Source organism: Methylibium rhizosphaerae, assembly GCF_006386545.1.
Classification (GTDB): domain Bacteria; phylum Pseudomonadota; class Gammaproteobacteria; order Burkholderiales; family Burkholderiaceae_C; genus Pseudorivibacter; species Pseudorivibacter rhizosphaerae.
Window position 1 is genome coordinate 53083 of record NZ_SWAR01000013.1, and the last position, 56439, is coordinate 109521.

Annotated in this window: 52 protein-coding genes (2 of these 52 cut by a window edge); 29 read left to right on the plus strand and 23 right to left on the minus strand. The window is 68.8% G+C overall.

Features of this window, described 5'->3' with window-relative positions; all coding sequences use genetic code 11:
- Together E8D38_RS11780 and tsaE are read right to left on the minus strand one after the other, a co-directional pair.
- Positions 1-630: the 5' portion of an N-acetylmuramoyl-L-alanine amidase gene (locus E8D38_RS11780; RefSeq protein WP_140629944.1), read on the minus strand. The gene continues 726 nt to the left of window position 1, outside the view; the window shows 630 of its 1356 coding nt (coding positions 1-630); the start codon lies at positions 628-630; its stop codon lies off the left edge, out of view.
- Positions 627-1097, minus strand: a complete 471-nt coding sequence (gene tsaE, locus E8D38_RS11785; protein ID WP_140629947.1) for a tRNA (adenosine(37)-N6)-threonylcarbamoyltransferase complex ATPase subunit type 1 TsaE — start codon at positions 1095-1097, stop codon at positions 627-629. The genes E8D38_RS11780 and tsaE overlap by 4 nt, the downstream gene beginning before the upstream one ends.
- Between tsaE and queG the strand changes: the two genes are divergently transcribed.
- The gene (gene queG, locus E8D38_RS11790; protein ID WP_140629951.1) at positions 1092-2192 is read left to right on the plus strand and encodes a tRNA epoxyqueuosine(34) reductase QueG; all 1101 of its coding nucleotides are present in this window, start codon (positions 1092-1094) and stop codon (positions 2190-2192) included. The two genes, tsaE and queG, sit on opposite strands and share 6 nt — an antisense overlap.
- A 5-nt stretch (positions 2193-2197) precedes the next feature.
- On the plus strand, positions 2198-2863 hold the full coding sequence (locus E8D38_RS11795) for an ABC transporter ATP-binding protein (protein WP_140630156.1): 666 nt from the start codon (positions 2198-2200) through the stop codon (positions 2861-2863).
- 15 nt (positions 2864-2878) lie between these two features.
- Here the strand turns inward: E8D38_RS11795 and E8D38_RS29490 are convergent, their stop codons facing one another.
- Positions 2879-3328, minus strand: coding sequence for a GFA family protein (locus E8D38_RS29490; protein ID WP_140629954.1), 450 nt, complete (start codon positions 3326-3328; stop codon positions 2879-2881).
- Positions 3329-3557: 229 nt separating this feature from the next.
- Here E8D38_RS29490 and E8D38_RS11805 point away from each other — a divergent pair, with 229 nt between their 5' ends.
- The 5 genes from E8D38_RS11805 to E8D38_RS11825 all read left to right on the plus strand — a co-directional run bounded on the left by E8D38_RS11805 (position 3558) and on the right by E8D38_RS11825 (position 9898).
- Positions 3558-4325 (plus strand): oxygen-binding di-iron domain-containing protein, encoded by a 768-nt coding sequence (locus E8D38_RS11805; protein WP_140629958.1) that lies wholly within the window; start codon positions 3558-3560, stop codon positions 4323-4325.
- Positions 4326-4349: 24 nt separating this feature from the next.
- Entirely contained in the window at positions 4350-6887 is a 2538-nt protein-coding gene (locus tag E8D38_RS11810; RefSeq protein ID WP_140629963.1) for an ABC transporter permease, read from the plus strand.
- A gap of 62 nt (positions 6888-6949) precedes the next feature.
- Entirely contained in the window at positions 6950-8281 is a 1332-nt protein-coding gene (locus tag E8D38_RS11815; RefSeq protein ID WP_140629965.1) for an AAA family ATPase, read from the plus strand.
- Positions 8278-8736 (plus strand): hypothetical protein, encoded by a 459-nt coding sequence (locus E8D38_RS11820; RefSeq protein ID WP_140629967.1) that lies wholly within the window; start codon positions 8278-8280, stop codon positions 8734-8736. The genes E8D38_RS11815 and E8D38_RS11820 overlap by 4 nt, the downstream gene beginning before the upstream one ends.
- Positions 8737-8749: 13 nt before the next feature.
- Complete coding sequence (locus E8D38_RS11825) at positions 8750-9898, plus strand: lipocalin-like domain-containing protein (protein ID WP_246099447.1); 1149 nt, start codon at positions 8750-8752, stop codon at positions 9896-9898.
- On the opposite strand, the gene E8D38_RS11830 is transcribed toward E8D38_RS11825, so the two are convergent.
- Entirely contained in the window at positions 9856-10500 is a 645-nt protein-coding gene (locus tag E8D38_RS11830; protein WP_140629970.1) for a hypothetical protein, read from the minus strand. The two genes, E8D38_RS11825 and E8D38_RS11830, sit on opposite strands and share 43 nt — an antisense overlap.
- Before the next feature lie 149 nt (positions 10501-10649).
- Here E8D38_RS11830 and E8D38_RS11835 point away from each other — a divergent pair, with 149 nt between their 5' ends.
- On the plus strand, positions 10650-11459 hold the full coding sequence (locus E8D38_RS11835; RefSeq protein ID WP_181179072.1) for a S1 family peptidase: 810 nt from the start codon (positions 10650-10652) through the stop codon (positions 11457-11459).
- 12 nt (positions 11460-11471) lie between these two features.
- On the opposite strand, the gene E8D38_RS11840 is transcribed toward E8D38_RS11835, so the two are convergent.
- From E8D38_RS11840 to E8D38_RS11850, 3 genes are all read right to left on the minus strand, one after another.
- Positions 11472-12650, minus strand: a complete 1179-nt coding sequence (locus E8D38_RS11840) for a tetratricopeptide repeat protein (protein WP_140629974.1) — start codon at positions 12648-12650, stop codon at positions 11472-11474.
- A 91-nt stretch (positions 12651-12741) separates the two neighbouring features.
- Complete coding sequence (gene alkB / locus E8D38_RS11845) at positions 12742-13401, minus strand: DNA oxidative demethylase AlkB (RefSeq protein ID WP_140629977.1); 660 nt, start codon at positions 13399-13401, stop codon at positions 12742-12744.
- A 3-nt stretch (positions 13402-13404) separates the two neighbouring features.
- Positions 13405-14124, minus strand: a complete 720-nt coding sequence (locus tag E8D38_RS11850; RefSeq protein ID WP_140629982.1) for a 2OG-Fe(II) oxygenase — start codon at positions 14122-14124, stop codon at positions 13405-13407.
- A gap of 215 nt (positions 14125-14339) precedes the next feature.
- On the opposite strand from E8D38_RS11850, the gene E8D38_RS11855 reads away from it, so the two are divergent.
- The 4 genes from E8D38_RS11855 to E8D38_RS11870 all read left to right on the plus strand — a co-directional run bounded on the left by E8D38_RS11855 (position 14340) and on the right by E8D38_RS11870 (position 18433).
- Positions 14340-16166, plus strand: coding sequence for an ABC transporter transmembrane domain-containing protein (locus E8D38_RS11855; RefSeq protein ID WP_140629985.1), 1827 nt, complete (start codon positions 14340-14342; stop codon positions 16164-16166).
- 134 nt (positions 16167-16300) lie between these two features.
- Positions 16301-16978 (plus strand): YiaD family glycine zipper/OmpA-like lipoprotein, encoded by a 678-nt coding sequence (locus E8D38_RS11860; protein ID WP_140629990.1) that lies wholly within the window; start codon positions 16301-16303, stop codon positions 16976-16978.
- 94 nt (positions 16979-17072) lie between these two features.
- Positions 17073-17912, plus strand: a complete 840-nt coding sequence (locus E8D38_RS11865; protein WP_140629993.1) for a thymidylate synthase — start codon at positions 17073-17075, stop codon at positions 17910-17912.
- 17 nt (positions 17913-17929) lie between these two features.
- Positions 17930-18433: a dihydrofolate reductase gene (locus E8D38_RS11870; RefSeq protein ID WP_246099448.1), complete on the plus strand. Its 504-nt coding sequence runs from the start codon at positions 17930-17932 to the stop codon at positions 18431-18433.
- 12 nt (positions 18434-18445) lie between these two features.
- On the opposite strand, the gene E8D38_RS11875 is transcribed toward E8D38_RS11870, so the two are convergent.
- The gene (locus E8D38_RS11875) at positions 18446-19051 is read right to left on the minus strand and encodes a TetR/AcrR family transcriptional regulator (RefSeq protein ID WP_140629996.1); all 606 of its coding nucleotides are present in this window, start codon (positions 19049-19051) and stop codon (positions 18446-18448) included.
- Between the two features lie 130 nt (positions 19052-19181).
- Between E8D38_RS11875 and E8D38_RS11880 the strand changes: the two genes are divergently transcribed.
- From E8D38_RS11880 to E8D38_RS11905, 6 genes are all read left to right on the plus strand, one after another.
- On the plus strand, positions 19182-20390 hold the full coding sequence (locus tag E8D38_RS11880; protein WP_140629999.1) for an efflux RND transporter periplasmic adaptor subunit: 1209 nt from the start codon (positions 19182-19184) through the stop codon (positions 20388-20390).
- A 26-nt stretch (positions 20391-20416) separates the two neighbouring features.
- Positions 20417-23578 carry an efflux RND transporter permease subunit gene (locus E8D38_RS11885; protein WP_140630002.1) on the plus strand — a complete coding sequence of 1054 codons (3162 nt, stop codon included), beginning with the start codon at positions 20417-20419 and terminating at the stop codon, positions 23576-23578.
- Position 23579: 1 nt separating this feature from the next.
- On the plus strand, positions 23580-25019 hold the full coding sequence (gene adeC, locus E8D38_RS11890; RefSeq protein WP_140630005.1) for an AdeC/AdeK/OprM family multidrug efflux complex outer membrane factor: 1440 nt from the start codon (positions 23580-23582) through the stop codon (positions 25017-25019).
- Positions 25020-25059: 40 nt separating this feature from the next.
- Positions 25060-25824, plus strand: a complete 765-nt coding sequence (gene xth, locus E8D38_RS11895) for an exodeoxyribonuclease III (RefSeq protein WP_140630010.1) — start codon at positions 25060-25062, stop codon at positions 25822-25824.
- Between the two features lie 148 nt (positions 25825-25972).
- Positions 25973-26851: a hypothetical protein gene (locus tag E8D38_RS11900; protein WP_140630013.1), complete on the plus strand. Its 879-nt coding sequence runs from the start codon at positions 25973-25975 to the stop codon at positions 26849-26851.
- A 15-nt stretch (positions 26852-26866) separates the two neighbouring features.
- Entirely contained in the window at positions 26867-28066 is a 1200-nt protein-coding gene (locus E8D38_RS11905; protein WP_140630018.1) for a hypothetical protein, read from the plus strand.
- 35 nt (positions 28067-28101) lie between these two features.
- Here E8D38_RS11905 and ntrC read toward each other — a convergent pair whose 3' ends face one another.
- The 8 genes from ntrC to E8D38_RS11945 form a co-directional block, all read right to left on the minus strand.
- Positions 28102-29610: a nitrogen regulation protein NR(I) gene (gene ntrC / locus E8D38_RS11910; RefSeq protein ID WP_140630022.1), complete on the minus strand. Its 1509-nt coding sequence runs from the start codon at positions 29608-29610 to the stop codon at positions 28102-28104.
- Positions 29611-29664: 54 nt separating this feature from the next.
- Positions 29665-30690, minus strand: coding sequence for a nitrogen regulation protein NR(II) (glnL, locus tag E8D38_RS11915; protein ID WP_140630165.1), 1026 nt, complete (start codon positions 30688-30690; stop codon positions 29665-29667).
- A 125-nt stretch (positions 30691-30815) separates the two neighbouring features.
- Positions 30816-31304, minus strand: a complete 489-nt coding sequence (locus E8D38_RS11920) for a hypothetical protein (RefSeq protein WP_140630025.1) — start codon at positions 31302-31304, stop codon at positions 30816-30818.
- A gap of 184 nt (positions 31305-31488) precedes the next feature.
- On the minus strand, positions 31489-32907 hold the full coding sequence (gene glnA, locus E8D38_RS11925) for a type I glutamate--ammonia ligase (RefSeq protein WP_140630029.1): 1419 nt from the start codon (positions 32905-32907) through the stop codon (positions 31489-31491).
- A gap of 250 nt (positions 32908-33157) precedes the next feature.
- The gene (locus E8D38_RS11930) at positions 33158-33955 is read right to left on the minus strand and encodes a competence/damage-inducible protein A (RefSeq protein WP_140630033.1); all 798 of its coding nucleotides are present in this window, start codon (positions 33953-33955) and stop codon (positions 33158-33160) included.
- Positions 33956-33958: 3 nt separating this feature from the next.
- The gene (locus E8D38_RS11935) at positions 33959-34840 is read right to left on the minus strand and encodes an EI24 domain-containing protein (RefSeq protein ID WP_140630036.1); all 882 of its coding nucleotides are present in this window, start codon (positions 34838-34840) and stop codon (positions 33959-33961) included.
- Positions 34841-34858: 18 nt separating this feature from the next.
- Complete coding sequence (locus tag E8D38_RS11940; RefSeq protein ID WP_140630039.1) at positions 34859-35491, minus strand: response regulator; 633 nt, start codon at positions 35489-35491, stop codon at positions 34859-34861.
- Positions 35488-36669 (minus strand): hybrid sensor histidine kinase/response regulator, encoded by a 1182-nt coding sequence (locus E8D38_RS11945; RefSeq protein ID WP_140630042.1) that lies wholly within the window; start codon positions 36667-36669, stop codon positions 35488-35490. The genes E8D38_RS11940 and E8D38_RS11945 overlap by 4 nt, the downstream gene beginning before the upstream one ends.
- Positions 36670-36889: 220 nt before the next feature.
- Between E8D38_RS11945 and E8D38_RS11950 the strand changes: the two genes are divergently transcribed.
- From E8D38_RS11950 to E8D38_RS28280, 11 genes are all read left to right on the plus strand, one after another.
- Positions 36890-37348 (plus strand): hypothetical protein, encoded by a 459-nt coding sequence (locus E8D38_RS11950; protein ID WP_181179074.1) that lies wholly within the window; start codon positions 36890-36892, stop codon positions 37346-37348.
- A gap of 64 nt (positions 37349-37412) precedes the next feature.
- Positions 37413-37775 carry a response regulator gene (locus E8D38_RS11955; protein ID WP_140630047.1) on the plus strand — a complete coding sequence of 121 codons (363 nt, stop codon included), beginning with the start codon at positions 37413-37415 and terminating at the stop codon, positions 37773-37775.
- Positions 37776-37814: 39 nt separating this feature from the next.
- Positions 37815-39962, plus strand: coding sequence for a chemotaxis protein CheA (locus E8D38_RS11960; RefSeq protein ID WP_140630053.1), 2148 nt, complete (start codon positions 37815-37817; stop codon positions 39960-39962).
- A 24-nt stretch (positions 39963-39986) separates the two neighbouring features.
- Entirely contained in the window at positions 39987-40472 is a 486-nt protein-coding gene (locus E8D38_RS11965) for a chemotaxis protein CheW (protein ID WP_140630056.1), read from the plus strand.
- Between the two features lie 40 nt (positions 40473-40512).
- Positions 40513-42264, plus strand: a complete 1752-nt coding sequence (locus tag E8D38_RS29305; RefSeq protein ID WP_140630059.1) for a methyl-accepting chemotaxis protein — start codon at positions 40513-40515, stop codon at positions 42262-42264.
- 38 nt (positions 42265-42302) lie between these two features.
- A complete protein-coding gene (locus tag E8D38_RS29310) occupies positions 42303-44036 on the plus strand; it encodes a methyl-accepting chemotaxis protein (protein WP_181179076.1) in 1734 nt (577 codons plus the stop codon).
- Positions 44037-44085: 49 nt separating this feature from the next.
- A complete protein-coding gene (locus E8D38_RS11980) occupies positions 44086-45864 on the plus strand; it encodes a methyl-accepting chemotaxis protein (RefSeq protein ID WP_140630062.1) in 1779 nt (592 codons plus the stop codon).
- Positions 45865-45973: 109 nt separating this feature from the next.
- Positions 45974-46501 carry a chemotaxis protein CheW gene (locus E8D38_RS11985; RefSeq protein ID WP_140630065.1) on the plus strand — a complete coding sequence of 176 codons (528 nt, stop codon included), beginning with the start codon at positions 45974-45976 and terminating at the stop codon, positions 46499-46501.
- Positions 46502-46657: 156 nt separating this feature from the next.
- The gene (locus tag E8D38_RS29315) at positions 46658-48199 is read left to right on the plus strand and encodes a methyl-accepting chemotaxis protein (RefSeq protein WP_281286104.1); all 1542 of its coding nucleotides are present in this window, start codon (positions 46658-46660) and stop codon (positions 48197-48199) included.
- A 26-nt stretch (positions 48200-48225) separates the two neighbouring features.
- On the plus strand, positions 48226-49788 hold the full coding sequence (locus E8D38_RS29320) for a methyl-accepting chemotaxis protein (RefSeq protein ID WP_140630069.1): 1563 nt from the start codon (positions 48226-48228) through the stop codon (positions 49786-49788).
- A 46-nt stretch (positions 49789-49834) separates the two neighbouring features.
- A complete protein-coding gene (locus tag E8D38_RS28280) occupies positions 49835-51040 on the plus strand; it encodes a hypothetical protein (protein WP_181179085.1) in 1206 nt (401 codons plus the stop codon).
- 30 nt (positions 51041-51070) lie between these two features.
- On the opposite strand, the gene E8D38_RS12005 is transcribed toward E8D38_RS28280, so the two are convergent.
- From E8D38_RS12005 to E8D38_RS12035, 7 genes are all read right to left on the minus strand, one after another.
- A complete protein-coding gene (locus E8D38_RS12005; RefSeq protein ID WP_140630072.1) occupies positions 51071-51559 on the minus strand; it encodes a type II secretion system protein in 489 nt (162 codons plus the stop codon).
- Positions 51549-51944, minus strand: coding sequence for a prepilin-type N-terminal cleavage/methylation domain-containing protein (locus E8D38_RS12010; protein ID WP_140630079.1), 396 nt, complete (start codon positions 51942-51944; stop codon positions 51549-51551). Before E8D38_RS12010 ends, E8D38_RS12005 begins: the two co-directional genes overlap by 11 nt.
- Complete coding sequence (locus E8D38_RS12015; RefSeq protein WP_140630083.1) at positions 51938-52417, minus strand: type II secretion system protein; 480 nt, start codon at positions 52415-52417, stop codon at positions 51938-51940. Before E8D38_RS12015 ends, E8D38_RS12010 begins: the two co-directional genes overlap by 7 nt.
- Positions 52418-52424: 7 nt before the next feature.
- On the minus strand, positions 52425-54710 hold the full coding sequence (locus tag E8D38_RS12020; protein WP_140630086.1) for a secretin N-terminal domain-containing protein: 2286 nt from the start codon (positions 54708-54710) through the stop codon (positions 52425-52427).
- A 92-nt stretch (positions 54711-54802) separates the two neighbouring features.
- On the minus strand, positions 54803-55318 hold the full coding sequence (locus E8D38_RS12025; protein ID WP_140630089.1) for a hypothetical protein: 516 nt from the start codon (positions 55316-55318) through the stop codon (positions 54803-54805).
- A complete protein-coding gene (locus tag E8D38_RS12030) occupies positions 55315-55863 on the minus strand; it encodes a hypothetical protein (protein ID WP_140630092.1) in 549 nt (182 codons plus the stop codon). Before E8D38_RS12030 ends, E8D38_RS12025 begins: the two co-directional genes overlap by 4 nt.
- A protein-coding gene (locus E8D38_RS12035; RefSeq protein WP_140630095.1) for a hypothetical protein crosses the window boundary here: on the minus strand, positions 55860-56439 show its 3' portion. Its footprint extends 62 nt past the window's final position; 580 of the gene's 642 nt are visible here — the last part of the coding sequence; the start codon falls outside the window, past its right edge — the gene reads right to left on this strand; it ends in the stop codon at positions 55860-55862. The genes E8D38_RS12030 and E8D38_RS12035 overlap by 4 nt, the downstream gene beginning before the upstream one ends.

Genomic DNA, 56439 nt, shown 5'->3' on the forward strand with positions numbered 1-56439 from the left:
GCGTTCGGGCACCGAGGCCGAGGCCATGGGCGGCGGCGCGGCCGGCCCGGCGGGCGGTGCCGCAGGCGCCGGCGGCCTGGGCTGGCCCATCCTGCCGATGAATTCACCCAGGGCATCGTTCACGTCGGACGCCGCGCGGTCCGAAGGCGTGGCCGCTTCGGCCGCCCGGTCGGCAGCCGCCTTCTCCTGGATCAGCGCCAGCAGCGGATCACGCTCTCGCACCGGGTGCAGGTCGAACACCAGCCGGTGCTGGTAGGCCGCCACCGGCTCCAGCGTGAACACCTGCGGCGCGATCGCCTGCTTGAGGTCGAACACCAGACGCACCACCCGCGGCAGGTTCTGGCCCACGCGCACTCCCTGGATGTAGGGGTCGTCGGACTTCACCTTGCCGACCAGCTCGCGCAGCTCCGGGCTCAGCTCGAGGCCTTCGACGTCGATCACCAGCCGCTGCGGGCTGCCGGTGACGAAATGCCGGGCCGCCAGCAGCGCATCGGACTCGATGGTGACGCGGGTGTAGTCCTCGGCCGGCCACACCCGCACCGCCACGATGGTGGCGCCGAAGGCGATGTCCCGGGCGGTGAGCAGCAGCACCAGGCCGCCGCCTTTCATCAGCAACTGGCGCCGCTTCATTGCATCAGCTCCACACCGCGCGGCGTGCAGGCATCCACGCGCACCTCCCTCACGTCGTCATCGCGCGGCACGATGGCCACGCGCAGGTCGGGCACGGGCAGCAGATCGCCCGCGTGTTCAGGCCACTCCACCAGCTTGAGGCCGGGCCCTGCGAAGACATCTCGAAAGCCCGCGTCTTCCCACTCGCGCGGGTCGCCGAACCGGTAGAAGTCGAAGTGCCAGGCGTCGAGCCCGGGCAGCTGGTAGGGCTCGACCACCGCATAGCTCGGGCTCTTGATGCGGCCCTGCACGCCCAGGGCCCGCAGCAGGTGGCGCACGAAGGTGGTCTTGCCGGCGCCCAGCGTGCCGTGCAGTTCGATGAAGGCCTGGCCGATCTGCGGGTGGGCGGCCAGCCGCGCGGCGGCGGCGGCACAGGCGGCCTCGTCGGGCCACAGCAAGGCGTGCGTTTCTAGAATGGCTGGATGCATCAAGCTCGCGAGACAGACATCGACGGCGCCGCCCTGCTCGCGAAGCTGAACGGGTGGGCGCGTTCGCTGGGATTTTCCCAGATCGGTGTGGCCGATGTGGACCTTGCCAGCGCGGAGCCGGGGCTCATGGCCTGGCTGGAGCGCGGCTTCCATGGGCAAATGCACTACATGGCCGCCCATGGCCTCAAGCGCGCGCGGCCGGCGGAGCTGGTGCCGGGCACGGTGCGCGTGATCACCGCGCGCATGGACTACCTGCCGCACACCGCCCCGGCCGGCTGGCAGCAGATCGAATTCGACCGGCTGGCGCGCCCGCTCGATGCCACCGTGTCGCTCTATGCCCGCGGCCGCGACTACCACAAGGTGCTGCGTGCGCGCCTGCAGAAGCTGGCCGACCGGCTGGCCGAGGAGATCGGCCCCTTCGGCCACCGCGCCTTCACCGACTCGGCGCCGGTGCTCGAGGTCGAGCTCGCCAGCCGCAGCGGCCTGGGCTGGCGCGGCAAGCACACCCTGCTGCTGTCGCGCGAAGCCGGGTCGAGCTTCTTTCTCGGCGAGATCTATGTCGACGTGCCTCTGCCGCTGACCGAAAGCACACCTGCGCATTGCGGCTCCTGTCGTGCCTGCATCGATGTCTGTCCAACGCAGGCCATCGTCGGCGAGTACAGGCTCGACGCGCGGCGTTGCATTTCTTACCTGACGATCGAGCACGACGGCCCCATCCCGCTGGCGCTGCGGGCATCGATGGGCAACCGCATCTACGGTTGCGACGACTGCCAGCTCACCTGCCCCTGGAACAAGTACGCCAAGCGCGCGGTGCTGCCGGACTTCGACGTGCGTTCGGTATTCGATGCCCCGACGCTGCTGGCGCTGTGGGGCTGGAGCGAGGCCGACTTCCTGCGCCACACCGAAGGCAGCGCGATCCGGCGCATCGGCTTCGAACGCTGGCAGCGCAACCTGGCCGTGGCGCTGGGCAATGCCCTGCGGGCCACCGGCGACGCCGACATCGCCCAGGCCCTGCAGGGCCGGCGCGACAGCGCCACGGCGCTGGTGCGCGAGCACATCGAGTGGGCGCTGGCCCAGCGACCGCAGGCCTGCTGATGCCCATGCCCTTGCTCGACGTCACCCAGCTCGCCAAGCGCTATGCCGACGCCACCGTGTTCGAGAACGTGTCGCTGCAGCTCGCCCCCGGCGAGTTCGTCGCGCTGCTGGGCGAGTCGGGCGTGGGCAAGTCCACGCTGCTCAACACCATCGCGGCACTCGACAGCATCGACGGCGGCCGTGTGTCGATCGACGGCACCGACGTGCATGCACTCGACGAAACGGCACGCGCGCACTTTCGACGCAGGCACCTGGGCTTCGTGTTCCAGGCCTTCCACGTACTGCCGCACCTGGACGTGACGCACAACGTGGCGCTGCCGCTGCTGCTGCAGGGCCGTCCCGACGAACAACGCGTGCATCACATGCTCGAGGCGGTGGGCCTGGCCGGCCTCGGCGCGCGGCTGCCGCAGCAGCTTTCCGGCGGCCAGCTCCAACGCGTGGCCATCGCCCGCGCGCTGGTGCACCGGCCTCGGCTCATCCTGGCCGACGAGCCGACCGGCAACCTCGACCCGGCAACCGCCGAGCGGGTGATGGCGGTGCTGGCGGCCCAGGTGCGCCAGGAAGGCGCGGCATGCCTGCTGGCCACCCATTCGCAAGCCGCCGCGGCCATGGCCGACCGCGTGCTGCGGCTCACCAGCGGTGGTGTCGTCGGCCAGGGAAGCTCTGCATGACCTCGGAGGGTGCGACTACCACCGGTCCGTGCGGCGAGGACGTTTGGCCGGGTGGGGAATGAGGCCGGTGTCGAACCTCGGGAGGGCAAGGGCCTCCTCGTACCAAGGTACACGGCTCGACCACCACTGATGCAGTGCCGGCATGACAGCCGACGGGTCGTCAAGTGTGCCGAGCATCGCAGAGACCAGCCTGCTTCCTACTGAAGGAGGCACGGGCAGATCGTCCATGCCATGCACGTGCGTGCCGCAGGCTCGGCAGAAGTACCTGGTGAAGTGCTCTGACGACCGAAGTGCAGACGGATCCCCGAGGGTGAGCTCGAAATCCTCTTCACGGACACTGAACCAGCAGACGGCGGCAGCTCCAGAGATGCGCCTGCAGATGCTGCAGTGACAGTAGCCTGCATCGAAGATTTGCCGAGCCTTGTACCGCACGGCTCCACAGAAGCAACCTCCGAGGTATTCCATGATGACTCCGGCGGACGGGATGGTGAGTCCGAGTGTGCTTCAACAGCAGGACCGGCGGTAGTGTCGGCAACGCGTCGCACCGCTGAGCCGTTGGGCTGCAACGAGGAAAACGATGAGGGCCAGCATCCGAGCCGAGGTGGAACAACCCACAGCTTGACGCAGCTCAAGCCCGGCTCTCCCCGGCTCGCGAAGAATCGCGCCTCGACCCACCAAAGACCAGGGAACCGCCATGCCCTTCGAACTGTTCCGCAACCGGAACCATGTGTGCCTGATGTTCTCGGACCTGAGCTCGGACGAGGGCGAGGCGGTTCAGTCCAACCAGTTCCTGTTCGTGCACGGCGACACCGGCGCCATCCTGGACCCGGGCGGCAACATCGCCTACAACGAGCTGCACCTCACCATGACGCGCTGGTTCGCGCCGAACCGGCTGTCGGGCATCCTCGCGTCGCATGCCGACCCGGACATCATCGCGTCGCTCGACCGCTGGCTCACCGCCACCAGCGCGCCGCTGTACATCTCCAGCATCTGGGCGCGCTTCGCGCCGCACTTCTGCAAGCCCGGCAAGACCGAGGGCCGCATCATCGGCATTCCCGATCCCGGCATGCGCATCCCGCTGGGCGACAGCGAACTGATCGCGCTGCCCGCGCACTTTCTGCATTCGGAAGGCAACTTCCAGTTCTACGACCCGGTGAGCCGCATCCTGTTCTCCGGGGACCTGGCCGCTTCGATCGGCGCGAAGCTCAAGCCGGACCAGCCGGTCACGTCGCTGGCCGGGCACATCCCGCGCATGGAGGCCTTCCACCGGCGCTACATGGTGTCGAACAAGGTGCTGCGGCTGTGGGCGCGCATGGTGAAGACGCTCGACATCCAGATGATCGTGCCGCAGCACGGCGCACCGCTGGCCGGTGCCGCCGTGGGCGAGTTCATCGAGTGGGTGCAGGAGCTGTCCTGCGGCATCGACCTCATGACCGATGTCCACTACCGGGTGCCCGACTGATCTTCTGACGCACACTGCGGGCCCATGCCCGCCCTGCAGCTGCTGCGCCTGCTTTCCTGGCCCGAACTCAAGCATCACCCGGCACGCCACCTGAGCGCGGTGCTGGCCATCGTGCTGGGCGTGGCGCTGGCCTTTTCGGTGCACCTCATCAACGCCTCGGCGCTGGCGGAGTTCAGCGCGGCGGTGCGCAGCGTCAACGGCGAACCCGACCTCGTGCTGCGCGCGCAGCGCGACGGCTTCGACGACCGGCTGTTCGAGCTGGTGGCCTCGCACCCGCAGGTGGCGCAAGCGAGCCCCGTGGTCGAGGTCGACACCTATGCGCAGCACGGCCAGGGCCCGCGCGTGCCGCTGCGCCTGCTCGGCATCGACGCGCTGCGCGCCGGCCCGCTGGCGCCCGACCTGATGCCGCGTGCCGATGGTGAAGGCGACCTGCGCCTGGCCCTCCTCGACCCCGACCGGGTGTTCCTCAACGCCGCCGCGCTGCAGCAGCTCGGCGTCGATGCGGGCCGCACGCTGCAGCTGCAGCACGGGCTCGGGCTGGTTTCGCTGCAGGTGGCCGGCCGGGTGACGGCCGCAGGCGGCCCGCTGGCGGTGATGGACATCGCCGGCGCGCAGGCCCGCTTCGGCCGCCTCGGCCGGCTCTCCCGCATCGACCTGCGCCTGGCCCCGGGCGCCAGCCGCGAGACCCTGCTGGCCAGCCTGGCGCTGCCGCCGGGCGTGACGGCGGCCGCGCCCGACGACAGCCGCCAGCGCATCTCGAACCTCTCGCGCGCCTACCGCGTCAACCTCACCGTGCTCGCGCTGGTCGCCCTCTTCACCGGCAGCTTCCTGGTTTTTTCGGTGCTGTCGCTGGCGGTGGCCAGGCGCACGCCGCAGTTCGCGCTGCTCGGCGTGCTGGGCTTGTCGGCCGGCGAGCGGCGCCGGCTGGTGCTGGCCGAATGCGCGGGGCTGGGTGCGCTGGGCAGCCTCATCGGGCTGGCCGCCGGCACCGGCCTCGCCCAGCTGGCGCTGCGCTGGCTGGCCGGCGACCTGGGCGGCGGCTACTTCCCGGGGGTGGCGCCCAGCCTGCGCTTCTCTTGGCCGGCCGCCGGCGTGTTCGCAGCGCTCGGCATCGCGGCGGCGCTGGCCGGCGGCTGGCTGCCGGCGCGCCAGACCGAGCGGCTCGCCCCGGCCCAGGCGCTCAAGGGGCTGGGGCTCGATGCGGCGCCGCCGCTGCGCGCCGCCTGGGGCCCGCTGCTGCTGGCGGTCGGTGTCGTGCTGGCGCTGCTGCCGCCGGTGGGCGAGCTGCCGCTGGCCGCCTACGCCTCGGTGGCCGCGCTGCTGCTGGGCGGCATCGCCTGCATCCCTTCAGGCGTGGCCCTGCTGCTCGACCGCCTGCCGCGCCGCACCGGCGTGCTGCCGCTGCTGGCCGTTGCCCGTGCGCGGCAGCAGCGCCATACCTCGACGGTGGCGGTGGCCGGCGTGGTGGTGAGCCTGAGCCTGGCCGTCGCGCTGACGGTGATGGTGGCGAGCTTTCGGGACTCGGTGACACGCTGGCTCGGCAGCGTGCTGCCGGCCGACCTGTACGTGCGCACCGCCTTCAGCGGCGCAGCCGCCGACACCGCCTGGCTGCCCGATGACTTCGTGCAGCGTGCGGCCGGCGTGCCCGGCGTCGCGCGGGTGTCCGGCCTGCGGCTGCGCCTGCTGCAGCTCGACGCACAGCGCCCCGCCGTCGCGCTCGTCGCCCGGCCGCTGCAAGTGGAAGGCAGCGACGCCTCGCGCCTGGGACTGCCGCTGGTGGGTGACCTGGGCCCGCCGCCGCCGGCCGGCGAAATCGCGGTGTATGTGAGCGAAGCGATGGTGGACCTCTACGGCGCCGGTATCGGCCAGCGCCTGCTGCTGCCGCTCGGCGCCGCGGGTGAAGTGCCGGCTCGGGTGCGCGGCGTGTGGCGCGACTATGCGCGCCAGCACGGCGCCGTGGCCATCGACAGCGCCGACTACCGCCGTGCCACCGGCGACACGCGCATCAACGACCTCGCGGTATGGCTGCAGCCCGGCCACGATGCCGGCGCTGTGCAGGCGGCGCTGCGGCAGTTGGCGGGCGAGCAGGCGCCGTTGCTCGAGTTCGCGCTGCCGGGCGAGATCCGCAGCAGCTCGCTGCGCATCTTCGACCGCAGCTTCGCCGTCACCTACTACCTGCAGGCGGTGGCCATCGCCATCGGGCTGTTCGGCATCGCCGCCAGCTTTTCGGCTCAGGTGCTGGCACGCCGCCGCGAGTTCGGGCTGCTCACCCACCTGGGGCTCACGCGGGCGCAGATCCTCGCGGTGGTGGCGGGCGAGGCCCTGGCCTGGACGTCCGCCGGCGCCTTGCTTGGCATTGCGCTCGGGCTGGCGGTCAGCATGGTGCTGGTGTTCGTGGTGAACCCGCAGAGCTTTCACTGGACCATGGAGCTGCTGGTGCCGTGGCCGCGACTGGCGCTGCTGGCTGCAGCAGTTCTGGCGGCCGGCACCCTGACCGCCGCCATATCGGCCCGCGCCGCCGCAGGCCGCGATGCGGTGCTCGCGGTGAAGGAGGACTGGTGACGGTCGGCGCACAAGCCACAATCAGCCCTGCATTCTTGCGTCAGTCATGTTCAGGAGCTCGCATGCTCAACACGTTCAGCCTAGAAAACTTCAAGAGCTACGGCAAAGCGGACCTGCCGCTCGGAGCTCTGACCGTGCTGATAGGCGCCAACGCCGCAGGCAAGAGCAACGCAATCGAGGCGCTGCGCCTGCTCTCCTGGCTGGCGCAAGGCCAGAAACTCAGCGCGATCAAGTACGCGGTGAATTCGGCCGACAAGGTCGTGCGAGGTCGGGTCGAAGACCTCTGCCGTCACAGTACCAACCCTTTCCGACTCGGTTGCAGCGTGGGAAACACCCATTGGTCACGAATGTCACTCTCAGTCGGCCTACGCGATGGCGAGTTGCACATCGTCAGCGAGCGAATTTCGGCACTCACGGAGAACGTACCGCTCTACGACCTCGACCAACCTTCGCGGGGAATGAGCACTGACGCGGGCGTTGCCTACAACAATTTCGCCAGAGGAGGGAACAAGCCACACATCACGGTCAGCGATCAGATGGCTGTTTTCACGCAGCTCGACAGCCCTGCTAGCTTCCAGCCAAGCCACAAGCAAACGCAGGAAGAAATACCGAAGGTCACTAGGCTGTACCAAGCGTTGCTTTCGAACATCCTGTTCCTCGATCCAGTACCCGCGCGGATGCGCGACTACAGCTTTGTCGCGGACAAGCGCCTGCAAGGCGATGGATCGAATTTGTCGAGCGTGCTCTACAACCTTTGGGGGCAGGATGAAGACGCGCAGCACTCTCCGTACGCCGAGCAACGTGCGGACATACTGGCATTTATTCAGAGCCTGCCTGAACAGGACATCAGCGGCCTTGGCTTTCTCACAGGCCCCCGCGGCGAGGTTATGGTGCAGCTCGTCGAGACCTTCGGCGGTATACCGAAGCCATACGACGCCCCGCTGCTGTCAGATGGGACCTTGCGGGTGCTCGCAATCGCAGCCGCCATGCTGTCTGCAACTGAAGGGAGCCTTGTCGTCATCGAAGAAATCGACAACGGCGTGCACCCCAGCCGTGCAAGGCACCTGCTCGACCGCATCAACGCGATAGCCCAGCGGCGCAACCTGAGGGTGTTGCTATCGACTCACAACCCTGCGCTTCTGGATGCCCTGCCCCCTTCCGCGCTGAAGGATGTGGTGTTCTGCTACAGGGATCCGCTTGGAGGGGACAGCCGCCTTGTTCGACTGGGCGACTTGCCCGATGCACCGGAGCTTTTCGTGCAAGGAAGCTTGGGACACCTGTTGACCTCAGGTGCATTGGAACGATTTGTGAAGACTTACAAGGGACCAGAAGAACGAAAGGCAAAGGCTTGGCTGGCGACCTTGCGAGCAGCGGAGCCAGGAGTCGATGAATGACCGCCATCGTCCTGCTGGATACATCAGTCTTGATGAACGTGCTGGATGTCCCGGGGTTCAACCAGCACCGGACCGGCGTATTGGCGCAGTTCTACGACTACGTGAACGATGGGGCTCACCTGTTTATCCCGATGGCTGCAGTATTCGAGGCAGGCAACCACATCGCGCAATTTGCCCACGGCGGCCTCCGCCGCCAGACAGCCCGGCGCTTTGCTCAAGCCGTTCGAGACGCGCTCAACGACGCCGCCCCCTGGAAACCCATTCGTCCTCACGACCTCGACATGCTGTCGTCGTGGCTTGCCGAGTTTCCTGACGCGGCCATGGCCGGCCTTGGGATGGGTGATCTTTCTATCAAGAAGGAATGGGAAGCCCACTGCGCGCGTTACCCCATGAGCCGGGTACTCGTTTGGGCGCTCGACAACCATTTGGCTGGTCTAGATAGGAGACTTCTTTGAGCGGCTCGCTGTCGTGACCGATAGCAGCAACCCGCATGGGCCTATAAGGGCCGTCAACAAGCTGAGGCGCCTGCTGCTGCTCGGCGGCCTGGCCGCCGCCACCCCTTCGCTGCGCGCAGCCGATCGACAGCGGGGCCTGCAGTTTCCGCGCGACTTCGGCTCCCACAACGAGCAGCGCACCGAATGGTGGTACGCCACCGGCGTGCTGCAGGCCGCGGGCCAGCAGCACGCGGGCTTCGGATTCCAGCTCACCTTCTTCCGTTCGCGCAACGACGCGGTGAGCGCCGACCACCCGAGCCGGTTCGCGGCGCGCCACCTGCTGTTCGCCCATGCCGCACTCACCGACCTGCAGGCCGGCCGGCTGCAGCATGCGCAGCGCATCGCACGCTGGTCCGGCCGCGACGATGCATCGCTCGCCTTCGCTTCGCAAACCGACACCCGGGTCGTGCTGGACGGCTGGCGCCTGCAGCGCGAAGGCGGCAGCGGCGCCAGCCGCTATGCCGCGGCGCTCGATGCGCGGCGCGACGGCGGCTTCGCGCTCGAGCTGCAGCTGGCCGCCACGCAGCCGCTGCTGCTGCATGGCGAAGCGGGCTACTTCCGGCGCGGCGAATCCGAAGCCGCCAGCCACTACTACAGCGAACCGCAGCTCGCCGTCGCCGGCCGCATCACGCCCACCGACGGCCGGACGCTCGACGTGACCGGCCGTGCCTGGCTCGACCACGAACACGGCGACACCTTCCTGCCGCCCGATGCGGTGGGCTGGGACTGGATCGGCATGAACCTGCACGACGGCGGCGCGCTCATGGCCACCCGCATCCGCCGCGCCGACGGCAGCACGGTCTGGTCGGCCGCCAGCTGGCGGCCTGCCGGCGCGGCGTCGGCCAGCACCTTCGAAGGCTCGCTGGTGCAGTTCACCCCGGGCAAGCGCCACTGGAACAGCCCGGCCACGCAGGCGCGCTATCCGGTCGAGTGGACGCTGCGCACGCCTGCAGGGCACTACCTCGTGAAGAGCCGGCTCGATGCCCAGGAACTCGACAACCGCAACAGCACCGGCACGGTGTACTGGGAGGGCCTGTGCGACCTGCTCGATGCCGATACCGGCCGGGCCGTGGGCGGCGGCTACCTCGAGATGACCGGGTATGCGCTGCCGCTGCGGATCTGAGCGGGCGGGTTGGCGGCGGTGCATTGCGTCGACGGGCGGCACACCGCCTCCTGCTCGGCGCAGGTGCGCTCGGCCCCGGGGACCAGCAGCACGTCGTAGGCCAGGCGCTCGCAGAGGCCGATGGCCTTGCGATAACGGTTCTCCAGGCGCACCGCATCGAATTCGCATGAGGCCCGGGCATTGACGAGCGCGCCGGACGCGGTGCGCGTGGGCACGTAGGCACAGGGTTCCTCGCCGCCGTGCTTCGCGCGCACCCAGCAGTGGTGCAACTCATGGACCAGGCTCGCATCGGCGTCCTTGCAGCTGCCGTCCGCATGCCGCCCGGCGCCCCCCGGCCAGCCGATGATCACGTGGTCGCCGCGCGTGTCGGTCACAGCACTGCCGCTGCTCTTGCGGACCACGCGGCATTGGTACTTCGCCGCCTCGACGTCCTGCAGGAGCTGCCTCACTTCAGGCAGCCTCGCCTGTATGCGCTCGAGCGCCTCGCGGACCTCGGCCTGGTGACAGGGCGGCCCATCGGCGACGACCTGCGGCGCCGCGGCGCAGGCCCAGGCCAGCAGCGGCATGCAGGCCAGGCGGTGAAGTCGCGGCGAAAGGTTCATCGGGCTCGGGCTTCCGGCGGCGGTGGCTGCGATTCTTGCGCGCCGCGCCCGGCATGACCACCGGCCCCGATGCGGGGCCTTGACGCGCCCCTGCCAGGGGCTAGGCTGTAGCGCGCGACATGCCGCCGCAACCGCGACCAGGCCATCCGATGCGACCGATCCCTACCGCTGTGCCGGGCACGCTGCTGCTTGCAGGAGCCTGCGCCTGGTTGCCCGCCACCGCCGGCCCCGACCAGTCCTCGGTGTGGATCGAGGCATCGCGCAAGCCCGGGGTGGTGTTCAACGGCCATCGCCTGCCGCGCGAATCCGAAGGCATGGGCGTGGTGACCGGCCCCGAGCGCGAGATTGCCACCGCAGCCCATGTCGTCTGGCGGGCCGAATCGATCACCATCACCGACCTCGACGGCGAAGCCGCCCGCGCCCGCATCGTCTGCATCGACGCCGCAGCCGACATCGCCCTGCTGCGCGCCGAACGGCCGTCCGAACACTTCGCCAGCATCCGGGCGCGGCCCGCGGTGACCGGCGAGCTGGTCAGCGTGGTCGAACGACCGCAGCAGCAGGGAGAGGCGCCCAACGTCGCCTCCGGCGCGATCGGTGCCACGCGCTGGACGGTCAACGGCATGCCGGTGCCGCTGATCTTCTCGGGCATCAAGGGCGAAAAGGGCATGAGCGGCGGCGGCCTCTTCGATGCAGAAGGGGCGCTGCTGGGCATCGTGGTTCGCATCGACGGCAGCCTCGGCTACCTGAGCGCGCTGCCCGTCACCGAGCTTTGCAAGCGCTTTGCGCGCTGCGCCGGCGGCGAGCCTGCAGCGGCGCTGCCCACGCCGGCCTGCGCGCCGCCGCCTTCTGCGCCCTCACAGCCCACCCTGCCCGCGGTCGCACGCGCGCCAGCCGACCGTCCGGCCGCCCCGGCATCTCGGTGCAGGGCTTCTGCACCGGCAGGCCGCGGATGCGGCTGAGTCGCGCAGCGCCTACTGCAGCCGCTGCCGTTGCTGCTGCGCCTTCAGCCACTGCAGCTTGGCGGCATACAGGTCGTGGTACTCCTGCGTGGTGCTGTGGTCCACCGCCTGCGCGATGTGCCTGCTGGCCTGCCGTGTGTCGCCGAGCTTGTAGTTCGCCACGCCCAGCCAGAAGTGGAACTCGTGCTGGTAGGCGGCACGGCGGATCTCCCGGGTGAACAGGGCCTTCGCGTCGGCGAAGCGTCCTTCCTTCATGGCTGCCAGGCCCAGGTCGAAGAAGTGATAGGGCGGGTGGGGCTCGATCTGCGCCAGCCGGCTCTGCAGCGCTTCGGCTTCGGCCTGGCGCCCCTCACCGGCCAGCAGGCGGGCCATGTTGGCCAGCGCATGGCGGTTCTCCGGCTCGATCTGCAGCACGCGCGCGAACACCGGTTCGGCTTCGCGCACGAGCCCGCGCCGCTGGTAGATCACCCCCAGCGTGTTGAAGGCCGCGAGAAACCGGGGCTCCTTCAGCACGGCCTCGCGGACGAACCAGTAGGCGTCGTCGACCTCGCCGGCGGTCAGCGCCTCGACCGCCCGGTTGTTCATGTACATCGCCACGATCATCGACTCGCTGATCACCTGTGTGCGGCGGCCGCCGGTGTCTTCCTGCGGAAGGAAGTCCACCGTCAGCAGTTCCGGGGCGCTGGTGACCACGCCGGCCCGGTCGATCAGCCGCTGGCCGAGCGCGATGTTGACGTGGCCGCTGGTGAGGTAGAGGTTGCCGCTGCGGCTCCATTCCGCGTCGACCATCACGCTCTGGTAGTGCACCGGAACCTCGAGTGCCTTGGCGAAGGCCGCCGTCATGATGACCAGCGACAGGCAGTTGCCCGCACGCCCGTCGAACGCCTCGGCGGCGTTGCGGGTGCGGGCAGCGTCGTAGCGCAGCTTGAGCCTGCCACGGCTGTACAGCGCGTCGATCAGCCCCTCGCGATGCCCCTGCGCGCGCAGGTGCGGAGCCATGTCTGCCTCGATGTAGCGCTTCATCTGCGGGCTGAGCGCGAACACCTCGTCGGCGGCGATGGTCCGCACCGGCGCCGCGAAGCGGCGGTCCTGCAGCAGGGGTTCGGCATCCTGCGCCGTGAGCGTCGGCGGCGGGGTCGCGCACCCGGCGAGCAGGAACGGGATCGACAACAGGGCAACCAGCGATTTCATGCGACCACTCCAGCATGACAACCACCCGATGGAACCACGAAATCAGTCGCTCGGGTAGGGGGCGTTTTCCGCGTGCGGCGCGCCCCAGCGCTCAGCCGGCGCGGCGGAAGGTGAGGTTGATGCGGCAGGCGCCGGTGAGCTCGTGGACGCCCTGCGCGAGCGGCGCGACACCATGGAAGGCCAGGCGGGACGGGCCGCCCCAGACCACCACGTCGCCGTGCACGAGCCGGATCCGCCGTGGCGTGTCGCTGCGCCGCTGCGGCGTGCCCCACAGGAACACCGCAGGCAGGCCGAGCGACACCGAGACGATGGGCGCCCCGAGGTCGCGCTCGTCGCGGTCCTGGTGCAGCGACAGCCGGGTGCCGGGCTCGTAGCGGTTGAGCAGGCAGGCGTCGGGCACATAAGCGGCGAACCCGGCCTCGGCGGCCGCGGCGCCGGCCAGCGACATGAAGGCGGCCGGCATCGGCGGCCAGGTCCGGCCGGTGTGCGGGTCGGCGGCGACGTAGCGGTAGCCCCGCCGGTCGCTGAACCAGCCCAGCGTGCCGCAGTGCGTCATCGCCACCGACATGCGCTGTCCGCCGGGGGTGACGAGGCGGCGCCATGGCACCTCGGCCACGATGGCTTCCACCGCCGCGAGCAACTCGCTCGCCTGCGCACGGACGAAGCCGCGCAGCAGCACGGCGCCCGGCGCCAGCGGCTCGACCGGCGGCTCGTTGAAGTCTTCGGCGGCAAACAGCTCGGCGGTGGTCATGCCCTAGGCAGCGTCGTGGAAGATCAGCCCCAGTGTGGAGCGCTGGCCCGAGCGTACCGTGCTGACGCCGTGACGCAGCTTCACGCGCCAGGCGCCGCGCGCGCCCTGCACCGGCCGCTCGTTCACCGCGAACACCACCGCATCGCCCTGTGCCAGCGGCACCACCGTTGCGCGCGACTGCATGCGCGGCCGCTGCTCCACCAGCACCAGTTCACCACCGGTGAATTCGGCGCCGGGCAGCGACAGCAGGCACACCACCTGCAGCGGAAACACGTGTTCGCCGTACAGGTCCTGGTGCAGGCAGTTGTAGTCACCGGCGCCGTATCGCAGCAGCAGTGGCGTGGGGCGCGTCTGGCCAGCGGCGTGGCAGCGCGCAACGAACTCAGCGTGCCGCAGCGGAAACCGCAGCGCCGAACCGAGCCGTTCCTGCCAGCGGTTGGCCACTTGCGCGAGCTGTGGGTACAGCGCGGCACGCAGGCCGGCCACCGGCTCGGGCAGCGGGTAGGCGAAGTAGCGGTACTCGCCGCGCCCGAAACCATGGCGCTGCATCACGATGCGGCCGCGGAACAGCGCGTCGTCGTCGTAGCCATCGCGCAGCGCCTCGCAGGCCGGGGCGTCCAGCAGGCCGGGCAGCACGGCAAAGCCCCGTGCGTCGAGCGAAGCGGCCGCGAGCGGCCAGTCGATGTGCGCGGTCCGCGCTGCAGGTTCGATGCGGGCAGGCATGCCGCCACTGTGGCGGCATCGTGGCCATCGCGCTCGCCGTTTCCGGACGTGTGGGCGGACTTCGATCTGGGGATGCGTCCCTCGTTTCAGGAGGCGTTGCAGCGGTTCACGTCCTATCCAGAGTGACGCAACGCGACTTCGGCGTTCGCGCACTGAAAGGGCGGGTGCGGGCGCGGCGCCGGCATCGCGGCGGCAGGCGTGCCTACACTGCCGCCATGAGCTCCTCCACTTCGCGCGCCATCGGCGCCGCGCCGCAGGCCGAAGAGACCGGCCCCGGCAGCAAGCCGCAGCGCACGGTGCGCCCGCTGCGCGGCCTGCTGCCCTTCCTGCGCCCCTACCGCTGGCGCATCGCGCTGGCGGGCGCGTTCCTGGTGCTGGCGGCGGCCAGCACGCTGGTGTTTCCGGTGGCCTTGAAATCGCTCATCGACCAGGGTCTGGTGGCGGCCGACCCCGGGGAGCGCGTGATGGCGCTGCACGAGCACTTCGTCGCGCTCTTCCTCGTGGGGGCGGCGCTCGGCTTCTTTTCGGCGGCACGCTTCTACATGGTCACCTGGCTGGGCGAGCGGGTGACCGCCGACCTGCGCAACGCCGTGTACGCCCATGTGGTGAAGCAAAGCCCCGAATTCTTCGAGACCACGCAGACCGGCGAGGTGCTGAGCCGGCTCACCACCGACACGACGCTGGTGCAGACGGTGGTCGGCTCCAGCCTGTCGATGGGCCTGCGCAACTCGCTCATGGGCATCGGCGCGCTGGCGATGCTCGTGATCACCAACCCCTACGTGATGATGCAGGTCATCGGCGTGCTGGTGCTGGTGGTGGCGCCGGTGCTGGTGATCGGGCGGCGGGTGCGCAAGCTGAGCCGCGCCAGCCAGGACCGCGTGGCTGATTCCAGCGCGATCGCCGGCGAGGTGCTCAACGCCATCCCGGTGGTGCAGAGCTACACCGCAGAGCCGCGCGAGGCGCGGCGTTTCGGCGAGGCCACCGAACGGGCCTTTGCCACTGCGCTCAAGCGCACCGCCACCCGCTCGGTGCTGATCGTGTTCATCATCGTGGCCAACTTCGCGACGCTGCTGTGGGGCCTGTACCAGGGCACGCAGGCGGTGCTGCAGGGCCACATCAGCGCCGGCCACCTGGGTCAGACGGTCGTGTACGCGGTCATCCTCATCGGCTCTGTGGCGGTGCTGGCTGAGGTGTACGGCGACCTGCTTCGGGCCGCCGGCGCGACCGAGCGGCTGATGGAACTGTTGGCCACCCGCTCGCCGATCGCAGGGCCGGCGAGACCCAAGGCGCTGCCGGCACCGCAGGGCGGCTCGTCGGCCTGCTTCGAGCAGGTGAGCTTTCACTACCCTTCACGGCCGCAGACCGCCGCGCTGTGCGAATTCTCGCTCGACATCCGCAGCGGCGAGATGGTGGCGCTGGTGGGCCCGAGCGGCGCCGGCAAGAGCACGGTGTTCCAGCTGCTGCTGCGCTTCTATGACGCGCAGCAGGGCCGCGTGCGGGTCGACGGCGTGCCGGTCACCGAGGTGTCGCTGGGCGACCTGCGCGGTCGCATCGGCATCGTGCCGCAGGACAGCGTGATCTTCTCGACCACCGCCCTGGAGAACATCCGCTACGGCCGCCCCGGCGCGAGCGACGACGAGGTGATGGCAGCGGCGCGCGCGGCCCATGCCGACGAGTTCATCCGGGCACTGCCCGAGGGCTACCAGAGCTTCCTCGGCGAACGCGGCGTGCGCCTGTCGGGCGGGCAGCGCCAGCGCATCTCGATCGCGCGTGCCATTCTCAAGAATGCACCGCTGCTGCTGCTCGACGAGGCCACCAGCGCGCTCGACGCCGAAAGCGAGCGTGCGGTGCAGGCCGCGCTTGCGGCCGCGATGGCCGGCCGCACGACGCTGGTGATCGCTCACCGACTGGCTACGGTGCGCCATGCCGACCGCATCGTCGTGATGGACCATGGCGAGGTGGTGGACATCGGCACCCACGAGGAACTGCTGGCGCGCGGCGGACTCTATGCCCGGCTGGCCGCCGCGCAGTTCTCGAACTGAAGGCTGGCCGCACTGTCGGTACAGACGGACACGATTTTGGCGGCCCGGCCGACGCACTTGTTAACACGGGGCGCAGATACTCGGGCCGCCCGGGTCGTTGGGACCCGGGTTCGTTGTGCACAAGGAGATTCACCATGAATAAAAGAATTGCTGCTCCGCACCGCTATGCGCTGCCCGCCACGCTCGTCGTGAGCCTCACGCTCGGCGCCTGCTCGAACATGGACCAGCGGCAGCAGGACACTGCCAAGGGCGCCGGCATCGGCGCGATCGCCGGGGCGGTGATCGGCGCCGCGGTGGACGGCAAGAGCGGCGCAGCCAAGGGCGCCGTGATCGGCGGCGCTGCCGGCGCCATCGGCGGCAACATCTGGTCGCGCAAGATGGAAGAAAAGCGCCGCGCGATGGAACAGGCCACGCAAGGCACCGGCATCGACGTGTCGCGCACCGCCGACAACCAGCTCAAGCTCAACATCCCCAGCGACGCCGGCTTCGACGTGGGCCGCTCGGCCATCAAGCCCAGCCTGCGCACCGTGCTCGACTCGTTCTCGAGCGGCCTGGGCAACGATCACAACACCCGCATCCGCGTGATCGGCCACACCGACAGCACCGGCAGCGACTCGATCAACAACCCGCTGTCCCTCGACCGGGCCCAGAGCGTGCGCGACTACCTCGCCGGCAAGGGCGTGAGCCCCACCCGCGTGGAAACCGTGGGCCGCGGCTCGCACGAGCCGGTGGCCGACAACGGCAGCGAAGCCGGCCGCGCGCAGAACCGTCGCGTGGAAATCTTCCTGCGCGAGCCCGAGCAGCAGGGCTGATGCCCTTCGGGTGGGGCGGCCCGACCCTTTCGGAGGGTCGATCGCCCTACCCCACGAGCCGGGTGCCGTCATCCGGCTCCCTACAATCCGGGGCATGCCCGCCCCCACCGCTCCCCTTCCCCTGGCCGACCGCCCCGCCCGCTCGCAGTACGAGGACTTCATGCGCCATGTCTACACGCATGGCGTGTCCAAGACCGACCGCACCGGCACCGGCACCCGCAGCGTCTTCGGCCACCAGATGCGCTTCGACCTGCGCGAGGGCTTCCCGCTGGTCACGACCAAGAAGGTGCACCTGAAGTCCATCATCCTCGAGCTGCTGTGGTTCCTGCGCGGTGACAGCAACGTGAAGTGGCTGCAGGAACGCGGCGTGACCATCTGGGACGAATGGGCTCGCGACGACGGTGACCTGGGCCCGGTGTATGGCGTGCAATGGCGCTCCTGGCCCACGCCCGACGGCGGCCACATCGACCAGATCGCCGACGTGGTGAAGCAGCTCAAGACCAACCCGGACTCGCGCCGCATCATCGTGAGCGCCTGGAACGTGGCCGACCTGCCGAAGATGGCGCTGATGCCCTGCCACGCCTTCTTCCAGTTCTACGTGGCCGAGGGGCGGCTTTCCTGCCAGCTGTACCAGCGCAGCGCCGACATCTTCCTGGGCGTGCCCTTCAACATCGCGAGCTACGCGCTGCTGACCCACATGCTGGCCCAGCAGTGCGATCTCGAGGTCGGCGACTTCGTCTGGACCGGCGGCGACTGCCACATCTACAACAACCATTTCGAGCAGGTCGAGACGCAGCTCGCCCGGGTGCCGCACCCCTACCCCACGCTCAACATCAAGCGCCGGCCGGCGTCGATCTTCGACTATGAGTACGAAGACTTCGAAGTGCAGGACTACCAGCACCACCCGGCCATCAAGGCGCCGGTGGCGGTGTAGGCGCCGCCTCGACGACCATGGCCAGGGGCACCGAAATGCGGCTCGCACTCATCGCCGCCGTCTCGCGCAATGGCGTGATCGGCCACGACAACAAGCTCCTGTGGCACCTGCCCGAGGACCTGAAGTACTTCAAGCAGACCACGCTGGGCTGCCCCATCCTCATGGGCCGCAAGACCTACGAGTCCATCGGCCGGCCGCTGCCTGGCCGGCGCAACGTGGTGATCTCGCGCAACGCCGAATGGATCGCGCCCGGCGTTGAAGTGGCCACCTCGCTGCCCGCGGCGTTCACGCTGCTGCACGATGCGACCGAGGTGTTCGTGATCGGCGGCGCGCAGGTCTATGCCGAAGCGCTGCCCTATGCCGACGAGCTGTTCCTCACCGAAGTCGACAAGGACTTCCAGGGCGACGTGCGCTTTCCCGAGTGGAACCGCGACGAGTTCGTGGAGGTGTCGCGCCAGCGGCACCATGCCGGGCCGCCGAACGACTTCGACTACGCCTTCGTGCTGTACCGGCGCAAGTAGGGCGACAACACCTCAGCGGCCGTAGGCGGCGAGAAACACGTCGACCGCCCGCGCCACCGCCTGCTTGATCTCGGCGCGGGTGAAGGTGTTTTGCAGGCCGAAGATCCAGCGCCAGTCGATCTCGGAACTGAACAGCGCGAGGATGTGCTGCGCAGCCGCAGACGGATCGCGCACATTGAGGCGGCCCGCCTCGGTGGCGCGCTCCAGGTAGCTCGCCATCGCGTCATGCAGCTGCTGCGGCCCGTATTGCCAGAACTGCTGGCCGATGCTGGACTTCGAGGCCACGGCGATCACCATGCGGCGAACCGCGATCGCCTCCGGCGCAGTGACGGCGACCAGCAGCCGTTCGCCCAGGCGCGTCAGCAAGGCGCGCGGCTCCTCGTCGGCCTTCGACGGCAGGTCCTGGAACGCAGGCTCCACTTCCTCGCCGACCTTGTGGTGCACCACTGCGAAGAACAGCTCCTCCTTCGAAGGGAAGTAGCTGTACAGCGTGGCCTTTGAGCCGCCCATGCGGGCAGCGATCTCCGACATCGATGCGCGCTCGAAGCCCATCTCCATGAAGACTTCGGCCGCCGTCTCCAGGATGGACTCGCGTTTGGCTTCGGTACGAACACGCACGGCTTCACAATCCTTTACTGAACCAATATGTTCAGTATTGCTTGACGGCCGCAGGAAGTCAAACAAATAATAGAACCGTACGGTTCAGTTATTTCCGAGTTGTGGACGCAAGTCAGACGGAGTTCTTCCCATGCCAACAAGACCCTTCTTCGCACCGCTGACGGTGCTCACCGCGGTGGCTGCGGCCGCCGTGCTCACCGCGTGCGACAAGCCCTCGATGGCCGCCGGAGCCCCCCAGGGCGCCGCGCCGACGGTCGGTGTGATGGCCGTGCAGCAGCAAAGCGTGGCGCTGGCCGCCGAGCTGCCGGGCCGTACCGCGGCCTACCAGATCGCCGAGGTGCGCCCGCAGGTGGGCGGCCTCGTCAAGGCGCGGCTGTTCCGCGAAGGCAGCGACGTGAAGGCCGGCGACGTGCTCTACCAGATCGACGCAGCCAGCCATCAGGCCGCCTACGGCAGCGCACAGGCCGCGCTGGCCAAGGCCGAGGCCAATCTCATCCCGGCGCGCGCGAAGGCCGAGCGCTACAAGGAGCTGGTGGCCATCCACGCCATCAGCCAGCAGGACCACGACGACGCCGCGGCGGCGCTGAAGCAGGCCGAAGCCGAAGTCGCTTCCGCCAAGGCCGCGCTCGAAACCGACCGCATCAACCTGGGCTACACCCGCATCACCGCGCCGATCTCCGGCCGCATCGGCCGCTCGTCGGTGACGCCGGGCGCGCTGGTCACCGCGTCGCAGGCCAACTCGCTGGCCACGGTGCAGCAGCTCGACCCGATCTATGTCGACGTGACCCAGCCCAGCACCTCGATGCTGCAGCTCAAGCGCGCGCTCGAAGCAGGCTCGCTGCAGAAGAGCGGCGATGGCGCCGCCCGGGTCAAGCTCAAGCTGGAAGACGGCAGCAGCTATGCGCTGCCCGGCAAGCTGCAGTTTTCCGAATCCACCGTCGACCCGTCCACCGGTGCCGTGACGCTGCGTGCCGTGTTCCCCAACCCGAAGGGCGAGCTGCTGCCGGGCATGTATGTGCGCGCCGTCGTCGAAGAAGGCGTGAAGGCCGGCGCGCTGCTGGTGCCCCAGCGCGGTGTGCAGCGTGACGCCGCCGGCAAACCGATCGCCTACGTGGTCGGCGCCGACGGCAAGCTGCAGCAGCGCAACCTCGTCACCGAGCGCGCCGTGGGCGACAGCTGGCTGGTCACCGAAGGCCTGGCCGCGGGTGACCGCGTGGTCGTCGAAGGGCTGCAGAACGCCCGTGCCGGCGCAGCCGTCAATGCCGTGCCGTGGGCGCCGCAGGCTGCCGCATCGGCGCCGCCGCGCGTCGCGCAGGCGAACGACACCGCGGGCCGCTGAGCCCCACAGATCACTGCGAGAACAACATGGCCCGCTTTTTCATCGACCGCCCGGTGTTCGCCTGGGTGCTCGCCATCGTCGTGATGCTTGCCGGCGTGCTGGCGATCAAGACGCTGCCGATCGCGCAGTACCCCGCCATCGCGGCGCCCTCGGTCACCATCAACGCCAACTACCCCGGCGCCTCCGCCAAGACGCTCGAAGACACCGTCACCCAGGTCATCGAGCAGAAGATGAAGGGCCTGGACAACCTGGACTACATGTCCTCGACCAGCGAGTCGAGCGGCATGGCCACCATCACCCTCACCTTCAGGAACGGCACCAACCCCGACACCGCGCAGGTGCAGGTGCAGAACAAGCTGTCGCTCGCCACGCCGCTGCTGCCTCAGGAAGTGCAGGCGCAGGGCCTCACCGTCAACAAGGCGTCGAGCAGCTTCCTGGCGGTGATCGCCTTCACCTCCGAGGACGGCAGCATGAGCGGCTCGGACCTCGCCGACTATGTGGCCGCCAACGTGCAGGAGCCGCTGTCGCGGGTCGAAGGCGTGGGCGACACCCAGCTGTTCGGCTCGCAGTACGCCATGCGCATCTGGCTCGACCCGAACAAGCTGCTCGCCTACAAGCTGACCGCGCTGGACGTGAAGAACGCCATCGCCGCCAAGAACGTGCAGGTGTCGGCCGGCCAGCTGGGCGCGCTGCCCGCGGTGCCCGGCCAGCAGCTCAACGCCACCATCACCGCGCAGACGCGGCTGAAGACGGCCGAGCAGTTCCGCGCCATCGTGCTGCGCACCGCCAGCGACGGCGCCCAGGTGCTGCTGTCCGACGTGGCCAGGGTGGAGCTGGGCAGCGAGAGCTACGCCTCGACCGCGCACTTCAACGGCAAGCCGGCCGCGGGCCTCGCCGTCAAGCTGGCCACCGGCGCCAACGCGCTGGACACCATCCGCGGCGTGCAGGCCAGGCTCGACGAGCTGTCGGCCTTCCTGCCCAAGGGCATGAAGGCCCAGCTGCCCTACGACACCACGCCCTTCGTGCGCATCTCCATCGAGGAGGTGGTGAAGACGCTGGTCGAAGCGGTGGCGCTGGTGTTCCTGGTGATGTACCTGTTCATGCAGAACTTCCGCGCCACGCTGATCCCGACGATCGCGGTGCCGGTGGTGCTGCTGGGCACCTTCGGCGTGCTGGCCGCGTTCGGCTACTCGATCAACACGCTCACGATGTTCGCGATGGTGCTGGCCATCGGCCTGCTGGTGGACGACGCCATCGTGGTGGTCGAGAACGTGGAGCGTGTGATGCGCGAGGAAGGCCTCTCGCCGCTGGAAGCCACGCGCAAGTCGATGGGCCAGATCACCGGCGCGCTGGTCGGCGTGGCACTGGTGCTGTCGGCGGTGTTCGTTCCCATGGCCTTCTTCGGCGGCTCGGTGGGCGTGATCTACCGCCAGTTCTCGATCACCATCGTGTCGGCCATGGTGCTGTCGGTGCTGGTCGCCATGGTGCTCACGCCGGCGCTGTGCGCCACCTTGCTCAAGCCCCACACGAACACCCATGACGCGGGCGGCCCCCTCGGCCGCTTCTTCGGCGGCTTCAACCGCTGGTTCGACCGCAGCACCGCGCGCTACCAGGGCGCAGTGGGCCACGTGCTCCGGCGCGGCGGGCGCTATTTCGCGATCTACGCGGTGCTCACCGCCGCCGTGGCCTTCGGCTTCCTGAAGATCCCTGCCGGCTTCCTGCCCGACGAAGACCAGGGCACGCTGTTCACCATGGTGCAGCTGCCCCCGGGCGCCACGCAGAACCGCACGCTCGAGGCCCTGGCGCAGGTGGAACAGCACTTCCTGGTCGACGAGAACGAGGCGGTCGATTCGCTCTTCACCGTGGCCGGCTTCAGCTTCGCCGGCAGCGGCCAGAACATGGGCCTGGCCTTCGTGAAGCTCAAGCCGTGGAACGAGCGCGCCACCCCCGAGCTCAAGGCCGCTGCCGTCGCCAGCCGAGCGATGTCGACCTTGGCCAGGGTGCGCGACGCCAGCATCTTCACCTTCACGCCGCCGGCGGTGTCTGAGCTGGGCAATGCCACCGGCTTCGACCTCATGCTGCAGGACCGCGCCAACCTCGGCCATGAGGCGCTCACGCAGGCGCGCAACCAGCTGCTGGGCATGGCCATGAAGGAGCCGGGCCTGGTGGCCGTGCGCCCGAACGGGCAGGCCGATTCACCGCAGCTCGAGCTCGACATCGACGAGCACAAGGCCGGTGCTTTGGGCGTGTCGCTCGCGGACGTCCATGCAAACCTGTCGGCCGCCTGGGGCAGCAGCTACGTCAACGACTTCATCGACAAGGGCCGCGTGAAGAAGGTGTTCCTGCAGGCCGATGCGCCGTTTCGCATGCAGCCGCAGGACATCGACCGCTGGTACGTGAAGAACGCAAGCGGCGAGATGGTGTCGTTCGCCAGCTTCGCCACCGCGCACTGGAGCATGGGGTCGCCGCGCCTGGAGCGCTACAACGGCGTCCCGTCGATGGAGATCCTCGGCATGGCCATGCCGGGCAAGGCCTCCAGCGGCGAGGCCATGGCCACGATGGAGCGGCTGGCCGCCCAGCTGCCCGCGGGCATCGGCATCGAATGGACCGGCGTGTCGCGCCAGGAGCGCGCCTCGGGCTCGCAGGCGCCGCTGCTGTATGCGGTGTCGCTGCTGTTCGTGTTCCTGTGCCTGGCCGCGCTGTATGAGAGCTGGGCCATTCCGGTGGCGGTGCTGATGGTGGTGCCGCTGGGCATCCTGGGCTGCATCGTCGCGGCGATGACCGGCTGGCACATGAATGACGTGTACTTCCAGGTCGGCCTGCTCACGACGGTGGGCCTCGCCTCCAAGAACGCGATCCTGATCGTCGAGTTCGCGAAGGACCTGCATGCGCAGGGCATGGGCCTCGCCCAGGCGGCGATGGAAGCGGCGCGGCTGCGCCTGCGGCCCATCCTGATGACCTCGCTGGCCTTCATCCTGGGCGTGCTGCCGATGGCGCTCGGCTCGGGTGCCGGCGCCGGTGCGCAAAACGCGCTGGGCTCCGCCGTGATTGGCGGCATGACCTCGGCCACCGTACTCGCGATCTTCTTCGTGCCGCTGTTCTTCGTGCTGGTGCAAAAGGCCGCCGAGCGCCTGCGCCGCCCGCCTGCCCCTGCCGCCCTTCCCGTGCCCGTGCAACAAGGCCAATGAGATGAAGCACTTCCTCCTCCCCCTCGCTGCGGCCCTGCTGGCCAGCGGCTGCAGCCTGATGCCCGCCTACCAGCGGCCCGCCTCCCCGGTACCCGAGGCCTACCCCGCGGCGACCGCAGCCACCACGGTGGCCGGGTCACAGGCCGCCGCCGACATCGGCTGGCGCGACTTCTACGCCGACCCCCGCCTTCGCCAGGTGATCGAGCTGGCCCTGGCCAACAACCGCGACCTGCGCGTGGCGGTGCTCAACATCGAGTCGGCCCGCGCGGCCTACCGCATCCAGCGCGCCGACCTGTTCCCGGCCATCTCGGCCAGCGGCAGCGGCACCGCGCAGCGCACGCCGGCGTCGCTGTCGCAGACCGGCAGCGCGAGCGTGAACCACCAGTACAGCGCCGGCATCGGCTTTGCCAGCTACGAGCTCGACCTGTTCGGCCGGGTGCGCAGCCAGAACGAGCAGGCGCTGCAGAGCTTCCTTGCCACCGAAGCAGCCAGCCGCAGCGCGCAGATCAGCCTGGTGGCCGAAGTGGCCAATGCCTGGCTCACGCTGGCGGCCGACCGCGAGCGCCTCAGGCTGGCCGAAGAGACGCTCGAGAGCCGCAGCGAAAGCCTGGCGCTCACCCAACGCCGCTTCGAGCTGGGCGCCACCTCGCAGCTGTCGCTCAGCCAGGCGCAGAGCACGGTGGACAGTGCACGTGCCGACGTGGCCGGCTATCGCGCCCAGGTGTCCAGGGACCGCAACGCACTCGTGCTGCTGGCCGGCGCCCCGGTGCCCGACGCGCTGCAGCCCGATCGCCTGGGCGACTCGCTGAACGCGCTGCCCGAGCTGCCGGCCGGCGTGCCTTCGCAGCTGCTGGAGCGCCGCCCGGACATCGCGCAGGCCGAGGCCGACCTGAAGGCGGCCAATGCCAACATCGGCGCGGCACGCGCGGCGTTCTTCCCGCGCATTGCGCTCACCGCGTCGGCGGGCAGTGCCAGTGCGAGCCTGGGCGACCTGTTCAAGGCGGGCAGCGGCACCTGGAGCTTCGGCCCGTCGGTTTCGCTGCCGCTGTTCGACGGCGGCGCGAACCGGGCCAATCTCAAGGGCGCCCAGGTCGGCCGCGACATCAAGGTCGCCCAGTACGAGAAGTCCATCCAGTCGGCCTTCCGCGAGGTGGCCGACGCGCTGGCCGCGCGCGGCGAACTGGGCGAACAGCTCGACGCGCAGGACTCGCTGGTGCGCTCGACCGCGCAGTCGCTGCAGCTCTCGCAGGCGCGCTATGCGCGCGGCGTGGACAGCTACCTCGAGGTGCTCGACGCGCAACGCTCGCTGTACGCCGCGCAGCAGTCGCTCATCGCGACGCGGCTGGCCCGCCTGTCGAACAGCGTCACGCTCTACAAGGCCCTGGGCGGCGGTTGGGCCGGACACGACCCCGCCGGGGAGGCGGATCGCAAGGCCGGGTAAATTCCGGCGACACGACTGACGGGCTCGCCGCCCCACCTCCATGAAATTCGCCACCTGGAACGTCAACTCGCTCGCCGTGCGCGCGCCGCAACTCACCGAATGGCTGGCCGCCAACCCGGTCGATGCCATCGTGCTGCAGGAAACCAAGCTCACCGACGACAAGTTCCCGCACAAGGACTTCGAGGCGCTGGGCTACCACGCGCAGTGGCACGGCCAGAAGACGTACAACGGCGTGGCGCTGCTGTCCAAGGTGGAAGCGCAGGCGGTGCAGAAGAACATCCCCGGCCTCGACGATGAGCAGGCCCGGGTGATCGCCGGCACGGTGAACGGCATCCGGGTGGTCGGCGCCTACTTCCCCAACGGCCAGGCGCCGGGCACCGAAAAGTTCGCCTACAAGCTGAAGTGGATCGGCGCCCTGCGCGACTGGCTGCGCCAGGAGCTCGAGCTGAACCCGCGCCTGTTGCTCATGGGCGACTACAACATCGCCCCGGAAGACCGCGACGTCTATGACCCCATCGCCTGGGCCGGCCAGATCCACTGCACGGCCGAGGAGCGCGACCACTTCCAGCAGCTCGTCGGCCTCGGCCTCACCGACGCCTTTCGTCTCTTCGAGCAGCCGCCCAAGTGCTGGAGCTGGTGGGACTACCGCAACCTCGCCTTCCGCAAGAACCAGGGCCTGCGCATCGACCACATCCTGGTGAGCGAGGCGCTCAGGCCGGAAGTGAAGGCCTGCGTGATCGACAAGCTGCCGCGCAAGGCCGAACGGCCGAGCGACCATGCGCCGGTCATCGTCGAGCTGGGCTGAGTTTCCTGACAAGCTGACGAAAGTCTTCCCCGGGTTTGTTCTTGTTGTCCGCGGCGGACGCTCGCGCGCATAGTCGCGCCCGCATTCCGCGCTTCCGGCAGTACTGACAACCGACAGACTCCAGAGGAGACAGACTGTGAAGCTTTCGATGCGTACCGTGCTCGCGTTCGCGGGCGCCGCCGCGCTGTGCCTGGCCGGCGCGGCGCTGGCCACCAACTACTCCCTGTGGATCAACGGCCGCACCGGCGGCGGCGTGATCGGCAACTACGCGGACTTCAGCTACTGGGGCCCGGCCACCACCGAAGCAGGCATCAACAAGAAGGCCGTCAACTGGGACGGCCGCAGCCGCATCTCCGACCAGAACCACCTCGTGCGCAATGCGCTCGACTGCTATTGCACCGGACCCAACTGGTGCTACGTGGCCGTGCACAGCGCGGGCAACATGATGATCGGCTATGCGCTGTCGATGTATGGCGGCACCACGCGCAGCAAGAAGAACCCGGTGCCCGACAGCACCGGTGTATGCAGCAACAGCAGCGACGGCGGCACGCAGGTCGGCTGGAACATCAAGTGGGTCGACGTGGCCGGCGGCGCCGCCGGCGGCAGCGAGCTGGCCGACCTGGGCGACTGGGCGGTGTCCGAGCCGCTCGTCTCCGATCTCAAGACGGCCACCGCGCGGGCCATGTACGACCACAACAACACCCGCTCGAAGTGGTTCTACATGTATGCCGGTGCCAAGGGCACGGTGTATTCGGGCGCCCTGCCCGGCCAGGACGACGAGGCCGTCGCCTACCACTCCAGCGGCGGCGTTTCGGGCAGCTCGGGCGGCAGCTACTGCAACCCGTCCGACTGGCTGTGCAACGACCTCACCCTGGGCACTGCCGCCAACCAGGGCGGGCGCGCCAAGTGGAGCTACCACTCGGTGATGTTCCGCGACGACTCGGAGACCTACAACCACTATGCCAACGGCAACTGGGGCGGCATCGTGTCCAAGGTGCGCGCCGACATGGTGGCCAACGCCCGCTAGCGACGGCGCCTGCGCATGAACCAGCGCAAGGCCGCCGTGGTGGCCGCAGCCCTGGCGGCACTGCTGCTGGCGTGGCGCCTGCTGCCGGCGCAGGACACCGCGCTGCCGGCGGCGAACCCTCCGCAAGCCACCACGGCCACCGCGCAGCAGCCCGCGGCCGCGGCTTCGGCGGCGCCAGCTGCCGCGCCGTTGAGCGCCGCCGGCCAGCAGGCCCGGCAGGCGCAGCTGGCGCTGTGGCAGCAGCGCCTCGCGCGCGCCGAGCAGGTGCTCGAAAGCTACCGGGCGTCGACGCGCTACCCCTACGAGTCGCGGCCGATCACCGAGCACCCGGACCAGGTGCGCCCGTTCGAGCCGATCGCCGAAGACCTGGCGCTGCGTACGCCCGGCCGCGAGCCGGCCAAGGGCGTGCGCATCAAGACCACGCAGGAGCGCGTGTTCGCCAGCGGCCAGGAATCGATCCGCTTCACGGTGGCCGCCTACGACGATGACGGCAAGTCGCTGCCGCTGCTGGTGACGCGGGCCACCGCCTTCGACGTGCCGGACCCGCGACAGGTCACCGGCCGCCCGCAGGTGCCGGTGGCGTTCAACGACGCCGGGCTGGAGCCCGACGCGCAGGCCGGCGACGGCGTGCAGAGCGCGCGGCTGCAGCCGGCCACGCAGGGCTTTGCCGACTATGCCGGCACGATCCGTGTGCAGGTCTATCTCAACCAGAACGGCAAGCTGGGCAATGTGTATTTCGACGTGGTGTACAGCCCGCAGGTGCCGGCCGAATGGGCCGGCGTGCGCGAAACGCTGAACAACGGCTCGCTCGACTTCCTGCTGAAGGCGCGCGTGGCGGTGGCCGGCCGCTACGTGGTGAGCGCCCGCGTCGACGACGCGCAGGGCCGCCCTTTCGCGCTGCTGAGCTTCAACGACGAGGTGGGCACGGGTGACCAGGAGTTCCGCCTGCGGCTGTTCGGCAAGCTGGTGCGTGACGGCGAGCCGGCCTTCCCGCTGCGGCTGCGCGACGTGGAGGGTTTCCTGCTGCTGCCGGACCGCTTTCCCGACCGCTCGATGATGCGACGGCTGGCCGGCACGGTGCACACCAGCGCAAGCTATGCGCTCACGGTGTTCTCGGATGCCGAGTGGACCAGCGAGGAACGCGAGCGATACCTGGCGGAGTACGCGCGCGACACGAACGAAGCGCGCGAGCAGGTCGAGCGGCTGCAGCGCTGAAGGCCCTGCCGAAACCGCTCAGCCCGTGCGCGACGTCAGTCGTCCAGCCCCAGCTCCTGGATCTTGCGGGTGATGGTGTTGCGCCCGATGCCGAGCTTCTGCGCGGCCTCGATGCGGCGACCCCGCGTGATGTCGAGCGCGGCATGGATGAGCTGCGCCTCGAACTTGCGCGTGAGGTTGTCCCACACCTCGGGCTGGCCGCTTTCGAGCATGGTGCGCGCCTCGCGGTCGAGGTCGGCCAGCCAGTGGCCGATCGATTCGACCCGAGGCGCCGCCGGCGCGGCCGCGACCAGCGCCTCGGCCGATACCGGCATGGCCTGCACCGCCGAGGGCGAGGCGACAGCCGCGGCGGGCAGCTCCACCTGCACCGGCGGCTTGGGCGACAGCGTGGCATCGCCCAGCAGCTCTGGCGGCAGGTCCTTCGACTCGATCACCTGTGCCGGCGCCATCACGGTGAGCCAGTGGCAGATGTTCTCGAGCTGGCGCACGTTGCCCGGGAAGTCGAAGTTGGCCAGGCGGTTCAAGGCCACCTCGGAGATGCGCTTGGCCTCGACGCCCAACTCCTTGGCGCTCTTCTGCAGGAAGTAGCGCGCCAGCGTGGGCACGTCTTCGCGCCGCTCGCGCAGCGGCGGCAGGCGCAGCCGGATCACGTTGAGGCGGTGGAACAGGTCTTCGCGGAAGCCGCCGATCTTGACCCGCTCCTCGAGGTTCTGGTGCGTGGCCGCGATGACCCGCACATTGCTCTTGAGCGGGTGGTGGCCGCCCACGCGGTAGAACTGGCCGTCGGAAAGCACGCGCAGCAGCCTCGTCTGCAGGTCGAACGGCATGTCGCCGATCTCGTCGAGGAACAGGGTGCCGCCGTCGGCCTGCTCGAAGCGGCCGCGCCGCATGGTCTGCGCACCGGTGAAGGCGCCGCGCTCGTGGCCGAAGAGCTCGCTCTCGAGCAGGTCCTTCGGAATGGCCGCGGTGTTGATGGCCACGAACGGCCCGGTGCCGCGCGGGCTGTGCTTGTGCAGCGCGCGCGCCACCAGCTCCTTGCCCGAGCCCGACTCACCGGTGATGAGCACGGTGACGTTGCTCTGCGAAAGCCGGCCGATGGCGCGGAAGACGTCCTGCATGGCGGGCGCCTGGCCGAGCATCTCGGGCATCTGCGCCTGCGACACGTCGCGCACTTCCTCGCGCACGCTTTCGTCGACCGCGCGGCGGATCAGCTCCACCGCCTTGGGCAGGTCGAAGGGCTTGGGCAGGTATTCGAAGGCACCGCCCTGGAAGGCCGACACCGCGCTGTCGAGGTCGGAGTAGGCGGTCATGATGATGACCGGCAGCCCCGGGTGGCGCTCCTTGACCTTGGTCAGCAGGTCGATGCCCGAGCCGCCTGGCATGCGGATGTCGGACACCAGCACCTGGGGCTCGTCTTCCTCGAGGGCGGCGAGCACGTCGCGCGGGTTGGTGAAGCTGCGCACCGGGAAGTCTTCGCGCGCAAGCGCCTTCTCCAGCACGAAGCGGATGGATTGGTCGTCGTCAACGATCCAGATGGGTTTCATGCCTGCCCTAAGCTCACTCGGCCTCTTGTTCTTCGGCCGGCGACCCGACTCGGATCAGGGCAGCGGCACCAGAATCTTGAAGATGGTACGCCCGGGTTCGCTCTCGCATTCGATCGTGCCCTGATGCTGCTGCACGAAGGTTTGCGCCAGCGTGAGCCCCAGACCCGACCCGCCATCGCGACCCGACACGAGCGGGTAGAAGATGCGATCACGGATCGACTCGGGGACTCCCGGGCCGTTGTCCTCGATATGCAATTCCAGTGCCAGACGGAAGCGCTGCTTGCCCAGGGTGACCTGCCGCGCGACGCGGCTGCGCAGCGTGATGTTGGCGTCGCCGGCGGCGATGCGCTCGTGCAGCGCCTGCGCCGCGTTGTGGGCGATGTTGAGCACCGCCTGGATGAGCTGCTCGCGGTCGCCGCGGAACTCGGGGATCGAGGTGTCGTAGTCGCGCTGCACCCTCAGCCCCCGCGGGAACTCCGCCAGGATCAGCGAGCGAACCCTTTCGCACACCTCGTGGATGTTCACGTCGCTCACCACGTGGGGCCTGCGGTGCGGCGCCAGCAGGCGGTCGACCAGCGCCTGCAGCCGGTCGGCCTCATGGATGATGACCTGCGTGTATTCGGCCAGCCCCTTCGACTCGACCTCCATCTGCAGCAGCTGCGCCGCGCCGCGGATGCCGCCCAGCGGGTTCTTGATCTCGTGGGCGAGGTTGCGGATGAGTTCCTTGTTGGCCTGGGCCTGGCCGAGCGCGCGCTCCTCGCGGTCCTGCCGGGTCTGCTGCTCGATCTCGACCAGCTCCACCACGGTGAGCTCGCCGCTCTGGTCCATCTGGTTGACGATCACATGGACCGGCAGAGGCTCCGGATGCAGGCCGGGCTGGCGCTTGAGCTGGGCCTCGAAGCGGCTGGTGGCGAAGTCGTTGCGCGCCACGGCCGCCACCGTGTCGCGCACGGTGTCGGCATCGGTGAACCAGTCGAACAGCGAGCCACGCAGGACGGCGCGGCGCGACAGGCCGAGCACATGCTCGAAGGCGGCATTGGCGAACAGGCACTGCCCGTCGGGCCGCACGATCGCCACCATGGTGGCCAGGTGGTCCAGCGCTTCGAACCGCGAACCGGCCGCGGTGGCGCTGCCAGAGGCGGGAGCGGCGGCCGCTGGGGCCGCCGCTGCTGCTGCGGGCCGGTTGCCTGAGGCGCGAGCGTTCACTACGGCAACTTGGCTATTTCGCGCTTGATGGCCGCGATGTCGGCTTCCTTGCGGGCGATCGAGGCCTTCAGCTCCGCGGTACGGTCGGCGTACTTCTGGTAGTTCTTCTCGTCGCCGCGGCGCTCGGGCTCGCCGTTGTTGTATTCCTTCTGCAGCGCTGCGAGGGCTTCCTCTTCCTTGCGCAGCTCGGCCTCGAGGATGCGGCGCGCATCGCTGTCGCGCGCACGCTGGTCGGCCGGGTCGACCCGGTTGCCCGGCGAACCGCCGGCGGACGGCGCGGCGGCAGCGGGCGCCCGCTTGGGCGACTGCACGACGGTGACGTTGCCGCCTTCGACCGGCTTGCAGCCCTTGGCATCGGCCTCCTTGGCCGTGATGGAGTTGGTGAAGTTGTTGCCGGGGCAGCGGTACACGGTGCTGCCCTGCGCATGGGCCACGCCGAGGGCGCTGCACAGCAGGAACGACAACAGCAGATTCGAATGCAGACTCATCGGGTGGGATCTCCTGCCTGCATCAACGTTTGCCGGTGAGGCAGCGCTGACTGCGAGGCGCCGGGCAGTATGGCTGAAATCACAGGTAGGGGCAAAACAGGAACAACCCCCGCGCAACACGCCAAATGAAAAAGAAAAAGGGCGGCTTGCGCCGCCCTCTTCGACTCGCCGGAACCTCGCGGGTTCAGGCCGAGTAGTACATGTCGAACTCGACCGGATGCGTGGTCATGCGGAAACGCGTGACTTCCTGCATCTTCAGCTCGATGTAGGCATCGATGTACGCATCGGTGAACACGCCGCCCTTGGTCAGGAAGGCACGGTCCTTGTCGAGGTAGTCGAGGGCCTGGTCGAGGCTGTGGCAGACGGTCGGGATCTTCGCGTCCTCTTCCGGCGGCAGGTGGTACAGGTCCTTGGTGGCGGCTTCGCCCGGATGGATCTTGTTTTCCACGCCGTCGAGGCCGGCCATCAGCATGGCCGAGAAGCCCAGGTACGGGTTGCACAGGGGATCGGGGAAGCGCGCTTCGATGCGGCGACCCTTCGGGTTGGCCACGTACGGGATGCGGATCGAGGCCGAGCGGTTGCGCGAGCTGTAGGCCAGCTTCACCGGGGCTTCGAAGCCGGGCACCAGGCGCTTGTACGAGTTCGTGCCGGGGTTGGTGATGGCGTTCAGCGCGCGGGCGTGCTTGATGATGCCGCCGATGTAGAACAGCGCGAACTCCGACAGGCCCGCATAGCCGTCACCGGCGAACAGGTTCTTGCCGTCCTTCCAGACCGACTGGTGCACGTGCATGCCGGAGCCGTTGTCGCCGACGATGGGCTTGGGCATGAAGGTCGCGGTCTTGCCGTAGGCATGCGCCACGTTCTGGATCACGTACTTCTGCAGCTGCAGCCAGTCGGCGCGCTGGACCAGCGTGCTGAACTTCGTGCCGATTTCCATCTGGCCGGCGTTGGCCACTTCGTGGTGATGCACTTCGACCGGGATGCCCATCGACTCGAGGATCAGGCACATCTCGGAACGCAGGTCCTGGCCGGAATCGACCGGCGGCACCGGGAAGTAGCCCCCCTTCACGCCAGGGCGGTAGCCGGAGTTGCCGTGCTCATATTCCTTGCCGGTGTTCCAGGCGGCTTCCTCGGACTCGATCTTGGAGAACGAGCCGGACATGTCGACGTTCCAGCGCACGCTGTCGAACACGAAGAACTCGGGTTCCGGGCCGAAGTAGGCGGCGTCGCCCAGGCCGGAAGCCTTCATGTAGGCCTCGGCGCGCTTGGCCAGCGAACGGGGGTCGCGCTCGTAGGGCTTGCCGTCGCCCGGCTCGATCACGTCGCAGGTGAGGATCAGCGTGGGCTCTTCGAAGAAGGGGTCGATGTTGGCGGTGTTCGGGTCCGGCATCAGCAGCATGTCGGACGCTTCGATGCCCTTCCAGCCGGCGATGGACGAACCGTCGAACGCGTGGCCGGACGTGAACTTGTCTTCGTCGAAATGCGAAACAGGCACGGACACGTGCTGCTCTTTGCCACGGGTATCGGTGAAGCGGAAGTCGACGAACTTGACTTCGTTGTCCTTCACCAGCTTCATCACGTCGGCGACGGTCTTGGCTGCCATCAAGTGCTCCTAGCGGGCTGGTTGGTGTGATTGGTTCGGCCCGAGGAACGCGAGGGATGACCCCGCCGGGCGCACGGGAATGTAGCAGAAAGCATGCCATTGACGACCCACCGCACGGGGCTCGACGCACCGCTGCCGCGGGGCCGTGCACGGCGTCGGTGAGTATTGGATGGGCTCCAGCGCTTTTCAAGGAAAAGCGCACCAGTAGAGCGCAAAGAAGCGCCCCACTTCGGGGCGCTTAGGGGTCGACCTAACGCACCAATTCGGGGCCCAGTTGGGCACCATGCTGGCGCAGGCCGTCCAGCAGCATCGCGTAGGCCGGCACCAGCCGGTCGGCAGCACCCTTGACGCCCAGCTCGATGTGGCGGCCGTACTGCGGGTGGTCCACGCTCGGCAGGCTGAACACCTTGATGCCCGGATGCCCGGCTTCTACGGCTTCCATGAGGGGAGTGAGGCTCGCCTCCATGCCGCCGAAGACGATGACGGAACGTTCGGCCTCCCGGAGCTGGCCCTGCAGATGGGCGTAATGGGTATCGAGCACCCAGGCGACCATCGGCCAGGCCATCACCGGGAAGCCGGGCACGAAGTGCACGTCGCCCACGCTGAAGCCGGCGATCTTGTTGTACGGGTTGGGAATGATGCGGGCGCCCTCGGGGAAGACACCCATGTTCAGGCGATGCACGTTGTCCGGCCGGTCCGGCTCGTAAGGCAGCCCCTGCTCGGCGGCCACGTCGCGCATGCGCTCCAGGATGAGCTCGCGCGCCTGCGGGTGCAGGGCCAGCGGCACGCCCAGCGCTCGCGCTGCGCACTGCCGGGTGTGGTCGTCGGGCGTGGCGCCGATGCCGCCGCAGGAGAACACCACGTCGCCGCTGGCGAAGGCGTGCTGCAGGTCGGCGGTGATGCGACCGGGCTCGTCGCCCACGTAGCGCACCCACGAGAGCCGCAGGCCGCGCTCGCCCAGGAGCTCGATCACCTTGGGCAGGTGCTTGTCCTGGCGCTTGCCGGAGAGGATCTCGTCGCCAATGATGACGAGGCCGAAGTTCTTCATCGGTCAGGCGGGCGGCAGCGGGTTGAGTGCCGGCTCGGCGGGCAGCTCGGGCAACGGCGCGGGCTGGCCGGCAGGCGCGGCCGCGACGTCATGCACCGCGCGCCAGGCCTGCAGCGCGGCCAGGCAGTAGTGGGTGAACCACAGCGAGGCAAAGGCGAACACCAGGGTGTACAGCCAGATCGCCACAAAGATGAGGAAAGGCGCCAGCACGATGGTCATGGCGCCGAAGGCCCAGATCAGCGACGGCGCCGCGCCCAGGTAGCCGGTGACGATGCCGATGCCCAGCAGCGGCCAGCGGTGCTCGCGCATCACGGCCCGTCGCTCGTCGCGGGTGGCGTGGTCGGCCATCGCGTCGAACGACATCACCCGGTAGGTGAGCCACCCCCAGATGACCGGCGGCAGGACCAGCACCAGCGGCGGCACCAGCCACAGCGGCATGCTCGCCAGCAGCGCCACCATCGCCAGCAAGGTGGTGCCCACCGAGAACAGCACGCTGCTCCACAGGGGCTCGCCGTGCCGGCGCTCCAGCGCCGGGAATCGGCGGTTGGCCACGAGGTTGACGATGGCCGGCGTCATGAGCAGCGCCACCAGCAGCAGCGACAGCATCACCAGCGTGGGCACCGCCAGGGCCAGCACGATGAGCGGCGCGATCACGGTACGGAAGCCGCCCAGCCCGACTGCTTCCATCCAGCCGAGGGCTGCCTCGACCAGCGCCCAGCTCTCGAGCTGAGCACGCACCGCCACCAGGGCGTCTTCCCAGAAGAAGTAGCCCAGCACCCCCGCCGAGACGCCGATGATCGCCAGCGGCAGCAGCGACAGGAGGATGACCCGGGGGTGGAAACAATAGGCGCAGGCGCGCCAGAACGCATCGAGTAGCAGGTTCATGCGGCGAGGATAACGGCGCTAGACCAATCCGTTGCGGATGGCGTAGACGGTGAGTTCCGAGTTGTTGGACAGCCCCAGCTTTTCCAGCACGCGCGCGCGGTACACGCTCACCGTCTTGGGACTCAGGGTCAGCTCCTCGGCGATGTCGGACAGGCGCTTGCCCGAGGCGATCATCACCAGCGTCTGCAGTTCGCGGTCCGAGAGCTTCTCGTGGGCCACCTCGGGCGCCGGCTGGGTGAGGCTTTCCACCAGCATCTGCGCCATCTCGGGCGTGACGTACTTGCGGCCCTGCGCCACGGTGCGCACCGCCGCGACGATCTGGCCCGGCTCGCCGCCCTTGTTGACGTAACCGAAGGCGCCGGCCCGCATGGCGCGCAGGGCGTACTGGTCTTCGGGGTACATCGACACCACCAGCACGCGCACCGGGGAGTTCTCCTCCTTGAGCACGTGCAGCACGTCGAGCCCGCTGCGGCCGGGCAGGTTGATGTCGAGCACCAGCACGTCGCAGCCCTTGCCGGCGCGCATCAGCGTGCGCAGCTCGCCGTAGTCGCCGGCCTCGCCTACCACCTCGATGTCCGAGGCATCGGACAAGGTGTCGCGGATGCCGCGGCGGATGAGGGCATGGTCGTCGCAGAGGATCACTTTGATCATAGGGTTCCCCAGGAGGTGGGGTCGTTCCAGTCGTCGTCGGTGACGTCGTCGTGGATGTCCAGCGGTATGGGCTTGCTGGGCGTGCCGGGCAGCGGCACCGACAGGATCAGGGTGGTGCCGCCGGGCCCGCTGCTGAGGTCGACCCAGCCGCCCACGGTGGCGGCCCGCTCGTGCAGGCCGCGGATGCCGAACGAACGGGCCTTGGCCAGGTCCACGGCCGACAGCCCCCGGCCGTTGTCGCTCACTTCGAGCGAGAGCACGCCGCCGGCCACCGCCAGGTCGACCTGCACCTTGCTCGCCTGCGCATGCTTGCTCACGTTGGTGAGCGCTTCCTGGGCGGTGCGGTAGGCCACCAGGGCCACGCCGGCCGGCCACTGCGGCGAATCGCCGCCCACGCCCAGGTTCGAGAAGGTGGTGGCGATGCCGCTTCGCTTCTCGAAGCGCTGCGTCATCCACTGCAGGGCCGCCACCAGGCCTTGCTCGAGGATGGCCGGGCGCAGGTTGTGCATGATGCGCTGGCTCGCCTCGATGGCATGGGTCACCGTTTCGAGCGCCTGCTGGGCCCGCTCGACCACCACCGGGTTCTGGGCATGCCGCGCGATCCAGGCCAGGTCGAACTTCACCGCGGTGAGCGAGCCGCCGACGTCGTCATGGATCTCCCGGGCAATGGCGGCGCGCTCGGCCTCCACGCTGGTCTGGAGGTGATGGGTGAGCTCGCGCAGGCGCTCCTGGGAGCGGCCGAGTTCGTGGTCGGCCTGCAGCTTGGCCCGTAGCGCCTCGGTGGCCTCGATGGCATGCAGCATGGCCGGCACCAGCCGCGTGAGGTTGTTCTTCAGCAGGTAGTCCGACGCGCCATTGCGCATGGCGGCCACCGCCACGTCCTCGCCGATCTCGCCCGACACCAGGATGAACGGCACCAGCGAACCCATCGACTTGAGGATGTCCAGCGCCACCAGGCCCGAAAACCCGGGCAGGTTGTAGTCGGACAGGATGACGTCCCAGGGCTGCTTGAGCGCCTGGCGGTATTCGGCCTCGGACTCGACCCGGCGCGCGTCGGCGTCGATGCCGCCCCGCACCAGGTGGGCCAGCATGAGCTGGTGGTCCAGCTCGGAATCCTCCAGGTGCAGCACACGCAGACGGCGCGTCTGGTGCGACGGGATGGGATTGGGCGGCGTCATAGGCCGATCTTATGAAGTTGTTGGCTGCGCAAATCAACCCCAAACAGTGAAATTGGACCGGCTTTACCTGCGTCATCGCCTCAATACGGGCAGGTTCCGTGCCGAAAAATTCTAGCAACCGATGCCGCGGGACGGCCCGCCGTGGCCGGCCCTCCCGAAGCCGCGATTCTGAAGCGCTCAGACCGACCCACTTTTGCTGCCATTGCTGGAGCGACCGACGATGCTGACCCCCGAAGCGATGCCAGACGATCCCCCCGGCGGAACGATTCCGCTGCTGATGGCCGCCGACCTGCAGGACCACCTGATGGTGGCCAGCAACGACCTCGATCGTCTGCAGCGCCTGTTGTCGGACACCTGCGATGCGCTGATGCAGCGCTTCTACGGTGCCTCGGCCGAACTGACGCGGGCCATGGATGCCAACGGCGGCGCGGTGGACGGCGCCGCGGTTGCGGCGGCCATGCAGGAGCTGGGGGCCGCAGTGACCGCACTGCAGTTCCAGGACATGGCGTCCCAGCTCATCAACCACACCCACCGGCGGCTGCGCAATTGCGCGGACCAGCTGGCCCGCGACGCGATGGGCGACGACGAGGACGGCGCGGCCGTGGTGGAAGAGGCCCCGCTGCGGCCCAACCCGGTGACCCAGGACGAGATGGACGCGGGCTCGATAGAGCTGTTCTAAAGAAACCGCCTCGTCAACCGATATCGCATTCGATTTCCCTTACGGATTCTTCTCGGAGAGCAACATGCATTCAATCCTCGCCGTGGACGACTCGGCTTCCATGCGCCAGATGGTCAGCTTCACGCTCAAGAGCGCGGGCTACAACGTGGTGGAGGCGGTGGACGGCCAGGATGCCTGGGAAAAGGCGGGCGGCCGCCAGTTCGACCTGGTGCTCACCGACCAGAACATGCCCCGCATGGACGGCATCAGCCTGACCAAGAAGCTGCGCGACAACCCGCAGTTCAAGGCCACGCCCATCCTCATCCTGACCACCGAGTCCAGTGACCAGATGAAGCAGGCCGGCCGCTCCGCCGGCGCCACCGGCTGGCTGGTGAAGCCGTTCGACCCGGTGAAGCTGATCGAGGTCATCAAGAAAGTCATCAAGTAACCGTTCGCCCCAGACGACCACAACGACAAGGAGCGCGCCATGGGCGAGATGACTTCCGAAGGTTCCAACCTCGGCGCAGGCATCGACCTGAGCCAGTTCTATCAAGTCTTCTTCGAAGAGGCCGGCGAGAACCTCGAGCGCATGGAGCAGCTGCTGCTCGAGCTCGACATCGAGGCGGCCGACGACGAGGAACTCAACGCGATCTTCCGCTGCGCGCATTCCATCAAGGGCGGCGCCGCCACGTTCGGCTTTTCCGACGTGGCCGAGCTCACCCACCAGATGGAGACGCTGCTGGACAAGCTGCGCCGCCACGAACTCGAGCCCACCTCGCAGATGGTGGACGTGCTGCTGGCCTCCGGCGACGCGCTGAAGGCGCAGCTGGCCCGCCACCAGGGCTCGGGCAGCGAGATCATCGACACCACCGACCTGCTGGCCAACATCCGCGCGCTGGTGGCCGGCGAGACGCCGGCGGCCGTGGTGTCCACGCCGACCATCGTGCACAACAGCCGCGAGCAGGAGCTCGAGGCGGCCGCCGATGCGCACGCCGCGAAGATCGCCGGCAAGTACGTGCTCGAACTCACCATCGGCCCGCTGGAAAGCCCGGCACCGGCCGACAGCGTGGTCGAGCTGTTCAAGGAGATCGTCGACCTCGGCACCATCGAGGCGGTGGACGGCGGCATGATGCAGGACGGCCTGCGCCGCTTCAAGGTCATCACCGCCAGCTCCGAGGCCGAGCTGCTCGACCTGTTCGGCTTCCACGTCGGCCGCGAGCATGTGAAGTTCCTGCCGTGGGGCGGCGAGAACGTCGCGCCAGGCTACGGCTTCTTCAAGGACAACCCCGGCGCGCCGCACGACCATGAGCCCGATCCGGGCTACGGCTTCTTCGAGGACGCGCCCGGCGCACCGGCCGGCGACGCCGCCACCGAACGCCTGGATGCCGCGCCGGTCGAGCAGAAGCCCGCCGCTCCCGCGGCCGCCAAGCCGGCGGCCAAGGCCGAAGCCAAGGCGCCGGCCGCCTCGCTCGAATCGGCCACGCTGCGCGTGTCGGTCGAGAAGGTGGACCAGCTCATCAACCTGGTCGGCGAACTCGTCATCAACCAGGCCATGCTGGCCCAGAACAGCCGCGACCTGGACCCCCAGGCGCACCAGCAGCTGATGGCCGGCCTGGGCGACCTGGAGCGCAACACGCGCGACCTCCAGGAAGCGGTGATGTCGATCCGCATGATCCCGATGTCCACCGTGTTCAACCGCTTCCCGCGCATGCTGCGCGACCTGGCTTCCAAGCTGGGCAAGAAGGTCGAACTGGTGACGCAGGGCGAAGCCACCGAGCTGGACAAGGGCCTGGTCGAGAAGATCACCGACCCGCTGACCCACCTGGTGCGCAACTCCTGCGACCACGGCATCGAGCTGCCGGCCGACCGCCTGGCCAAGGGCAAGAGCGAGACCGGCACCATCACGCTGTCGGCCTCGCACCAGGGCGGCAGCATCGTCATCGAGGTGCGCGACGACGGCCGCGGCCTGTCGCGCGAGAAGCTGCTCAAGAAGGCGCGCGAGCGCGGCCTGCATGCGCCGGACTCGTTCACCGACCAGGAAGTCTGGGGCCTCATCTTCGAACCCGGCTTCTCCACCGCCGAGCAGGTGACCGACGTGTCCGGCCGCGGCGTGGGCATGGACGTGGTGAAGAAGAACATCACGGCCCTGGGCGGCACGGTCGAGATCGACTCGGCCGAAGGCTACGGCATGCGCGTGGCCGTGAGGCTGCCGCTCACGCTGGCCATCATGGACGGCATGAGCGTGGGCGTCGGCGAGGAGGTCTACATCCTGCCGCTGTCCTCGGTGGTCGAGAGCTTCCAGGTGCAGCCCAACATGATCAAGACCATCGGCGGCTCCGGCCGCGTGGTCGAGGTGCGCCAGGAATACATGCCGGTGGTCGAACTCGAACGCGTGTTCGACGTGCCGCGCTTCGACTTCGAGCATGTGAGCTCGATCATGGTGGTGGTGGAGGCCGAAGGCGGCCGCATCGCGATGCTGGTGGACGAGCTGCTCGGCCAGCAGCAGGTGGTGGTGAAGAACCTCGAAGCCAACTACCGCAAGGTCAACGACGTGTCGGGCGCCACCATCATGGGCGACGGCCGCGTGGCCCTGATCCTCGACGTGGGCAGCCTCGTGCGCCGCTCGCGTCACTGAACCGACTGAAGAAGGAGAGATGCCATGGGCATGATGGAAAAACTCGACACCGCAGAGAAGGTGCAGACGCTCGCCCGCGAGTACCTCACCTTCCGCCTGGGCGCCGAAGAGTACGGCATCGACATCCTGAAGGTGCAGGAAATCCGCGGCTACGAGCAGCCCACCCGCATCGCCAATGCGCCGGGCTTCCTCAAGGGCGTGGTCAACCTGCGCGGCACCATCGTGCCGATCGTGGACCTGCGCCTGCGCTTCCATTGCGAAAGCGCCGAATACAACGGCTTCACCGTCTCGATCATCCTGCACATCGGCAACCGCACCATCGGCGCGGTGGTCGACTCGGTGAGCGACGTGCTGGAGATCCCTGCCGAGGCGGTGAAGCCCGCGCCGGAGATGAAGTCCGCCGTCGATTCGGGCTACATCCAGGGCCTGGCCCAGATGGGCGAGCGCATGGTGATCCTGCTCGACATCGAAGGCATGTTGCTGAGCGAAGACATGGGCCTGGTCGGCTGAGCGCCGCCCGTCCCCTTCCCGATCCAAGGAGCGGTACCCCATGCAACTCAAGAACATGAAGCTGGGGCTGCGCCTCGGCTTCGGCTTCGCGGCCGTGCTGATGCTGATGATCGGCATGGCCGCCGTCGGCGCGATCCGTCTGAACGAGATCGTCTTCCTCAACACCAAGCTCAACGCCGACTCGGACCGGCAGACGCTGGCGCTGCAGTGGAAGGGCGAGACCCGCCTGAACCTCATGCGCACCATGGCCATCGGCAAGTCCGGCAACCAGGCCGAACTCACCGCCTACCTGCAACCGCAGATGAAGGACACCTCGGCGCAGATCACCGAGCTGCAGAAGAAGCTCGAGTCGATGGTGACGAGCGAGTCCGAGAAGAAGCTGATGGAGACGATCGCCGAGCGCCGCAAGGCCTACGTCGGCATCCGCAACAGCATCTTCGACGCCTTCAAGGCCGGCGACAGCGCCGGTGCGCAGGCCCGGCTCGACAGCGAGCTCGCCCCTGCTTCCGACGCCTACCTCGCCGCCATCACGGCGCTGGCCGACTACCTGGGCAACGAACTCGCGACGGACAGCCCACTCCTGGAGGCCAAGGCCAGCCAGGGCCGCTTCCTGCTCCTGGGCCTCGCAATGGCCGCGCTGCTGGTGGGCGGCGTGCTCGCCTGGCTGATCACCCGCTCGGTCACGCAGCCGCTGGCCCGCGCCATCGACGCCACCCGCAGCGTGGCGCAAGGCGACCTGTCGCAACCCATCAACAACGACCGGCGCGACGAAGTCGGTCAGCTCCTGCAGACCCTGGCCGACATGCAGAACAGCCTGCGCCAGATGGTCTCCGGCATCCGCCAGACCACGGAGAGCATCACCACCGCCAGCACCGAGATCGCGGCCGGCAACCAGGACCTTTCCGGCCGCACCGAGCAGACGGCCAGCAGCCTGCAGCAGACCGCCAGCTCGATGGAGCAGCTCACCGGCACGGTGAAGCAGACCGCCGACTCGGCCCGCACCGCCAACCAGCTGGTCAGCTCGGCCTCGGCCTCTGCCGCCAAGGGCGGCGAGGTGGTGTCCGAAGTGGTGGCCACGATGGACGAGATCACGGCTTCCAGCAGGAAGATCGCCGACATCATCGGCGTGATCGACGGCATCGCCTTCCAGACCAACATCCTGGCGCTCAACGCCGCGGTGGAAGCCGCCCGCGCCGGCGAACAGGGCCGCGGCTTCGCGGTGGTGGCCGGCGAAGTGCGCAGCCTCGCGCAGCGCAGCGCCGAAGCCGCCAAGGAGATCAAGAGCCTGATCGGCGCCTCGGTCGAGCGTGTCGAAACCGGCTCGAAGCTGGTGCAGGACGCCGGCAGCACCATGGCCGAGATCGTGGCCAGCGTGAAGCGGGTCAACGACATCATCGGCGAGATCACCGCAGCTGCCTCCGAACAGAGCGATGGCATCGGGCAGGTCAACACCGCGGTCACCCAGCTCGACCAGATGACCCAGCAGAACGCCGCGCTGGTGGAAGAAAGCGCGGCGGCGGCCGAGTCGCTCAAGGGCCAGGCCTACAAGCTGGCCGACGTGGTGGGCCGCTTCAGGCTGTCCACCGAGGCCACTTGGCATGCGCGCTTCCAGGCGCAGGCGCAGGCACAGGCGAAGGTCGAGCCGGCCAAGGCCCCGCCCAAGCCGGCCGCAGCTGAAGTCAAGCCCACGGCTCTCGCAGCCTCCCCGGCTGCCGCCCCGGTCGCAGCGCCCCTTGCCGCACCCATGGTCAGCGTGCCGGCCGCGGCCGGCGACGACTGGGAAACCTTCTGATCCATCACACGAACAACCAGAACAGCACCGAGGAACACATGAACTTCATCAGCCTGATGCGCAACTTCACGATCCGCATGCGGATGCTCGGCGCCATTGCCGTGGTGCTCGTGCTGCTGGCCCTGGTGGGCGGTGCGGGGCTGATGGGCCTGTACCGCACCGAACGGCTGAGCGAGGACTTCACCTCGGGCACCTACATGGCCACCATGCGCATGGGAGCGCTGCGCACCGCGATCGCCGAGGTCCAGCGCAACGAGAAGGACCTCGTCATCAGTTACGAGAAGCCGGAAGAGGTGGCGCGCCACAAGGTCACCTGGATCAAGGCGCAGGACCAGGTGGCGACCGCGGCGAAGGCCCTCGCCGAGAGCCAGCATGGCGACGGCGCGGCGCTGGTGCAGGAAATCGCCGCGCTGATGGTCACCCATGCCAAGGAAGCCACCCCGGTGATCGCCCAGCTCGAGGCGAGCGCCTACGACACCGCCACCGTCGCCAACCGCATGCTGGGCCGCGCCAAGGGCTCGATGGACCAGGCCGAGGCCAAGCTCGCCGAACTGGGTGCCAGGCTCGAAGCCGACGCCAAGGCCGCGGGCCAGGCCCGCGTCACTGCGGTCAACCAGACCGTCTGGCTGTTCGGCGCGGTGGTCGTGGCTGCGATCGCGATCGTGATCCCGCTCACGCTGCTGAACATGGTGTCGATCTGCCGGCCGATGGAAGAGGCCCGCGAGCTGACCGCCGCCATCGCCAAGGGCGACCTGACCCAGCACATCCACAGCAAGGGCCGCGACGAGGCCGCGCAGATGCTCGGTGCGCTCGAGGAGATGCAGACCTCGCTGCGCAGCATGGTGAGCCAGGTGCGCCAGAGCACCGACAGCATCACCACCGCCAGCTCGGAGATCGCGGCCGGCAACCAGGACCTCTCTGGCCGCACCGAGCAGGCCGCCAGCAACCTGCAGCAGACCGCCTCTTCGATGGAACAGCTCACCGGCACGGTGAAGCAGACGGCCGACTCGGCCCGCACCGCCAACCAGCTGGTCAGCTCCGCCTCCGCCTCGGCCGCCAAGGGCGGCGACGTGGTGTCGCAGGTGGTGAACACCATGGACGACATCAGCGCCAGCTCGAAGAAGATCGCCGACATCATCGGCGTGATCGACGGCATCGCCTTCCAGACCAACATCCTGGCGCTGAATGCGGCGGTGGAAGCCGCCCGTGCCGGCGAACAGGGCCGCGGCTTCGCAGTCGTGGCCGGCGAAGTGCGCAGCCTGGCGCAGCGCAGCGCCGAGGCCGCCAAGGAGATCAAGAGCCTGATCGGCGCCTCGGTCGAGCGGGTCGAGACCGGCTCGAAGCTGGTGCAGGACGCCGGCAGCACCATGGCCGAGATCGTGGCCAGCGTGAAGCGGGTCAACGACATCATCGGCGAGATCACTGCGGCTGCGTCCGAACAGAGCAACGGCATCGGCCAGGTCAACACCGCCGTCACCCAGCTCGACCAGATGACCCAGCAGAACGCCTCGCTGGTCGAAGAAAGCGCCGCGGCGGCCGAGTCGCTCAAGGACCAGGCCTACAAGCTGGCCGACGTGGTGGGCCGCTTCAAGCTGTCCGGCGAGGTAGCGACGGCCGCACGCGTGCAGCCCCAGCCGCAGCCGCAGCCCCAGGTCCAGTCTCCGTTGAAGGTGGAACCGCCGGTGCAGCGTGCCGCCGCCGTCGAAGCGAAGCCGGCAGCCCCGGTCGAGGTGGCCACCGCCAAGGCGGACGACGACTGGACCTCGTTCTGAGCCGGTCCGGCCGCTTCAGTCTCTCTCCTCAAAAGTACCCACGAGTCCCATGTTCAAGAACCTCGCCTTCAAACAAAAGATCCTGCTGCTGGTCGGCGTGGCCATCGCCGGCCTGCTGACCCTGAGCGCCGTCGCGGTGGTGCAGGTTCGCAACCACATCGGCGACGGCCGGCAGGACCAGCTGGTCATGGCGGTGCAGTCCGCCCACAGCATCGTCGCGGCCTACCAGGCCAAGGCGGCCTCCGGCGCCATGAGCGTGGAAGACGCGCAGAAGGCGGCCAAGGATGCGCTGCGCCTGTCGCGCTACGGTGGCGCCGACGGCAAGGCCGACTACTTCTACATCTGGAACACGGACGGCGCCGGTGTCATGCACCCGATCAAGCCGGAATGGGACGGCCAGGTCATGGTCGGCAAGGTGAAGGACGCCGGCGGCATGGACATCATCCGCGCGATCGTCGATGGCGTGGCCAAGTCCAAGGACGGCAAGGCCTTCGTGCCGACCAACTTCCCGCGTCCCGGCAAGACCGAGCCGGTGCCCAAGCTGCAGTACGTGATGCTGGTGCCGGGCTGGAACTGGATCGTGGGCTCGGGCCTCTACATGGACGACCTCGACGTGGCCATGCGCGAGGCGCTCCTCAGCATCGTGGGCATCGCAGTGGGTCTGCTGCTGGTGATCAGCGGCATCGGCTACGTGGTGGCACGCGGCGTGTTGCGCCAGATCGGCGGCGAGCCTTCCGAAGCGATGGTCGTGATGTCCGAGGTGGCACGCGGCAACCTCGCGGTGGACCTGCACAACCCGCAGCCGGGCAGCCTGCTGGCCGCGCTGTCCGACATGCTCGGCTCGCTGCGCGGCACCGTGGCGCAGGTGCGCCAGAGCACCGACAGCATCACCACCGCCAGCACCGAGATCGCCACCGGCAACCAGGACCTGTCCAGCCGCACCGAGCAGACCGCCAGCAACCTGCAGCAGACCGCCAGCTCGATGGAGCAGCTCACCGGCACGGTGAAGCAGACCGCCGACTCGGCCCGCACCGCCAACCAGCTGGCTTCTTCCGCGTCGGCCTCGGCCGCCAGGGGCGGCGAGGTGGTGGCCCAGGTGGTCGCCACCATGGACGAGATCAATGCCAGCTCGAAGAAGATCGCCGACATCATCGGCGTGATCGACGGCATCGCCTTCCAGACCAACATCCTCGCCCTGAACGCCGCGGTGGAAGCAGCGCGTGCCGGCGAACAGGGCCGCGGCTTCGCGGTGGTGGCCGGCGAGGTGCGCAGCCTCGCTCAGCGCAGCGCCCAGGCCGCCAAGGAGATCAAGTCGCTGATCGGCGCCTCGGTCGAGCGCGTCGAAACCGGCTCGAAGCTGGTGCAGGACGCCGGCAGCACCATGGCCGAGATCGTGGCCGACGTGGCCCGCGTGTCGGACATCATCGGCGAGATCACCGCGGCCGCCTCCGAGCAGAGCGACGGCATCGGCCAGGTCAACACCGCCGTCACCCAGCTCGACCAGATGACCCAGCAGAACGCGGCGCTGGTCGAAGAAAGCGCTGCCGCGGCGGCCTCGCTGCGCGAGCAGGCGCAGAAGCTGGCCGCCGCCGTGGCGGTGTTCCGGCTCGGCCAGGCCGAGCTGCAGGCACAGCAGCAGGCGGGCCTGGCCATCGCCCGCGCGCAGCAATCCAGCAGCACCGGCCTCGCGAAGCCCGCCGCGCCTGCGCCGAAAGCAGCAGCGCCGAAGGCCGCAGCCCCCCTGCCGCGCATCGCGCCGGTGACCGCCCCCGCCCCGCTGCCGCCCGCGGCTTCTGCCAAGGACGACACGGATTGGGAGACTTTCTGAGCCGCCGAGGCGCTTCAGTTCCGAAGCACCGCAACCGATAAACCGTTACAGGGCGGCAGAGTGCTGCGGCCCGGCCAACAGCACCCGTACATCCAGAGAGGTCCACGCCATGAACATGAACGATGCCGCCCACGTCGCCCGCCACGAGTCGTCTCGAGCGCAGGCCGCTGCCACCGTGCCGCAGGCCGGCGTCGCCGGCGAGTTCCTGACCTTTCGACTCGGTGCCGAGGAATACGGCATCGACATCCTGCGGGTGCAGGAAATCCGCTCCTACGAGCAGCCCACCCGCATCGCCAATGCGCCGGCCTTCCTCAAAGGCGTGGTCAACCTGCGCGGCGTGATCGTGCCGATCGTCGACCTGCGGGTGAAGTTCGGCTGCGAAAGCGTCGAGTTCAACAGCTTCACCGTCGTGATCGTGCTCAACGTGAAGGGCCGCGTGCTGGGCGCCGTGGTCGACTCGGTGAGCGACGTGATGGAGCTTTCCGGCGACCTGGTGAAGCCGGCGCCCGACATCAGCGCCGCGGTGGACACGAGCTACATCACCGGCATTGCCAACGTCGGCGAACGCATGCTGATCCTCACCGACATCGAGGCGCTGATGAGCAGCGACGAGATGGGTCTGATCGAAGCGATCTGACCCGTGATGCGCTCGTCGCCGAAAGCGGGCGGCGCGCATCAAGCTGCCGGCCGAGGCCGCAACCCCTTCCGTTTGGTCAGCTGATCGCAGCGGGGGCGCCTTCCAGAGCCCGCCAACGCCCCATGTATGCGATCGCTTCACAAGAGGAACAAGAACGTGAAGCTTCGTACCGCACTTTCGCTGCTGCTGGCCTGCAGCATCGGCACCACCTTGTGCCTGGGGATCACCACGCTGTGGAGCGCGAGGCAGCTCGACGCGAGCACGCAGCGCGCACTGGTGGCCAAGGACGTGACGGCCGACATCCTGCCGCCCCCGCTGTACCTCATCGAGGCGCGGCTGGTGTTGTCGCAGCTGATCGAAGGCAGCATGCCGCTGGCCGGCGCCACGGCCGAACTGGAGCGGCTGGAGAAGGAATACCTCGCTCGCGTGCAGTACTGGCAGCAGAACCCGCCCTACGGGCTGGAGCGCGAGCTGCTCGGTGCCCAGCACGAGGCCGGGCTCAGGTTCCTGGCCGATGCCAAGGCCAAGGTGCTGGCCGCCGCCGCCCGCGGCGACGCCGAAGCGGCCAAGGCAGCGCTCGGCGAGGTGCACACGCTCTACCTGGCCCATCGCAAGGGCGTTGACGACACGGTGAAGGCCTCCGGCGTCTTTGCCGAAGCCGCGATGCAGCAGTTCGCGCGGGTGCAGCAGGGGTCGCAATGGCTGGCCGCGGCGATGACACTGCTCGGCGCGCTGCTGCTGGGCGGCCTCACGCTGCTGGCGCGCCGCACCGTGCTGCGCAGCATCGGCGCCGAGCCGCAGGAGCTGGCCGCCCGCTCGGCGGCCATGGCCGGCGGCGACCTCACCTCCCCCATCGCCACGCCGCACGCCGACAGCATTGCCGGCTCGATGGAACGCATGCGTGCGAGCCTGGCCGGGCTCATCGGCACCGCGCTGCAGAACACGCAGCATGTGGTGGCCTGCTCCGGCGAACTGGCCGCCGGCAATCGCCACCTGAGCGAACGCACCGAAGCCGCCGCCAGCAGCCTGCAGCAGACGGCCAGTTCGATGGAAGAGCTGAACGGCACGGTCAAGCAGACCGTCGACGCGGCGCACTCGGCCAACCAGCTCGCCGGCTCCGCTTCGGCAGCCGCCACGCAGGGCGGCGCGGTGGTGGATCAGGTGGTCGCGACGATGGAAGAGATCAGCGCCAGCTCGAAGCGGATCGCCGACATCATCGGCGTGATCGACGGCATCGCCTTCCAGACCAACATCCTGGCGCTCAATGCCGCGGTGGAAGCCGCCCGTGCCGGCGAACAGGGCCGCGGCTTCGCGGTGGTGGCCGGCGAAGTGCGCACGCTGGCACAGCGCAGCGCCCAGGCTGCGCACGAGATCAAGGCGCTCATCGGCACGAGCGTCGAGAAGACCGAGTCGGGCGCCCGCCTGGTGCGCGAGGCGGGCGCCGCCATGGGGCAGATCGTCGAGTCGGTGCGCCGCGTCACCGAGGTGATCGGCGAAATCTCGACGGCGGCGTCCGAACAGCACGACGGCATCGGCCAGGTGGTGACCGCGGTGAACCGCCTGGACGACATGACGCAGCAGAACTCGGCGCTGGCCGAGCAATCCATCACGGCCACCGAAACCCTGAAGGACCAGGCCAGGCGATTGGCACAGGTCTTGAGTGATTTCAGGCTCGGCACGCAACCGCGGGCCGCATGAACACAGTCAGCCGAAGGACCACGATCATGAAAAACCTGTTGAGGCGCCTGTCCATCCGCCATCGCTTGCATGCCTGCGTGGCCTTCATTGCCGTGCTGACGCTGGGCCTCGCGGCCTGGACGCAGCTGGCGCATCGCAGTTCGCTGGCCGCGCTCGAGAGGGTGCTCGACACCGAACAGCAGGCCGCGGCCCAGGCAGCCACACTGCGCACCTCGCTCGGCCAGCTGCACGAGTACGAGATGAGCATGATGCTCAACGCCAACAACACGCTGGAGGTCGACCGATTCGGCGGGCTGTGGAAGAAGGAGCTGAAGGACCTGGTCCAGGGCCTGGGCGCCATCGGCAGCGAGCAGGCCAAGGCCGGCGCTGCCGCACTGGCCGAGTATGAAAAGGTCATCGCCCCGATCGCGCAGCAGCTCGCGGCCGCCACCATGGACGTGAGCGTCGCCTCTGCCTACGCCGCCAAGGCCGCGCCCCACCTGGCCGCCGCCGACAAGAGCATGGATGCGCTGGCACAGCAGGCCAAGGAAGCCATGGCCGCCACCCGTGCCGAGGTGAAGCGCAGCGGCAACGTGCAAGGCACCCTCAGCGGCGTGCTCGGCGTGGCCGCCGTCGTACTGGTGGCCCTGGTGCTGTGGCTCACGCAGCGCTCGATCTGCGAGCCGATCGACCAGGCCAAGGCCCTGGCGGCCCGCATCGCCGGGGGCGACCTCAGCAGCGCGGTGCAGATCGAAGGCCACGACGAAGCGGCCGAGCTGCTGCGTTCGCTGCTGTCGATGCAGTCCAGCCTGCGCGACATCGTGGCCCAGGTGCAGCAGTCCACCGACAACATCACCAACGCGAGCACCGAGATCGCCACCGGCAACCAGGACCTGTCCAGCCGCACCGAGCAGGCCGCGAGCAGCCTGCAGCAGACCGCCAGCTCGATGGAACAGCTGACCGGCACGGTGCGCCAGAGCGCCGATGCGGCGCGCCAGGCCAATCAGCTGGCCAGCTCGGCTTCCGAAGTGGCGGCCAAGGGCGGCGCGGTGGTGGCCAAGGTGGTCTCGACAATGGACGAGATCAACGCGAGCTCGAAGAAGATCGCCGACATCATCGGGGTGATCGACGGCATCGCCTTCCAGACCAACATCCTGGCGCTCAACGCCGCGGTGGAAGCCGCCCGTGCCGGCGAACAGGGCCGCGGCTTCGCGGTGGTGGCCAGCGAAGTGCGCAGCCTGGCGCAGCGCAGCGCCGAAGCCGCCAAGGAAATCAAGAGCCTGATCGGCAGCTCGGTCGAGCGGGTGGAAACCGGCAGCGCGCTGGTGCAGACGGCCGGCAGCACCATGGTCGACATCGTCGCGAGCGTGAAGCGGGTGAACGACATCATCGGCGAGATCACCGCCGCCGCCTCCGAGCAGAGCGACGGCATCGGCCAGGTCAACAGCGCCGTGACCCACCTCGACCAGATGACCCAGCAGAACGCCGCGCTGGTGGAAGAGTCGGCCGCTGCCGCCCAAAGCCTGAAGGACCAGGCTCGCCAGCTGGTCCAGCTGATGGGCGCCTTCAGGCTCTCGCGCGACGACATGGCGGCGGCTGTGACGGGCTGAAGGCGGCGACGGCCAACGCGCCGTCGAGCGCAACACGTGGCCCACAATGCGGCCATCGCTCGACGCCGCGGCCACCGCCCTCGTGAGCACCGACAGCCTGCCCTACGTTCGCCTGCCGAGAACCCTGGACACTGCGGAGCGCCGCGCGCTCAGGCAGTGCGTTGTGCTGTCGCTGCTGCTGCATGCGCTGGTGGTGGCGGTGGTGGGCACCGACGTCGGACAGGGCAGCAGCCCGGCGCGAGAGAAGGACGGCCGCCTCACCGTCACGCTGCGCGACATGCCGGTCGTGCCACCACGGCCGGTGGCCACCGAGTCGGCTCCGCGCGCAACGATCGCCGTGTCCAGGCCGCAGCCCACGCCGGCAGCAGCAACCACGCCCCGCGCCACCGAAACACCGCAGGTCCTGACACGAAGCGACAAGGCCGTTGCGCCGGCACTGCCGCAGCCGGCCAGCGCCCCCCGGGCGACACCGACACCGACACCGCCGCCGCAGGAGCCAGAGATCGCCGCGGCGACAACGCCCACGGTGACACCTGCGCCTACGCCTACGCCTACGCCTACGCCTACGCCTACGCCGACTCCGACGCTGACGCCGACCCCCACTCCGATCCCGGCTCCCACGCCCGAGCCGCCGCCGGCTCGGCCCAGCCCAACACCTGATCCGCTCGCGGCACCGCCCGCTCGTGCAACGCCTGCGCCCGAGCCCACGCCTGCGGCCGCGTTGCCGCCTGCCGCCACGCCACCGCCCACCCGCCCTCCTGCCACCGAACTGGCCACGCCAGACCAGCGCGAGCCCGTGCCCACCCCGGAACCGGCAGCGCCCACGCGCCCGCCCCGCGACACGGCCAGTCAGTCGCAATCCACGCCCACGCCGGCGCCCTCACGCCCGTCGGCGGCCGCGCCCGCCACCGGAGAGTCGAACACTTCAGGTGCGGGCAGCCGCGAATCCTCCACGCCTTCGCGCAGCGCCCCAGCCGCACCTGCACCCGCGCCCGCCGGTGCCGGCGAGCCGCCTCCACTCAACCTGGAATTGCCCCGCTCCCGCTACGGCCGCGGCCCCGCCGTCGCCCAGGAGCCTCGCGGCGCGTTGTCATTGATGCCGCCCCCGCCCGAGCGCAAGTCCAAGCTCGCCGAAGACATCGAGAAGTCCGCCAAGCCCGACTGCCGCAATGCTCACAGCAACATGGGCCTGCTGGCCGTGGTACCGCTGGCCGCCGATGCGCTGAAGAAGGACGGCGGCTGCAAGTGGTAGGTGCACCAGGAGCAGCAACCCGTCCCCGCATCATCTCGGCGGCACCGCGCCCCAGAAGACCCACTCCCTGTACGAGCTCTTCTCCCCTTCCAGGTGCCGCACAGCCGGCGGAAAACCGGTCACCTTGAGCGGCCTGCGTGAGGAACTGCTGTGGATGCCGACGATACGACCCGTCCCATCGCGCACCAGCGTCCAATCCAGCCGGCCCGTGAGCGGATCGGCACGGTAGCGGCGCAAGTGCCTGACGACACCGGGGTAGCGTGGATCACGCAGCAGTTCCTCCATGGAGGCTGGAGCACGCGCCGCGCCCTGGGGCGTCGCGGCAGCGTAGCGGCGCAAGGCCAGCTGAAACTCCTCGCCGATGGCAAGAAGCTCCTGTTCCGCGCCATGCTGCGTCAGGCGAGCCCCGACTTGCACGGCGTTGGCTGCCGTGATGCCGATGACCGCAACCGCGATCATCAGCGCCAGATAGGCGAAGCCTTGCTGCGTGCGGCTGGGAGCAGGCTTCCTACCACTCACGATACGGCCGCCCTTCGCGCCCCGCGCCGACAGCGCCGGACCGGATGTCGTAGACGGCTCCCTCCGAGCCGTCAGGCGGTGCGATGACCTCCCACGTACCGGCCGACTCCGTCATCGGGTCCATCGGCAGCGCCCTGAGGTACCCCTTCTCGACGAGTTCAGCCAACGACTCGGGATACCGCCCGATATCGCCTCGGAACTTGTCCAGGGTGTCGCGCACTCGGTGGAGGTTCTCCTTCAAGACGGCCTCGCGAGACGCATCCACGCTGTGGAAGTAGCGGGGCACCGCCAACGTCAGCAGGAGTGCCAGGATGGCCAGCACCACCAGCAGTTCGATGAGCGTGAACCCGCGCCCCTTTGAGCACATGCCAGTGTTCTTCACCATTGCTGGTAGGGCACGCCATTGAGGCCCGTGCCGGCCGACTTCGAATAGACGTCGAACACGTCGTCGCCGTCCGTTGGGTTGTCCGGCTCGCTGGCATAGGAGCGCTTACCCCAGGTCTGATCGGCCGGCACCGCGCTGTCGCTGGCCAGCGGGTCGCGCGGAAGGCGGCGAAGGAAGTAGATCCTGCGCCGCTCGGGATCTCGCAGGTCCTCGTGACCCCGCACCAGGCTGTCCAGGTCCGCCGGATAGCCGGTGGCACCGATCTCCTTGCGGATACGGCCTTCGTCGCTGGCCCGCTTGTAGGCATCGATGGCCCCCCGTATCTCGCGCAGCGCCAGACGCAAGTCGTTCTCCTTGCTGCGCTGTGCCGAGACCTGGGCCATCGGCACCACGAGCATCGCCAGCACTCCCAGCACGGCCAGCGTGATGAGCAATTCGATGAGCGTGAACCCGCGCCCGGCAGTTGCGAACATGTCGGACCTACGGTGTGATCGCAATCTGCAACGCCGGCGGCGGCGCGGCATCGAGGTTGGCAGCCCCTTCACCGCGGGGGGCCACCGTCAGGACGCGCACGGAGGCCGTCCTGTTCGGCGTGAGTGCCTTCATCGACAGCGTCAACGCCCGCTCGGAACCCATGGCGCCGACCGATCCGGCACGCTGCATCGTCACGAGCACCTGGCCGTCGGGATCGATGCGACTTTCCATGGTGGCCGACACGCCGCCTTGCTTCATGAAGTCGCCCTGCTCCACTGACATGACCTGCACGGCTGCCGGGTCGAAACCGAGCGCCAGCGGCAGGCTGAGCAGACCCTTCTTCGCGTCGTCGATCATCAGATCGACGCTGAACAATTGGCCCGATCTGACCTGGACCGGGCCGCGAAAGCGCAGGCTCAAGTCGCCCGCGACGGGCGCGACGCCGCCCCCAGGTTCGACAGGGGTGTTGTTGTTGCCGGCCGGAAGGTTCGGGGTGCTGCCTGCGGCTTGCGGCATGGCCGGGGCGGGTGCCGTCGTCGTTGCGTTGCCGCCGACTTCGGCCGGCGTGGTCGGAGCAGCAGCACCGGCAACCTCGCCGCCACGGCTTCTCAGGCCGGCCTCGGTGCCTGACTCGAACTCGAGCGCCGACGCATCCGGCCGTTCCACGTTGCGCAGCACCCTCGGAGTGATCGACAGGACGATCTCCGTCTTGACCGCCTCGTCGGATTGCCCGCCGAACAGCCTGCCTGCCACCGGAATGCTGCCCAGCGCGGGCAACTTGTTGGCAATGCGACGGTCCTCGTCGTTGATGAGGCCGGCGAGCACCTGGTTTTCGCCGTCACGCAGCCGCAGGACGGTGGTGGCGCTGCGGGTGCCGATCTGGTAGGCCAGCGTCCCGGACTTGGTCTGCACCTGGCTCACCAGATTGCTGACCTCGAGCGACAGCTTGATCGACACCTCGCTGCCCGGGTGGATGACGGGCTCGACCTCCAGCTTCAGGCCCACGTCGATGTAGTTGACCGAATCGGAAATGAAGCCGGTGGAGGTTGAGGTGGTGGTGATGTTGGGCACACGGTCGCCGATCAGCACACGGGCCTTTTCGCGGCTCTTGGCGCGGATGCGCGGATTGGCAAGGATGTTCGCGTCGGACTCCGTGTTGCGAGCCGTGGCCGTCATCGGATTCACGGTCACCCCCACCGTGCCGGCCTTCAGATTCCGGAAGTCGTTCAAGGTCAGCTGCGCGCCGGTGGTGGAGGTCAGCGCACTGAGTGACACCTGCTCCGGCCAGCGAACGCCCAGGTCGAGCAGGCGCGAGCGCTTCACTTCCAGCACTTCCACATCGAGCATCACCTCCGGCTCAGGGATGTCGTGCAACGCCACCAGCTTCTCTGCCAGCCGGATCGCGTCAGGTGTGTCACGCAGCACGATCAGGTTCAGACGCTCATCGACCACCACGTCCTTCGCCTTCAGGATGGTCTTCAGCGTGTTGGCCACGCTCTTGGCCTCGCCATTGCTGAGATAGAAGCTCTTCACGCTGAGCAGCTGGTAGTCCTTCTGCTTCGCGGGCGTGTCTGGATAGATCAGCACGGTGTTGTCGTCGAGCACGCGTTGCTCGAGCTGGTTGGCGATGAGCAGGCGGCTCACGGCTGCCTCGACGGTACTGCCGCGCAGGTAGATCGACGTCCGCTGGTCGGTGCGTACGTCCTTGTCGAACAGGAAATTCAGGCCCGAGCTCCTGGCGATGAGCTCGAACACAGTCTTGATCGCCACGTCCTTGAACTCGATGGAGATCGGCTTGCGATAGGCCGTGGCCAATGCGAGTGCGGGGTTCCTGCCCTCGCCGCTGCGCTCGAGTTCACGCAGCAACTCCGCAGCCCCCGGGTATCCCGGGCTTTCGAGGAGCAACACTCGCAGCAGCGAACGTGCGGCCTCGGCATCCTTGCGTTCCGCATGCTGGCGGGCACGTGCCAGCGTTGCGTCCCAGCGCCTCTCACGCTCGACCCCCTTGAGCCCCGCCACGGCAAGCTCGCTGGTCGGATGCAGTTCGAGTGCCTGTCGGTATGCCCGCTCGGCAGGGTCGAACTGCCGGGCCGCGCGCGCCTGCGCACCCTGCGCCAGCAGTTCGGAAACGAGCCTGTCGCGGGTGCGCAGGTACTCGACCCGGTACTCGGCCGACCCCGGATCCAGCCGAACCGCTTCTTCCAGGCGGACGAGGGCCTGACGTGCCTGGTCCCTCGCAAGCATCTCGCGCGCATCACGATAGGCCTGCTGCGCCGCGCAGCCAGCCAGCATCGCGGCCGCAAGCAAGCAAACCGCTGAGCGCCAGAAACGACCCAGCCCCACTTGTTTCCCGACTCTTCTGGCAGACAAGCTTCTTCTCCGATCTACAACTCTGTGGCGCCCAGCTCGACGACGTACTCGTGCTGCAATGGCAGGTAGGTCACGGTGACGGTGGAGCCCGTGATCCGGTCGACGCGATAGTCGCTTTCGATCACGTCGCCCTCCTTCACGACGTAGGCGTACTCCTCGCGGGTCAGGTAGACCTCCCAGCGGTCGCCCTCGCGCTTGCGGCCGACCACGGCAAACGGAAACGGCGGCACCTCGCGGCCCGGTGCCGATGCACCGGCGGCGACCGCCGGTGCATCGATCCAGCTCCGCTGCGCAAACAGGTCGGCACTCGCCACGTTCCCTCGGCGCTCCGGATAGAGCAACGCGCGAGGCAGCGGCGCACTCCGAGGAGCAGGCGCGGCAACCGCCGCAACGATCGAAGCCGGCGCGCCAGGCAGCCGTGGCCGAGCTTCGGCCTGGACAACCGACCCGTCACCAGCGGGCGGTTCGCCGAACAGCACCAGCGCCGCCGACGCAAGCAAGGCGGGTCCCAGGATCCACCAGCGGTTCATCGCAACCTCCGATCTGCGGCTTCCTCTTCGAACCATGCGGTGAACCGCACCACCACCAGCACTTCGGAGGACGCCGCGCTTTCACGCTTGAGCGACAGGCCCTCGAGCGCAACGTTCGGATGGCGCCGCAGGAGTCCCTCGACCAGCCCGCGCGCTGCGGGGTAGCTGCCCCGCAGCGGAACCGTCATGCGCATCTCAAGCCAGCCATGGCCGCTGCGCTGGTACTGGTACTCCGCCTGGTCGATCTGCAAGCCTTGCGCAGCGGCGAGCCGAAGCAGTGCGGCAACAAGCTCCTGCGTCACATCGGCCGACGGGAACACGGAGCGAGTGTTTTCGCTTTCGCCCGGCGGCGCCGGGTCGATGCCGCGCTCGGCCGTGACCTGCGGCGGGACATCCGGCACGGCTCGCGAGACTTCTCGCCGCGCGAGCTCCACGCCAGCGGCAACCATGGCAAGCAAGGCCACCGCCCCCCAGGCGGCCCCGTGCCTCCAGGCCAGGACGCCCAGACGCAGCCGGACTCGCGCGAAGATGCCGGCGCCGTTCATGGGCGTGCCTCCCTGCTGGGCTGCCTCACGTGAGCCTGTGCGCGCGACGCGGCCTCACCGTACACCACAGCGCCTTCGATCTCGGCCTGCAGGACGAATCGTGTGGTGCGCGGCTGCCCAGGCTGGGCTTGCGTGTTGTCCTCCTGCTTGACGATGCGCGGCTGCCGCAGGCTGCGCGCTCGCCTGAGTGCCTCGATGTAGGCGAACACATCACCCGCAGCCCTAACCTCCACCACCAGCTTCAGGCGCCGTGCTTCGGTGTCGGGCTCCACCTGCAGCACGGCGACGCTGCGCGGCGTGAGCCGCTCGAGATCGTCGAGCATCAAGGGCCATGGGATGTCGAGCCGCGCCACGATGCGCTCGAGCTCGTGCCTCTGGCGGGGTGACAGCGCCGTCTCGGCCCTGTTGGCCGCGAGCTGGCGTTGTTCGCGCTGTGCCTGCTGCTCCGCCAGGCGCTCCCGTGCCGCCTGCACGGACTCACGTGCCTGAACGAGCCCTCCCACACTCCAGCCCAGCCAGCCGAGCAGCGCCATCGACAACAGCGCCATGGCGGCGCGGCTGCGCGGGCCGGCTGTG

Bases quoted from the DNA above. Each gene is read 5' to 3' on its own strand.
- E8D38_RS11865 (WP_140629993.1), top strand. From the start codon at position 17,073: ATGCCCGCCCCCACCGCTCCCCTTCCCCTGGCCGACCGCCCCGCCCGC.
- E8D38_RS11940 (WP_140630039.1), bottom strand. From the start codon at position 35,491: ATGATCAAAGTGATCCTCTGCGACGACCATGCCCTCATCCGCCGCGGC.
- E8D38_RS11820 (WP_140629967.1), top strand. From the start codon at position 8,278: ATGACCGCCATCGTCCTGCTGGATACATCAGTCTTGATGAACGTGCTG.
- ntrC (WP_140630022.1), bottom strand. From the start codon at position 29,610: ATGAAACCCATCTGGATCGTTGACGACGACCAATCCATCCGCTTCGTG.
- E8D38_RS11885 (WP_140630002.1), top strand. From the start codon at position 20,417: ATGGCCCGCTTTTTCATCGACCGCCCGGTGTTCGCCTGGGTGCTCGCC.
- E8D38_RS11830 (WP_140629970.1), bottom strand. From the start codon at position 10,500: ATGAACCTTTCGCCGCGACTTCACCGCCTGGCCTGCATGCCGCTGCTG.
- E8D38_RS11815 (WP_140629965.1), top strand. From the start codon at position 6,950: ATGCTCAACACGTTCAGCCTAGAAAACTTCAAGAGCTACGGCAAAGCG.
- E8D38_RS11860 (WP_140629990.1), top strand. From the start codon at position 16,301: ATGAATAAAAGAATTGCTGCTCCGCACCGCTATGCGCTGCCCGCCACG.
- E8D38_RS11905 (WP_140630018.1), top strand. From the start codon at position 26,867: ATGAACCAGCGCAAGGCCGCCGTGGTGGCCGCAGCCCTGGCGGCACTG.
- glnL (WP_140630165.1), bottom strand. From the start codon at position 30,690: ATGGTGGCGATCGTGCGGCCCGACGGGCAGTGCCTGTTCGCCAATGCC.
- E8D38_RS29305 (WP_140630059.1), top strand. From the start codon at position 40,513: ATGCAACTCAAGAACATGAAGCTGGGGCTGCGCCTCGGCTTCGGCTTC.
- E8D38_RS11850 (WP_140629982.1), bottom strand. From the start codon at position 14,124: ATGCCTGCCCGCATCGAACCTGCAGCGCGGACCGCGCACATCGACTGG.
- adeC (WP_140630005.1), top strand. From the start codon at position 23,580: ATGAAGCACTTCCTCCTCCCCCTCGCTGCGGCCCTGCTGGCCAGCGGC.
- E8D38_RS11795 (WP_140630156.1), top strand. From the start codon at position 2,198: ATGCCCTTGCTCGACGTCACCCAGCTCGCCAAGCGCTATGCCGACGCC.
- E8D38_RS11810 (WP_140629963.1), top strand. From the start codon at position 4,350: ATGCCCGCCCTGCAGCTGCTGCGCCTGCTTTCCTGGCCCGAACTCAAG.
- E8D38_RS12030 (WP_140630092.1), bottom strand. From the start codon at position 55,863: ATGAACGGCGCCGGCATCTTCGCGCGAGTCCGGCTGCGTCTGGGCGTC.
- E8D38_RS12020 (WP_140630086.1), bottom strand. From the start codon at position 54,710: ATGCTGGCTGGCTGCGCGGCGCAGCAGGCCTATCGTGATGCGCGCGAG.
- E8D38_RS11950 (WP_181179074.1), top strand. From the start codon at position 36,890: ATGCTGACCCCCGAAGCGATGCCAGACGATCCCCCCGGCGGAACGATT.
- glnA (WP_140630029.1), bottom strand. From the start codon at position 32,907: ATGGCAGCCAAGACCGTCGCCGACGTGATGAAGCTGGTGAAGGACAAC.
- queG (WP_140629951.1), top strand. From the start codon at position 1,092: ATGCATCAAGCTCGCGAGACAGACATCGACGGCGCCGCCCTGCTCGCG.
- E8D38_RS11980 (WP_140630062.1), top strand. From the start codon at position 44,086: ATGTTCAAGAACCTCGCCTTCAAACAAAAGATCCTGCTGCTGGTCGGC.
- E8D38_RS11900 (WP_140630013.1), top strand. From the start codon at position 25,973: ATGCGTACCGTGCTCGCGTTCGCGGGCGCCGCCGCGCTGTGCCTGGCC.
- E8D38_RS11965 (WP_140630056.1), top strand. From the start codon at position 39,987: ATGGGCATGATGGAAAAACTCGACACCGCAGAGAAGGTGCAGACGCTC.
- E8D38_RS11880 (WP_140629999.1), top strand. From the start codon at position 19,182: ATGCCAACAAGACCCTTCTTCGCACCGCTGACGGTGCTCACCGCGGTG.
- E8D38_RS11955 (WP_140630047.1), top strand. From the start codon at position 37,413: ATGCATTCAATCCTCGCCGTGGACGACTCGGCTTCCATGCGCCAGATG.
- E8D38_RS29320 (WP_140630069.1), top strand. From the start codon at position 48,226: ATGAAAAACCTGTTGAGGCGCCTGTCCATCCGCCATCGCTTGCATGCC.
- tsaE (WP_140629947.1), bottom strand. From the start codon at position 1,097: ATGCATCCAGCCATTCTAGAAACGCACGCCTTGCTGTGGCCCGACGAG.
- E8D38_RS11945 (WP_140630042.1), bottom strand. From the start codon at position 36,669: ATGACGCCGCCCAATCCCATCCCGTCGCACCAGACGCGCCGTCTGCGT.
- E8D38_RS11920 (WP_140630025.1), bottom strand. From the start codon at position 31,304: ATGAGTCTGCATTCGAATCTGCTGTTGTCGTTCCTGCTGTGCAGCGCC.
- E8D38_RS11835 (WP_181179072.1), top strand. From the start codon at position 10,650: ATGCGACCGATCCCTACCGCTGTGCCGGGCACGCTGCTGCTTGCAGGA.
- E8D38_RS12015 (WP_140630083.1), bottom strand. From the start codon at position 52,417: ATGTTCGCAACTGCCGGGCGCGGGTTCACGCTCATCGAATTGCTCATC.
- E8D38_RS12010 (WP_140630079.1), bottom strand. From the start codon at position 51,944: ATGGTGAAGAACACTGGCATGTGCTCAAAGGGGCGCGGGTTCACGCTC.
- E8D38_RS28280 (WP_181179085.1), top strand. From the start codon at position 49,835: ATGCGGCCATCGCTCGACGCCGCGGCCACCGCCCTCGTGAGCACCGAC.
- E8D38_RS11855 (WP_140629985.1), top strand. From the start codon at position 14,340: ATGAGCTCCTCCACTTCGCGCGCCATCGGCGCCGCGCCGCAGGCCGAA.
- E8D38_RS11960 (WP_140630053.1), top strand. From the start codon at position 37,815: ATGGGCGAGATGACTTCCGAAGGTTCCAACCTCGGCGCAGGCATCGAC.
- E8D38_RS12025 (WP_140630089.1), bottom strand. From the start codon at position 55,318: ATGAACCGCTGGTGGATCCTGGGACCCGCCTTGCTTGCGTCGGCGGCG.
- E8D38_RS11985 (WP_140630065.1), top strand. From the start codon at position 45,974: ATGAACATGAACGATGCCGCCCACGTCGCCCGCCACGAGTCGTCTCGA.
- E8D38_RS29490 (WP_140629954.1), bottom strand. From the start codon at position 3,328: ATGGAATACCTCGGAGGTTGCTTCTGTGGAGCCGTGCGGTACAAGGCT.
- E8D38_RS29310 (WP_181179076.1), top strand. From the start codon at position 42,303: ATGAACTTCATCAGCCTGATGCGCAACTTCACGATCCGCATGCGGATG.
- E8D38_RS11870 (WP_246099448.1), top strand. From the start codon at position 17,930: ATGGCCAGGGGCACCGAAATGCGGCTCGCACTCATCGCCGCCGTCTCG.
- alkB (WP_140629977.1), bottom strand. From the start codon at position 13,401: ATGACCACCGCCGAGCTGTTTGCCGCCGAAGACTTCAACGAGCCGCCG.
- xth (WP_140630010.1), top strand. From the start codon at position 25,060: ATGAAATTCGCCACCTGGAACGTCAACTCGCTCGCCGTGCGCGCGCCG.
- E8D38_RS11840 (WP_140629974.1), bottom strand. From the start codon at position 12,650: ATGAAATCGCTGGTTGCCCTGTTGTCGATCCCGTTCCTGCTCGCCGGG.
- E8D38_RS11930 (WP_140630033.1), bottom strand. From the start codon at position 33,955: ATGAAGAACTTCGGCCTCGTCATCATTGGCGACGAGATCCTCTCCGGC.
- E8D38_RS11805 (WP_140629958.1), top strand. From the start codon at position 3,558: ATGCCCTTCGAACTGTTCCGCAACCGGAACCATGTGTGCCTGATGTTC.
- E8D38_RS11935 (WP_140630036.1), bottom strand. From the start codon at position 34,840: ATGAACCTGCTACTCGATGCGTTCTGGCGCGCCTGCGCCTATTGTTTC.